This window comes from Enterococcus casseliflavus NBRC 100478 (assembly GCF_001544095.1).
GTDB classification, from domain to species: domain Bacteria; phylum Bacillota; class Bacilli; order Lactobacillales; family Enterococcaceae; genus Enterococcus_D; species Enterococcus_D casseliflavus.
Genome location: NZ_BCPT01000011.1, coordinates 1 through 56,951 on the forward strand (window position 1 = coordinate 1; position 56,951 = coordinate 56,951).

At 43.2% G+C, this 56,951-nt stretch carries 60 protein-coding genes, 1 tRNA gene and 1 other annotated feature (1 of these 62 running past the window's edge); of the genes, 8 read left to right on the forward strand and 53 right to left on the reverse strand.

The window, feature by feature from the left end:
• Window positions 1-16: 16 nt before the first annotated feature.
• The 5 genes from ECA1_RS17835 to tyrS all read right to left on the reverse strand — a co-directional run bounded on the left by ECA1_RS17835 (window position 17) and on the right by tyrS (window position 3,674).
• The gene (locus ECA1_RS17835; RefSeq protein WP_236596056.1) at window positions 17-184 is read right to left on the reverse strand and encodes a hypothetical protein; all 168 of its coding nucleotides are present in this window, start codon (window positions 182-184) and stop codon (window positions 17-19) included.
• Window positions 185-196: 12 nt separating this feature from the next.
• Window positions 197-403: a cytidine/deoxycytidylate deaminase family protein gene (locus ECA1_RS17840; RefSeq protein ID WP_236596057.1), complete on the reverse strand. Its 207-nt coding sequence runs from the start codon at window positions 401-403 to the stop codon at window positions 197-199.
• Window positions 404-448: 45 nt separating this feature from the next.
• On the reverse strand, window positions 449-1,342 hold the full coding sequence (locus ECA1_RS10380) for a deoxyribonuclease IV (RefSeq protein ID WP_060792424.1): 894 nt from the start codon (window positions 1,340-1,342) through the stop codon (window positions 449-451).
• An 88-nt stretch (window positions 1,343-1,430) separates the two neighbouring features.
• Window positions 1,431-2,342, reverse strand: coding sequence for an AEC family transporter (locus tag ECA1_RS10385; protein WP_005225801.1), 912 nt, complete (start codon window positions 2,340-2,342; stop codon window positions 1,431-1,433).
• A 69-nt stretch (window positions 2,343-2,411) separates the two neighbouring features.
• On the reverse strand, window positions 2,412-3,674 hold the full coding sequence (gene tyrS / locus ECA1_RS10390; RefSeq protein ID WP_005225800.1) for a tyrosine--tRNA ligase: 1,263 nt from the start codon (window positions 3,672-3,674) through the stop codon (window positions 2,412-2,414).
• A 262-nt stretch (window positions 3,675-3,936) separates the two neighbouring features.
• Between tyrS and ECA1_RS10395 the strand changes: the two genes are divergently transcribed.
• Window positions 3,937-6,381, forward strand: a complete 2,445-nt coding sequence (locus ECA1_RS10395; protein WP_060792425.1) for a transglycosylase domain-containing protein — start codon at window positions 3,937-3,939, stop codon at window positions 6,379-6,381.
• A 144-nt stretch (window positions 6,382-6,525) separates the two neighbouring features.
• Here the strand turns inward: ECA1_RS10395 and ccpA are convergent, their stop codons facing one another.
• Window positions 6,526-7,524, reverse strand: coding sequence for a catabolite control protein A (gene ccpA / locus ECA1_RS10400; RefSeq protein ID WP_005225798.1), 999 nt, complete (start codon window positions 7,522-7,524; stop codon window positions 6,526-6,528).
• Window positions 7,525-7,718: 194 nt separating this feature from the next.
• On the opposite strand from ccpA, the gene ECA1_RS10405 reads away from it, so the two are divergent.
• Together ECA1_RS10405 and ECA1_RS10410 are read left to right on the forward strand one after the other, a co-directional pair.
• Window positions 7,719-8,819, forward strand: a complete 1,101-nt coding sequence (locus ECA1_RS10405) for a M24 family metallopeptidase (RefSeq protein WP_060792426.1) — start codon at window positions 7,719-7,721, stop codon at window positions 8,817-8,819.
• 53 nt (window positions 8,820-8,872) lie between these two features.
• A complete protein-coding gene (locus ECA1_RS10410; RefSeq protein WP_010748009.1) occupies window positions 8,873-9,751 on the forward strand; it encodes an NAD-dependent epimerase/dehydratase family protein in 879 nt (292 codons plus the stop codon).
• A gap of 81 nt (window positions 9,752-9,832) precedes the next feature.
• On the opposite strand, the gene ECA1_RS10415 is transcribed toward ECA1_RS10410, so the two are convergent.
• From ECA1_RS10415 to hprK, 6 genes are all read right to left on the reverse strand, one after another.
• Entirely contained in the window at window positions 9,833-10,513 is a 681-nt protein-coding gene (locus ECA1_RS10415) for a YtxH domain-containing protein (RefSeq protein ID WP_005235400.1), read from the reverse strand.
• 14 nt (window positions 10,514-10,527) lie between these two features.
• The gene (locus tag ECA1_RS10420) at window positions 10,528-10,953 is read right to left on the reverse strand and encodes a DUF948 domain-containing protein (RefSeq protein WP_005235398.1); all 426 of its coding nucleotides are present in this window, start codon (window positions 10,951-10,953) and stop codon (window positions 10,528-10,530) included.
• Window positions 10,954-11,113: 160 nt separating this feature from the next.
• Window positions 11,114-12,031, reverse strand: a complete 918-nt coding sequence (gene galU / locus ECA1_RS10425) for a UTP--glucose-1-phosphate uridylyltransferase GalU (protein ID WP_005225793.1) — start codon at window positions 12,029-12,031, stop codon at window positions 11,114-11,116.
• A gap of 17 nt (window positions 12,032-12,048) precedes the next feature.
• Window positions 12,049-13,077 (reverse strand): NAD(P)H-dependent glycerol-3-phosphate dehydrogenase, encoded by a 1,029-nt coding sequence (locus ECA1_RS10430; protein ID WP_060792427.1) that lies wholly within the window; start codon window positions 13,075-13,077, stop codon window positions 12,049-12,051.
• A gap of 75 nt (window positions 13,078-13,152) precedes the next feature.
• Window positions 13,153-13,983: a prolipoprotein diacylglyceryl transferase gene (lgt, locus tag ECA1_RS10435; RefSeq protein WP_010748008.1), complete on the reverse strand. Its 831-nt coding sequence runs from the start codon at window positions 13,981-13,983 to the stop codon at window positions 13,153-13,155.
• 14 nt (window positions 13,984-13,997) lie between these two features.
• A complete protein-coding gene (gene hprK, locus ECA1_RS10440; protein WP_005225790.1) occupies window positions 13,998-14,933 on the reverse strand; it encodes an HPr(Ser) kinase/phosphatase in 936 nt (311 codons plus the stop codon).
• A gap of 157 nt (window positions 14,934-15,090) precedes the next feature.
• On the opposite strand from hprK, the gene ECA1_RS10445 reads away from it, so the two are divergent.
• Entirely contained in the window at window positions 15,091-16,791 is a 1,701-nt protein-coding gene (locus ECA1_RS10445) for a M3 family oligoendopeptidase (RefSeq protein ID WP_060792428.1), read from the forward strand.
• Between the two features lie 63 nt (window positions 16,792-16,854).
• On the opposite strand, the gene ECA1_RS10450 is transcribed toward ECA1_RS10445, so the two are convergent.
• From ECA1_RS10450 to rplU, 37 genes are all read right to left on the reverse strand, one after another.
• Complete coding sequence (locus ECA1_RS10450; protein ID WP_005225788.1) at window positions 16,855-17,214, reverse strand: phage holin family protein; 360 nt, start codon at window positions 17,212-17,214, stop codon at window positions 16,855-16,857.
• The gene (locus tag ECA1_RS10455; protein ID WP_010748006.1) at window positions 17,214-17,522 is read right to left on the reverse strand and encodes a PspC domain-containing protein; all 309 of its coding nucleotides are present in this window, start codon (window positions 17,520-17,522) and stop codon (window positions 17,214-17,216) included. Before ECA1_RS10455 ends, ECA1_RS10450 begins: the two co-directional genes overlap by 1 nt.
• A gap of 49 nt (window positions 17,523-17,571) precedes the next feature.
• The gene (gene liaX, locus ECA1_RS10460) at window positions 17,572-19,134 is read right to left on the reverse strand and encodes a daptomycin-sensing surface protein LiaX (RefSeq protein ID WP_060792429.1); all 1,563 of its coding nucleotides are present in this window, start codon (window positions 19,132-19,134) and stop codon (window positions 17,572-17,574) included.
• A 527-nt stretch (window positions 19,135-19,661) separates the two neighbouring features.
• Window positions 19,662-20,339 (reverse strand): phosphate signaling complex protein PhoU, encoded by a 678-nt coding sequence (gene phoU / locus ECA1_RS10465; RefSeq protein WP_005225785.1) that lies wholly within the window; start codon window positions 20,337-20,339, stop codon window positions 19,662-19,664.
• A gap of 11 nt (window positions 20,340-20,350) precedes the next feature.
• On the reverse strand, window positions 20,351-21,109 hold the full coding sequence (pstB, locus tag ECA1_RS10470) for a phosphate ABC transporter ATP-binding protein PstB (RefSeq protein ID WP_005225784.1): 759 nt from the start codon (window positions 21,107-21,109) through the stop codon (window positions 20,351-20,353).
• Window positions 21,110-21,140: 31 nt separating this feature from the next.
• On the reverse strand, window positions 21,141-21,947 hold the full coding sequence (gene pstB / locus ECA1_RS10475) for a phosphate ABC transporter ATP-binding protein PstB (protein ID WP_005225783.1): 807 nt from the start codon (window positions 21,945-21,947) through the stop codon (window positions 21,141-21,143).
• Window positions 21,948-21,960: 13 nt separating this feature from the next.
• A complete protein-coding gene (pstA, locus tag ECA1_RS10480; RefSeq protein ID WP_005225782.1) occupies window positions 21,961-22,845 on the reverse strand; it encodes a phosphate ABC transporter permease PstA in 885 nt (294 codons plus the stop codon).
• A complete protein-coding gene (gene pstC / locus ECA1_RS10485) occupies window positions 22,845-23,765 on the reverse strand; it encodes a phosphate ABC transporter permease subunit PstC (RefSeq protein WP_005225781.1) in 921 nt (306 codons plus the stop codon). Before pstC ends, pstA begins: the two co-directional genes overlap by 1 nt.
• A 97-nt stretch (window positions 23,766-23,862) precedes the next feature.
• On the reverse strand, window positions 23,863-24,717 hold the full coding sequence (locus ECA1_RS10490) for a phosphate ABC transporter substrate-binding protein PstS (protein WP_060792430.1): 855 nt from the start codon (window positions 24,715-24,717) through the stop codon (window positions 23,863-23,865).
• A 399-nt stretch (window positions 24,718-25,116) separates the two neighbouring features.
• Window positions 25,117-25,848, reverse strand: a complete 732-nt coding sequence (locus ECA1_RS10495; protein ID WP_172462571.1) for an alpha/beta family hydrolase — start codon at window positions 25,846-25,848, stop codon at window positions 25,117-25,119.
• Window positions 25,849-25,943: 95 nt separating this feature from the next.
• Complete coding sequence (recN, locus tag ECA1_RS10500) at window positions 25,944-27,617, reverse strand: DNA repair protein RecN (protein WP_060792432.1); 1,674 nt, start codon at window positions 27,615-27,617, stop codon at window positions 25,944-25,946.
• Window positions 27,618-27,632: 15 nt separating this feature from the next.
• Complete coding sequence (gene argR / locus ECA1_RS10505) at window positions 27,633-28,082, reverse strand: arginine repressor (protein WP_005225777.1); 450 nt, start codon at window positions 28,080-28,082, stop codon at window positions 27,633-27,635.
• A 97-nt stretch (window positions 28,083-28,179) separates the two neighbouring features.
• Window positions 28,180-29,001 carry a TlyA family RNA methyltransferase gene (locus ECA1_RS10510; protein WP_060792433.1) on the reverse strand — a complete coding sequence of 274 codons (822 nt, stop codon included), beginning with the start codon at window positions 28,999-29,001 and terminating at the stop codon, window positions 28,180-28,182.
• Window positions 28,998-29,894, reverse strand: a complete 897-nt coding sequence (locus ECA1_RS10515; protein WP_060792434.1) for a polyprenyl synthetase family protein — start codon at window positions 29,892-29,894, stop codon at window positions 28,998-29,000. The genes ECA1_RS10510 and ECA1_RS10515 overlap by 4 nt, the downstream gene beginning before the upstream one ends.
• Window positions 29,891-30,112 carry an exodeoxyribonuclease VII small subunit gene (locus tag ECA1_RS10520; RefSeq protein ID WP_005225774.1) on the reverse strand — a complete coding sequence of 74 codons (222 nt, stop codon included), beginning with the start codon at window positions 30,110-30,112 and terminating at the stop codon, window positions 29,891-29,893. Before ECA1_RS10520 ends, ECA1_RS10515 begins: the two co-directional genes overlap by 4 nt.
• On the reverse strand, window positions 30,093-31,445 hold the full coding sequence (xseA, locus tag ECA1_RS10525; RefSeq protein WP_060792435.1) for an exodeoxyribonuclease VII large subunit: 1,353 nt from the start codon (window positions 31,443-31,445) through the stop codon (window positions 30,093-30,095). The genes ECA1_RS10520 and xseA overlap by 20 nt, the downstream gene beginning before the upstream one ends.
• Window positions 31,446-32,297: a bifunctional methylenetetrahydrofolate dehydrogenase/methenyltetrahydrofolate cyclohydrolase gene (locus ECA1_RS10530; protein WP_005235351.1), complete on the reverse strand. Its 852-nt coding sequence runs from the start codon at window positions 32,295-32,297 to the stop codon at window positions 31,446-31,448. It lies immediately after the preceding gene.
• A 293-nt stretch (window positions 32,298-32,590) separates the two neighbouring features.
• Complete coding sequence (nusB, locus tag ECA1_RS10535; RefSeq protein ID WP_060792436.1) at window positions 32,591-33,055, reverse strand: transcription antitermination factor NusB; 465 nt, start codon at window positions 33,053-33,055, stop codon at window positions 32,591-32,593.
• The gene (locus ECA1_RS10540) at window positions 33,048-33,473 is read right to left on the reverse strand and encodes an Asp23/Gls24 family envelope stress response protein (RefSeq protein WP_005225770.1); all 426 of its coding nucleotides are present in this window, start codon (window positions 33,471-33,473) and stop codon (window positions 33,048-33,050) included. The genes nusB and ECA1_RS10540 overlap by 8 nt, the downstream gene beginning before the upstream one ends.
• A 209-nt stretch (window positions 33,474-33,682) precedes the next feature.
• Entirely contained in the window at window positions 33,683-34,747 is a 1,065-nt protein-coding gene (locus ECA1_RS10545) for a M24 family metallopeptidase (RefSeq protein ID WP_005225769.1), read from the reverse strand.
• A gap of 218 nt (window positions 34,748-34,965) precedes the next feature.
• Complete coding sequence (locus ECA1_RS10550; RefSeq protein WP_005225767.1) at window positions 34,966-35,205, reverse strand: GlsB/YeaQ/YmgE family stress response membrane protein; 240 nt, start codon at window positions 35,203-35,205, stop codon at window positions 34,966-34,968.
• A gap of 74 nt (window positions 35,206-35,279) precedes the next feature.
• Window positions 35,280-35,645, reverse strand: coding sequence for a DUF956 family protein (locus ECA1_RS10555; RefSeq protein WP_005225766.1), 366 nt, complete (start codon window positions 35,643-35,645; stop codon window positions 35,280-35,282).
• Between the two features lie 114 nt (window positions 35,646-35,759).
• Window positions 35,760-36,671, reverse strand: coding sequence for a PTS system mannose/fructose/sorbose family transporter subunit IID (locus ECA1_RS10560; protein ID WP_005225765.1), 912 nt, complete (start codon window positions 36,669-36,671; stop codon window positions 35,760-35,762).
• Window positions 36,672-36,691: 20 nt separating this feature from the next.
• Window positions 36,692-37,495: a PTS mannose/fructose/sorbose transporter subunit IIC gene (locus tag ECA1_RS10565; RefSeq protein WP_005225764.1), complete on the reverse strand. Its 804-nt coding sequence runs from the start codon at window positions 37,493-37,495 to the stop codon at window positions 36,692-36,694.
• Window positions 37,496-37,525: 30 nt separating this feature from the next.
• Window positions 37,526-38,518: a mannose/fructose/sorbose PTS transporter subunit IIA gene (locus tag ECA1_RS10570; protein WP_005225763.1), complete on the reverse strand. Its 993-nt coding sequence runs from the start codon at window positions 38,516-38,518 to the stop codon at window positions 37,526-37,528.
• 69 nt (window positions 38,519-38,587) lie between these two features.
• The gene (locus ECA1_RS10575) at window positions 38,588-39,082 is read right to left on the reverse strand and encodes a PTS sugar transporter subunit IIB (RefSeq protein WP_026008065.1); all 495 of its coding nucleotides are present in this window, start codon (window positions 39,080-39,082) and stop codon (window positions 38,588-38,590) included.
• A 230-nt stretch (window positions 39,083-39,312) separates the two neighbouring features.
• Window positions 39,313-42,135, reverse strand: a complete 2,823-nt coding sequence (locus ECA1_RS10580) for a sigma-54-dependent transcriptional regulator (RefSeq protein ID WP_445971401.1) — start codon at window positions 42,133-42,135, stop codon at window positions 39,313-39,315.
• Between the two features lie 182 nt (window positions 42,136-42,317).
• Window positions 42,318-42,851, reverse strand: coding sequence for a GNAT family N-acetyltransferase (locus tag ECA1_RS10585; RefSeq protein ID WP_005225759.1), 534 nt, complete (start codon window positions 42,849-42,851; stop codon window positions 42,318-42,320).
• Window positions 42,852-42,947: 96 nt separating this feature from the next.
• Window positions 42,948-43,856 (reverse strand): diacylglycerol/lipid kinase family protein, encoded by a 909-nt coding sequence (locus ECA1_RS10590; protein ID WP_016610303.1) that lies wholly within the window; start codon window positions 43,854-43,856, stop codon window positions 42,948-42,950.
• Window positions 43,857-44,003: 147 nt separating this feature from the next.
• Complete coding sequence (phnE, locus tag ECA1_RS10595; RefSeq protein ID WP_010747988.1) at window positions 44,004-44,795, reverse strand: phosphonate ABC transporter, permease protein PhnE; 792 nt, start codon at window positions 44,793-44,795, stop codon at window positions 44,004-44,006.
• Complete coding sequence (phnE, locus tag ECA1_RS10600) at window positions 44,792-45,574, reverse strand: phosphonate ABC transporter, permease protein PhnE (RefSeq protein WP_005235330.1); 783 nt, start codon at window positions 45,572-45,574, stop codon at window positions 44,792-44,794. The genes phnE (ECA1_RS10595) and phnE (ECA1_RS10600) overlap by 4 nt, the downstream gene beginning before the upstream one ends.
• Window positions 45,571-46,359, reverse strand: a complete 789-nt coding sequence (phnC, locus tag ECA1_RS10605) for a phosphonate ABC transporter ATP-binding protein (protein WP_016610305.1) — start codon at window positions 46,357-46,359, stop codon at window positions 45,571-45,573. Before phnC ends, phnE (ECA1_RS10600) begins: the two co-directional genes overlap by 4 nt.
• Before the next feature lie 95 nt (window positions 46,360-46,454).
• On the reverse strand, window positions 46,455-47,390 hold the full coding sequence (locus tag ECA1_RS10610; protein ID WP_060792437.1) for a phosphate/phosphite/phosphonate ABC transporter substrate-binding protein: 936 nt from the start codon (window positions 47,388-47,390) through the stop codon (window positions 46,455-46,457).
• A 460-nt stretch (window positions 47,391-47,850) separates the two neighbouring features.
• Window positions 47,851-48,315, reverse strand: a complete 465-nt coding sequence (locus ECA1_RS10615; protein ID WP_060792438.1) for a GNAT family N-acetyltransferase — start codon at window positions 48,313-48,315, stop codon at window positions 47,851-47,853.
• Between the two features lie 109 nt (window positions 48,316-48,424).
• Complete coding sequence (rpmA, locus tag ECA1_RS10620) at window positions 48,425-48,718, reverse strand: 50S ribosomal protein L27 (protein WP_003126181.1); 294 nt, start codon at window positions 48,716-48,718, stop codon at window positions 48,425-48,427.
• 12 nt (window positions 48,719-48,730) lie between these two features.
• The gene (locus ECA1_RS10625; RefSeq protein WP_005225752.1) at window positions 48,731-49,075 is read right to left on the reverse strand and encodes a ribosomal-processing cysteine protease Prp; all 345 of its coding nucleotides are present in this window, start codon (window positions 49,073-49,075) and stop codon (window positions 48,731-48,733) included.
• A 26-nt stretch (window positions 49,076-49,101) separates the two neighbouring features.
• Window positions 49,102-49,410, reverse strand: coding sequence for a 50S ribosomal protein L21 (gene rplU, locus ECA1_RS10630; RefSeq protein WP_060792439.1), 309 nt, complete (start codon window positions 49,408-49,410; stop codon window positions 49,102-49,104).
• A 19-nt stretch (window positions 49,411-49,429) separates the two neighbouring features.
• Window positions 49,430-49,500 (reverse strand) — a sequence feature (ribosomal protein L21 leader region).
• 169 nt (window positions 49,501-49,669) lie between these two features.
• Here rplU and ECA1_RS10635 point away from each other — a divergent pair.
• Window positions 49,670-50,323, forward strand: a complete 654-nt coding sequence (locus ECA1_RS10635) for a uracil-DNA glycosylase (protein WP_010747984.1) — start codon at window positions 49,670-49,672, stop codon at window positions 50,321-50,323.
• Between the two features lie 17 nt (window positions 50,324-50,340).
• Here the strand turns inward: ECA1_RS10635 and leuD are convergent, their stop codons facing one another.
• The 4 genes from leuD to ECA1_RS10655 are packed head-to-tail and all read right to left on the reverse strand — an operon-like array spanning window position 50,341 to window position 54,872.
• Window positions 50,341-50,928, reverse strand: coding sequence for a 3-isopropylmalate dehydratase small subunit (leuD, locus tag ECA1_RS10640; RefSeq protein ID WP_060792440.1), 588 nt, complete (start codon window positions 50,926-50,928; stop codon window positions 50,341-50,343).
• Window positions 50,928-52,310: a 3-isopropylmalate dehydratase large subunit gene (gene leuC / locus ECA1_RS10645; RefSeq protein WP_060792441.1), complete on the reverse strand. Its 1,383-nt coding sequence runs from the start codon at window positions 52,308-52,310 to the stop codon at window positions 50,928-50,930. Before leuC ends, leuD begins: the two co-directional genes overlap by 1 nt.
• Window positions 52,291-53,355 (reverse strand): 3-isopropylmalate dehydrogenase, encoded by a 1,065-nt coding sequence (leuB, locus tag ECA1_RS10650; protein WP_060792442.1) that lies wholly within the window; start codon window positions 53,353-53,355, stop codon window positions 52,291-52,293. The genes leuC and leuB overlap by 20 nt, the downstream gene beginning before the upstream one ends.
• Complete coding sequence (locus ECA1_RS10655) at window positions 53,352-54,872, reverse strand: 2-isopropylmalate synthase (RefSeq protein ID WP_060792443.1); 1,521 nt, start codon at window positions 54,870-54,872, stop codon at window positions 53,352-53,354. Before ECA1_RS10655 ends, leuB begins: the two co-directional genes overlap by 4 nt.
• Window positions 54,873-55,446: 574 nt before the next feature.
• Between ECA1_RS10655 and ECA1_RS10660 the strand changes: the two genes are divergently transcribed.
• The 3 genes from ECA1_RS10660 to ECA1_RS10670 all read left to right on the forward strand — a co-directional run.
• Complete coding sequence (locus ECA1_RS10660) at window positions 55,447-56,145, forward strand: O-methyltransferase (protein WP_060792444.1); 699 nt, start codon at window positions 55,447-55,449, stop codon at window positions 56,143-56,145.
• A gap of 145 nt (window positions 56,146-56,290) precedes the next feature.
• A tRNA-Arg gene (locus ECA1_RS10665) sits at window positions 56,291-56,364 on the forward strand.
• Window positions 56,365-56,705: 341 nt separating this feature from the next.
• Window positions 56,706-56,951, forward strand: the 5' portion of a protein-coding gene (locus ECA1_RS10670) for an HIT family protein (protein WP_060792445.1). The gene runs 177 nt beyond the window's last position; only the first 246 of its 423 coding nucleotides appear in the window; the start codon lies at window positions 56,706-56,708; the stop codon falls past the right edge of the window.

Genomic DNA, 56,951 nt, shown 5'->3' on the forward strand with positions numbered 1-56,951 from the left:
ACTAAGAGGACTCTTTTTATTTTGATGCTTTCCAATCAACAGGCAACAGCTCTTCTAGCGTCATGATTTTTCCTGCTGCGATCATGACCTGCGTGTTATGGTTGGCAGGATCCAGCTGGCTGATGAATTCACGGCAACGACCACAAGGTGGGATCGGCTCACCTGCCGAATTGATTGCAACCATCAGTAACACCCGCTACTGACCATCGGTGATCATTTGCGCAGCCGCAGCCTGTTCGGCGCAAAAACCCATAGAACAGCTGGTATCGATACAGATCCCTGTATAAATCTGTCCATCTGCAGTAGCCAGAGCTGCCGCGACACTCCCTGCTTCTGCAAATTGAGAGAGCTGTCTGAATCCCAGTTTTTGTTTCGCGGCATCGATCAGCAACTGAAACTCCATTTTTCTTCCTCCAATAATAAGCTGGTTCATGGTTAAATGAACCGTTTAAGCACCCGCCATGATTTTCGTCAATAGCTCAGGATCAAAGGTCTTTTCCCGCAGCATCGCGATTTCATAGCCATAAGGGGCTTTTTTATTCTTTTTGTCTTCGCCGACATAGGGTGTTTCCAAAATTTTCGGTAACGCTGATAATTGCTCATGATGAACGATCTTATTCAAGGCTTCGAAGCCGATTGTGCCAAAACCAATATTCGCATGTCGGTCTTTGTGGCTGCCCTGTGGATTTTTTGAATCATTGACATGGATGACCTTCAAGCGATCCAACCCGATGATTTTGTCAAACTCGTTTAACACGCCGTCAAAGTCTTCTTTGACATTGTAGCCAGCATCGTTCGTGTGACAAGTATCTAGTGTAACGGATAATTTTTCATTTAAGGTGACACCATCGATAATTGCTGCCAATTCTTCAAAGCTGCGACCAATCTCGGTGCCTTTACCTGCCATTGTTTCTAATGCGATCTGGGCAGTTTGATTTTTTTCAAGGACCTCGTTCAAGCCTTTAATGATCTGCTTGATCCCAGCTTCTGGTCCTGCACCGACATGGGCACCGGGGTGCAATGTGATTTGAGTTGCACCTAAAGCTTGGGCTCGTTGGATTTCTTCTTGTAAGAACGAAACAGCAAAGCCAAAGTTTTCTGGTTTGATGGTATTGCCTAAATTAATGATGTAAGGGGCATGGACGACGATATTCGAAATTCCTTTTTCCGTCATAAAATCTTGTCCATCTGCGATCTGCATCTCTTCGATCGGTTTGCGCCGCGTGTTTTGCGGAGCTCCGGTATAGATCATAAACGTAGTAGCTTGATAGCTAGCTGCCTCTTCTGCTGCTCCTAAAAGCATTTTTTTGCCGCTCATTGAAACGTGTGAACCAATCAACATTTTTGTTTTCCTCCTAAATCTAGTCTTCTCTATTATCGATAAAAGCGCCTTGTAAAGCGATTATTTTGCTCATTGCCGTATTTTTTTATCAAGCGAGTCCAAATAACATCAGGACACCCGTCATTAGCGGCATACTTATCAAAAAGCTAATGGAAGAAACGAACCCCACTGCTTCTTCCTCCATTCCAGCAATCACGGAATTAATGACACCGAATAAAGGAATTGGAGCAAACACTAACAAACAAAGAACTGGCTTTAATAAAACTGGGATTGGTAAAACATAGAAAGCTGCGAACAGCACGAATGCCAGTCCGTACCGCAAGCTTAAAATTTTGATCACTGTTTGGGTGGTGTGCTTCGGTAAGCGGAAATCCAAAAATAAGCCAATCATAAACATGGACAAAAACGTATTTGCGATCCCGATTGGTTGGACAAGCGCCAATGCCGCTTCGGGAATCCTCCAATCCGCACTGCGGATAATCAGCATCACTAGATAAATAGTAAACGTTGGCGAACGCAGGAGATTCAAAAAGATTTTCCCTGGTTCAAACGTCGTCCGCTTTCCAATCAAGAATTCGATGAAAATCGTCGTTCCCCCTGCCAACATGATACTGTTCCCCATATCAAACAGCGAAATCAGCGGAATCCCTAAAGGATAAAAGCTTTGGGCAAAAGGAATCGCAAAATTGCCGATATTAAAGCCTGAACCGCAGTACATCGCAAACTGCTGCAGCGTGTTCGATTCTTTTTTGGTCAAGAAAAATGCGAAGAGGATCTGGACGATCGTAATGATCAACGCAATCACAATCAAACTAAGCGCACTGACTTGTACTTGCATTGAAGCTAAATTCAAAATGATTGCTGCCGGTAACGTCACATTCAAAATAATTTTGGATAAGATCGAGCCATCCGCTTTTGAAAGGACATTTAGCCGCTTAAGAAAATACCCTAAGAAGATCATGGCAAATAAACCGGCGGCATTCAACACTATATTTCCCATTCCAACAAAAACCCTTCCTCTACAAAAATTTGAAAAAAGCGAACCAACAAGGCGGTTCGCTTTTTGCGATTAAAATGTTAATAAGAAATATTTTTTCTTGCCACGACGAATCACGACGTATTTTCCACCGATCCGATCACTTGCTTGGAGCTCGTACGTTAGGTCTTGGACGCGTTCCCCATTGATGTAGATGGCACCATTTTGAACGTCTTCTCTTGCTTGACGTTTTGATGGTTCGATTTTAGCAGTCGTCAACACTTCAACGATGTTCAAAGAATCATCTGCTGTTACCTGATGGCTTGGCACCCCTTTGAAGCCTTGTTCGATCTCTTCAGCGTTCAATTCTTTGATATTGCCACTGAATAAACTTGCTGAGATGCGTAAGGCTTGTTCATAAGCCTCTGCCCCATGAACCAAAGTAGTGACTTCTTTTGCCAAAGCTTTTTGTGCTGCTCGAGATTCTGGTGCAGCGTTAAACTCTGCTTCGATCGCAGCGATTTCTTCTAATGATAAGAAGGTGAAATATTTCAAGAATTTGACTGCATCACGATCATCCGTATTGATCCAGAATTGGTAGAACTCGTAAGGCGTCGTTTTCTTGGCATCTAGCCAAACCGCATTGCCTTCTGTTTTCCCAAATTTCGTTCCATCTGCTTTTGTGATCAATGGCATAGTCAAACCGAACCCTTGGACTTCACGCTCACGACGTAACAATTCGATCCCAGAGGTGATATTCCCCCATTGATCGCTACCGCCTAATTGCAACAAGCAACCGTGGTTGTCGTAAAGATTCAAAAAGTCATAGGCTTGTAATAGCTGGTATGCAAATTCCGTGTAGGAGATCCCAGTTTCGATCCGACGTTTGACACTTTCTTTGCTCATCATGTAATTGATCGTAAAGTTTTTCCCAGTGTCACGCAAGAAATCAATCAGTTTCAATTCCCCTAGCCACTCATAGTTATTGGCAATGATGGCAGGATTTTCTTGGTCATCAAAATCAATGAAGCGAGATAATTGGCTCTTGATACTTTGTGACCATTCTAGAACGGTATCTAGTGTGTTTAATTGACGTTCTTGATCTTTAAAGGATGGGTCACCGATCATTCCTGTACCGCCACCTACTAATGCGATCGGCACATGTCCGTTTTGTTGGAAACGGCGCAACATCAAAATAGGCAATAAATGACCAATATGCAGGCTATCTGCGGTAGGATCAAAGCCGATATATAGTTTCACAGACTCTTCATTTAATTGTTTGGTCAAGGCTGCTTCGTCTGTGGTCTGATGAACTAATCCGCGTTGCTTTAGCTCTTCAAAAAAGTCTGTACTCATTCTTTCTCCTCCTAATAATTGCTTCATTGTTCATCTTAACTGAAAAAGAGGTCAATGAAAAGTCTTTCTCTCAAAGTCCTTTACCAAAAAAGAAACTTTTAGGCAAATCCGTTCATTTTCCTTTATTATCGCTGGTTCAATACAAACACCAACTGACATTTTCTCCCACACTTCTTTCGATAACAGATAGGGTGCTACCCAAGCGCCTTGTTTTTTGCTATAATTACACGGAATCTATTCTAATTTATTGAGGTGACTCTTTTTGTCCCAGAAAACGAAAAATCAAAAGAATACAGAAAACAAAAATAGAGGCTGGTTCTATTTCAACATCAGTCTTAGGGTTTTACATGCCTTGTTCTTAGTTGCTATTTCTTTGCTGGTGCTAGGCGGTTCTTTAGCCTTAGGGATCGGTGCCGGCTACTTTGCTTTTCTTGTGGAAGATACCGCAGCTCCTTCTAAAGATGAGTTACAAAAAGAATTGACCGACATCACAGAGACTTCTCAACTCGCATACGCTGATGGCAGCAAAATCGCAACGATTCGCTCGGATCTAATGCGAACATCGGTTAATTCCGATCAAATTTCAGATTATTTGAAAAAAGCGATCATCGCAACAGAGGACGAATATTTTAATATTCATAATGGGGTCGTACCAAAAGCAGTCGTGCGGGCATTATTATCAGAAGCGACAGGCATTGGCGGCAGCGGGGGTTCCACTTTGACCCAGCAGCTGGTAAAACAACAAATCCTTTCCAGTGAAACGACCTTCAAACGCAAAGCCAATGAGATTTTATTAGCCATGGAAGTGGAGAAATTTTTCGATAAAGATGAGATCGTCACCATGTATCTAAACATCTCCCCTTTCGGTCGGAACAATAAAGGGCAAAATATCGCAGGTGTGCAAGAAGCGGCGCAAGGAATTTTTGGCGTCAACGCAGCTGACCTATCTTTACCACAAGCAGCCTTTATTGCGGGTCTGCCACAAAGCCCGATCGTCTACAGCCCTTATACAAATACGGGTGAGATCAAGGAAAACTTGACCGCTGGCTTAGAACGGAAAGACTTCGTGCTCTTCAGTATGTATCGTAACCACGATATTACGAAAGAGGAATACGAAGAGGCGCTTAATTATGACTTGAAGCAAGACTTCAAAAAACAAGAAGCCATTGAACAAACGGATCAAAGCTTCCTTTATTACACTGTGTTAAATGAAGCAAAAGACATTATTGCCAAACAGCTGGCAGATGAAGATGATGTCAGTGACGAAGAATACGCCAAAGAGGAAACCTATCAAAAATACTTCGAATTGGCGCAGCAAAAACTTGTTAATGGTGGCTATACCGTCACATCAACGATCGATAAAGATATTTATAATGCGATGCAAGATGCCGTCGACAAATACGGCTATATGCTAGACAACTGGGGTGACTCCACCATCGAAGTCGGCAATGTCATGATGGACAACGCCACTGGGAAAGTACTAGGCTTTATTGGCGGTCGTAACTATGCTGACAATCAATTCAACCATGCCTTTGATGCCAAACGCCAAGCTGGTTCAAGTATCAAACCCATGCTGGTTTACGGACCGGCAATCGAAAGTGGCTTGATGGGCTCTGAATCAATGGTTTCTGATTATGCTGCAAAATGGCGAACAGGAGAAAACGCCGGTGAGCCGATCGTCAATGCCACAAACCGTGGAACCAATACTTTTATGTCGATTCGTGAATCATTGGAGGTTTCCAGTAATATCGCAGCGACAAATATTTTCCAAGATCTTTGGGAAAAAGAAGGCGATCATTTTTATGCCTACACAAATTATTTAAGCAAAATGGGCTATCCCGAAGACAATAGCTGGGCGTATGAATCAGCGCCATTAGGGGTTACAGATGTCACAGTCTTGAATCAAACGAATGGCTTCCAAACATTTGCCAATAATGGTGTTTATCAGCAAGGCTATATCATCGAATCAATCAAAGACAATGAAGGCGAAGTGCTTTACCAGCATGAAGCCAAACCTGTCCAAGTCTTTTCAGAAGCGACGGCTTCCATCATGACCGACATGATGCGTAGTGTCATCGATGAGCAAAAAACCAGTTCCTTTAAATCGGTTATCAGCGGATTGGATTGGAACCTCGGAAATGCCGATTGGGTCGGAAAAACTGGTTCCACCAACAACTGGTCGGACTCTTGGCTAGTCGTCTCCACCCCATCGATCACCATCAGCAGCTGGTCAGGTCGAGATGACAATAAAGGGACCGATAGCGCTGCAGGAACTCGGACAGCTAACTATATGGCTTACTTGATCAATCGTATTTATCAAACAAACCAAGAAGTCTTTGGTGTGAATCAGAAGTTTGAACTTTCTAGTGATGTCAAAAAAGCTCAAGTTTCCAAGTTTACTGGTACCCAACCAGGAGGAACCGTGCGAGTCGATAATCGAACCTATACGAATCCAAGCAGTACCGTTACTTCGTATTGGGCCACTGGCGGACCAGATACGGTCGATTTCAAATTTGGACTCGGTGGTTCAGATACAAACTATGCTGACTATTGGAAAAAAGCATCTTCTAGCCGTTCAACCAATCGTTCGTCGAATACATCATCGAATAACGGATCCAACAATGTTACACCTACGGCAAATGATGAAGATGACGATGAGGAACAGCAAGACAATAATCAACAAAATACCAACAATAATGATGACTGATCAGCCTTGTGCTGATCAGTTTTTTTATGCAAAAAAAAAGTGTGAGGAGAAAATCCATAGATTTTCTCCTCACACGAACGATCGTTGAAGCAAAAAGTGGAACAACAAGGCGTTGTTCCACTGATCGTTTGATCAAATCGCTGCTTATTTCGTAGAACTTTTTTCTGAAATACCGTAAGGCAAGACGATCGTTTTTTGTTCTACATCTTCTTTGTTCATCATTTTTGTCAATAGACGCATCGCAACGGCACCCATATCATACAATGGTTGCGTCACACTTGATAAGCGTGGACGAGCGGCTTCAGCCAATAATGAATTGTTGCTGGTGATGATCTCGAAATCTTCAGGAACTTTAACACCTTTGTCTAACAAACCATCTAAGACGCCGATGGCTAACTCATCGTCTGTGACATAAGCTGCTGTCGCACCACTGTTGATGATGCGATCAACTAAGGCTAAGCCTTCTTTAAAGCTGTATGGTGATTCAAAGATCAACCCTTCAGAATATTCAAGGTTGTTTTCTTTCAAGGCTTCTTTATAGCCTTTCAAGCGGTTTTGGCCATTGATTGGATCGATCAAAGCACCGCTGACAAAAGCGATTTTTTGATTGTTTTTCGCCAATAATGAAACAGCATCTTTGGCAGCTGCTGTGTAATCGATATTGACACTTCCTACTTGTTCATCAGGATCGATCGAACCAGCTAAAACGACTGGTGTTTTTGAGCGAGAGAATTCCCCGCGAATTTCATCCGTGATGCGATGACCCATGAAGATAACGCCGTCCACTTGTTTTGCTAACAAGTTGTTCAAAACGTTGACTTCTTTCATAGTATCGCCATCAGAGTTGGCTAAGATGATATTGTATTTATACATGGTCGCTACATCATCGATCCCACGAGCAAGTGATGAGAAGAACATATTGCTGACATCAGGAATGATGACACCAACAGTCGTGGTCTTTTTACTTGCTAACCCTCGAGCAACTGCGTTTGGACGATAATCCAAGCGGTCGATCACTTCCAGCACTTTCTTACGAGTTGCTGGTTTTACATTTGGATTTCCGTTGACTACCCGTGAAACAGTTGCCATCGATACATTCGCTTCCCGTGCAACATCATAAATCGTAATTGTTTGTTTTTCCATGATATATCTCCCTTATTCTATTTTCAGAAAATCTTATTTACATTTCTTTGTTAGGATAGCAAATTTTTTCCGTATTTGCAACCGTTTTAATTTTGTTTTCATGAAAACTTAGCAATTTCCTACTTTCCCCGCCCCTATTCTCTTCGAAAGCATGATAAAATAGAAAAAGAATACTTGAAAGAAGGTTTTTTCAAATGAATGATAAAAAAATCAATGAGTTAAATGGCTGGTTGAAAACCAATGGCGCAGATGTTGCCTATATTTCTAATCCAGCAACGATCGCTTATTTTTCAGGTTTTAAAAGTGAACCTCATGAACGGGTCCTTGCTTTGGTTGTCGCACCTGGAAAAGATCCCTTTCTTTTCACACCAGCTCTGGAAGTAGAAGAAGCAAAAAATAGCGGCTGGCCTTTTGACATTATCGGTTATCTCGATAGCGAAGACCCTTGGGCGAAAATCTGTCAGGAATTGACCTCTCGTTACCAAGTTTCTTCCTTGGCACTAGAAAAAAATGACCTTTCCGTCGAGCGCTATGAAGCATTGAAACGGTTTTTGCCACAGACCGATTTTTCTTTAGATGTGACTCCGGTCATTCAAAAAATGCAGTTAACTAAAACGGCTGCTGAGATCGACACCTTGCTAGAAGCTGGCAACTGGGCAGATGTTGCTTTTGAGATTGGGTTTGCTGCCATCAAAGAAGGCGTCAGCGAAATGGCAATCGTGGCAGAAATTGAGTACGAGTTGAAAAAACGTGGGGTTTCCCATATGTCCTTCGATACGACCGTATTAGCTGGTGCCAATGCAGCAAGTCCTCATGGCGTACCTGGTGACCGCAAAGTGACTGCCAATGAACTCGTCTTGTTTGACCTAGGGGTCGTTTGGAAAGAATACTGCAGTGATGCAACCAGAACGGTTGCCTATAAAGAACCGACTGCCTTACAAAGAAAAATTTATGACATCGTTCTTGAAGCTGAACTAGCAGCGCAAGCAGCGGTCAAACCTGGGATTACCGCTGGAGAATTAGACAAGATTGCTCGTGATGTGATTACTGGCTACGGCTACGGCGACTACTTTAACCATCGTCTAGGTCACGGCATCGGGACCACGGTTCATGAGTTCCCCTCTTTGATCACTGGCAATGATTTAGTGATTGAAGAAGGCATGTGCTTCTCTATCGAACCGGGCATTTATTTACCAGATCAGGTCGGTGTCCGCATTGAAGACTGTGTGTATGTCACAGCAGATGGCTGTGTACCTTTTACCAAAACAGCAAAAGAATTGTTGGTTTTATCTTGATTTTCTAATAAAACGGCACAACATGTTGGAATTACATGAAAAGGAGTGTTCTTATGAGTAAAAAAGTGTTGGTTTTAGGCGGCACGCGTTTTTTCGGTAAATATTTGGTCCAATCACTAATTGATCAAGGATTGGACGTGACGATCGCTACTCGAGGGAACACGAAAGATTCCTTTGGCGATCAAGTCAACAGAATCATCTTCGATCGTATGGAGGAAGAAAGTATCAAAACGGCATTAACAAAAGAAACCTATGATGTCATTTACGACAATATTGCTTATACTTCCAACGACATTGAGATTCTACTGCGTCATGTCACACCGAAGCGCTACATCGTTACTAGCTCAATGTCTGCGTATCATGAATTACACTTCGATTTGAGTGAAGCGGATTTTGACCCTGCTAAAGAACCCTTCAGACTGGTCAGCTCTGAGGAGGTCGATTATGCACAAGGCAAGCGAACCGTGGAAGAGATCCTGACCCAAAAATACAGTCAGATCCCATCCGTTTTTGTCCGCTTTCCTTATGTGATCGGTGCAGATGATTACACAAAACGTTTTACCTTTTACATTGACCATCTGATAAAGCAAAAGCCAATGGCTGTCGATAATCTAACGCATCAAATGGGCTTTGTGGATGCCCAAGAGGCTGGTGAATTTTTAGCGTTTCTAGGTACTAGCTCATTCACAGGACCCATCAATGGTGCGTCAAAAGGTACGATTTCTTTAGAAGAAGTGCTGCAATACGTATCGAAAAAAACCGGTCTTTCCCCGCTCTTTTCAGAAACAGGCGATCAAGGCTCTTACAATGGTACACCTGCTTATTCGATCAATGTGGAGCTCGCTGAGGAAATTGGTTTTTCATTCAGTCACCTGCAGGATTGGATCTACCAACTTTGCGATTGGGAAATCGCCCAAGCATCAAACGAATAACTACTGAAATCACAAAAAAACGTTCGCCGATTTAATTGGCGAACGTTTTTATCTTTTAAAGCAATCAAGTTTTATCCTTACTTATGCTTCTGGGTTGTTTTTTTCTAATGTGTCTTTTAATTCTTCTTTGGCATCTTCCAAGTCAGCTTTAGCTTCTTTTGTTTCTGCTTTCGCTGTTTTTTTGGCATCATCCGCTGCTTTTCCAGCTTCTTTTTTCAAATCAGCTGCGGCTGCTTGACCGTCTTTTTTGGCTTCTTCAACTACAGGTTTTGCTTCTTGTGCCCCTTCTTTGACGGTTTGTTTCATATCCGCTGCAGAAGATTTTGCATCAATAATGATATCTTGGACTGTATCATCTGCATCTTCTTTGGCATCTTTCGCTGTTTCTTTCACATCGCTCGCTGATTTTTTGAAGCGTTCTGATAGATCACCTGCTTGTTTCTTTAACTCTTCAACGGTTTCTTCGGATGAACCAGCTGCTGTTTCTTTTAAGTCATCGACTTTCGCTGTTAAAGAACCGGTAAAGTCAGATGCTTGCTCGCTTAGTTTTGCCGCTTTATCTTTAGCAATATCGACAAGATCCGTACTTCTTTCTTTGGCTAAATCACCATAATCAGATGCTTTATCTAATAAATCGTCTGCTTGTTTTGCTAATTTATTTCTTAATGTTTTACCAGATTCTGGCGCCAACAAAAGTGCTGCTGCTGCTGCCGCTGTTCCTCCGATGATTGCTCCTAATAAAAATCCGCCTTTTTTACTCATTGAAAGTCCTCCTTTTATTTTTGGTTATTTTTGTCTTTGAAAAATTTCATGGCTGTTTGACCGACTTTTCCAGCTACCGTTGCTTTGGCAGTGGTCCGGCCAAGACTACCCACGCGCGTAATTAAATTTTTTCCAGAAACATTTAGTTCTGAAACACTGGTACTTAGATCTGCAACTGCTGTGAACAAAGGATCGATGGTTGCGACTTTTCCGTTCACATCTTGTAAAAGCTCATTCGTTTTTACCAATAGACCTTCAACCTCTTTTGAGAGAATATCAACGTCTTTGGTAATGACACGGATGGTTGTGTTTGCTTCTTCGACCGTTTTGTCTACTTTGGTCATTGTCTTGCTGACTTGCATCAACAAACGAACGACGAAAATGACCAATACGACAAATGCAATCGCAGCAATCAATGCAGCTAGTTCTCCTCCTGACATAGAATGGCTCCTTTCCCCATTTACTTATATTAAGAATAGCATTTCACTGCACTTTCTACAAATAAAAGACTGCATTTTTAAGAAAATTATCCGCTTTCAACGAGAAATAATAAAAAAACAAAGCAATTTCATCAGAAATCGCCTTGTTTAGGAGTTTTTGTTATTTTTTTGACGCTTTCGGTGCTTCTTTGACTTCTTTTTGAGCCGGAGCTAGTTCTTTTCCTAACTCGATCAAATACTCTTTCAAGCTGTCTTTGACTTCAGGGTGCACTAGACCATACTCGATACTTGTTTTTAAGAAACCGAATTTGTCTCCAACATCGTAACGCTTGCCGGTAAATTGATGAGCAAAGACGCGTTGAGTTTTGTTTAATGTGTCGATGGCATCCGTCAATTGGATCTCACCACCAGCACCTGGTTCTTGATTGGCTAAAATATCAAAAATTTCAGGGGTCAGCAAGTAGCGGCCAATAATTGCTAAATCACTTGGCGCATTTTCTGGCGCTGGTTTTTCAACAAAGTTTTTGACATTGAACAAGCCTTTTTCAACTTCCATACCAGGATCAATGATCCCGTATTTTGATGTATCTTCATGAGGAACATCCATGACAGCGATCGTTGATGCATGCGTTTTTTCATAATTATCGATCAACTGTTTCGTCAACGGTACTTGATCTTCCATCAAGTCATCACCTAGCATAACTACAAACGGTTCATTTCCGACAAATGCCCGAGCCTGTAATACGGCATGACCTAATCCTTTTGGATGAGATTGGCGAATGAAGTGAAGATTTACGTCAGTTGTTTCTTCCACTAATTTCAAAAGCTCCGTCTTGCCTTTTTCTTTTAGATTCATCTCTAATTCTAAATTGGCATCGAAATGGTCTTCGATTGGACGCTTTGCTTTCCCTGTGACGATCAAAATATCTTCGATCCCTGATTGTAAAGCTTCTTCCACGATAAACTGGATCGTTGGTTTGTCAACGATCGGCAACATTTCTTTTGCCATTGCCTTTGTAGCTGGTAAAAATCGGGTACCTAGACCAGCTGCTGGGATAACTGCTTTTTTAACATTCATGTGACTCGCTCCTTTAATCATAATGATTGATCTACCGAAAATTCGTTTTCTTCTTTGCCGTCTCGCAGCATAATATCTTTAGCTGCTTGCTTGATGTCTTTGCCTTCATACAAGACCGAATAAATCGTTTCTGTGATTGGCATTTCCACCGACAAAGCTTCTGCTAATTCGCGGGCAGCTTTTGTGGTTGAAACTCCTTCAACGATCATCCCCATATTGTCTAATACTTCATCTAAGCTATGGCCTTTTCCTAATAGGTTTCCTGCACGCCAATTCCGCGAATGGACACTGGTACAAGTGACGATCAAATCGCCAACCCCACTCAATCCGATAAAGGTTAAAGGATTGGCACCCATTGCCACACCAAGACGACTGATTTCCGCTAACCCACGGGTCATGATCGCAGCCTTCGCATCATCCCCAAAGCCCAGTCCTGCGATAGCACCGGCACCAATGGCGATGATGTTCTTCAAAGCGGCGCCAGTTTCGACACCGATCACATCGTTATTCGTGTAGATTCTAAAGTAATCATTCATAAATAGCTCTTGTACATACTTAGCAGCCGCTTCATTTTCTGAAGCTGCCGTGATCGTCGTGATATCATGGACAGCGACTTCTTCAGCATGAGATGGTCCTGACAAAACAACGATTTCTTGCCGTTTATCAGCTGGGATCTCTTCGGCAAGTACTTCTGAGATTCGTTTATGACTGCCTTGTTCTAACCCTTTTGAGGCATGGATAATGACTGGCTTGCAAGTTGTTTTCTTAGTGAATTCTTGTGCCACGGCACGAATCGCTTTGGTTGGTACGACAAACAAGACGGCATCTGCCCCTTGGATCGCCTCTTCTAAATCTTTACAACCTAGAATATTTTCAGGAAGCTTCAGATCTGGCAAATAATGCCGATTCGTATGATACGTATTGATTTCATCGATTTGGGCGGGATTGTTCCCCCAAATAGTCACTTCATGTCCATTTTCAGACAAGACTTGTGCCAAAGCAGTCCCCCATGATCCGGGACCTAAGACGGCGATTTTCTGTTTCACTATGGAAACCTCCTCTATCCTTTTCGCAAATTCATGCACTTCATCATTTTACCATAATTTCGATAAAATAACTGTTTAGATAATCGCTTGGTTCTTACCAAAGCTGCGGTTGTAATCCTTTAACGCTTGTTTTTTCCTGCGCCAGATCATTAAAGCGATCGCTCCGAAGAACAATAAAGCGGAAAGTGCCTGTGACACACGGATTCCACCAAATAAGTATAAACTATCGGTACGCATTCCTTCAATAAAGAAGCGCCCGAATCCATACCAAATCAAGTAGCTCAAGAAGACTTCGCCTTCTTTTAATAACCCAGTTTTCTTACGCAAGAAGATCAAAACGATAAATCCAATCACGTTCCAAACCGATTCATAAAGAAAAGTCGGCTGCCGATACGCTTCATCAATATACATATTATCGATAATAAATTTCGGTATATACAAACTTTCTAAGAAGGAGCGGCTGACTTCAGCGCCAAATGCTTCATGGTTCATAAAGTTGCCCCAACGCCCGATGCCTTGTGCCAATAAGACACTTGGTGCGGCGATGTCTAAGAAGGTCCAGGGAGAAATAAAATTTCGTTGGCAGAAAAAGTATAGCCAGATCCCCCCGGCGATCAGTGCGCCGTAGATCGCGATCCCACCAGAGCGAATATTGAAAATTTGACTTGGGTCATCAATGTAGTATTGCAAGTCAAACAGAATATAATAAAGCCGCGCACCAATGATCGCTACTGGCAATCCAATTAACATAAAATCAGTCACATCATCTGGCTTGAGCCCGACACGAACCGCCTCTCTCGTGCTTAACCACATAGCAATGATCACGCCTGATACGATAATGATCGCATACCAATAAATCGGCAAACCAAATAGTTCAAATGCGACTCGATTTACTAAACCTAACATCTATCTTATCCTCTCTAGTTTCCAGAATTTTCTTCGATCAATTGCGTCAATCGATTTTCAAAGGTCTTCGTTGCATCGTAGCCCATCGTTTTCGCTCGGAAATTCATGGCAGCGACTTCGATAATGATCGCAACATTTCGACCAGTTTTTACCGGGATCTTGATTTGTGGTACATCGACGCCACCAATTTCAACCGTCGTATCATCGGTTCCTAGTCGATCATACTTTTTGTCTTTCGCCCAAGCTTCTAAATACACCGCTACTTGAACCTGCATATACCCTCGTACGGCACTGGCACCAAAAAGATTCATGACATCGATGATCCCGATCCCGCGGATCTCGATCAAGTGCTGCAAGATTTTCGGCGGTTCCCCTACCAAAGTCAATTCATCTTGCTTATACACATCCACCCGATCGTCAGCGATCAACCGATGCCCACGTTTGATTAACTCTAAGGCTGTTTCGCTTTTCCCAATTCCGCTATCGCCTTGAATCAAAACACCTAGCCCATAGACATCCACTAATACCCCATGGACACTGGTTCTTGTGGCTAAGCGCCCATCGAGGAAACTAGAAAGCTCTCCTTGCAGACGTGACGTTGAGATGGGCGAACGTAGAATCGTAATCTCATGTTCTTTGCAGGCTTGAATCATTTCTGCTGGTACTTCCAAGCCGCGAGAAACGATAAACCCTGGGGTATCCTCGGCACACATTTTGCGCATCACCATCAAGCGTTCTTCTGGCATCATTCGTTCCGCAAAGGTGATCTCTTTGCTGCCGAATAATTGCAGACGATCATGGGAATAGTAATTAAAATAACCCGTCAATTCCAAACCAGGTCGGGAAATATCGCCGGTAATGATTTCTCTTTCTAAACTGTTTTCAGTTCCTTCAACTATCTCTAAATTTAAAGCCTCCGCCAGCTCGCTGACTTTGACGGTTTCTGCCATAGGTTTTCCCTCTTTTCTCAATGATTCTTGCCGCTGTTTCTTGTAAACGACACTCTGGTTCTATTTTATCATTCTATCAGTAAAGTTACTACCTTCGCCAATAGAAGTCCTCATTCTTTTTCGTTTGTGTTATTATTTTACTAAGGAGGGATTTTTAATGAAATTTTCAGCATACAAGTATCAACGCCCTGATTTTCCAGTTTATCAAGAAACATTCAAAAAAGCATTAGCAAACCTTCAGTCAGCCGATACCTTCTCGGAGGCGAAGCAAGCCCTTGATGCTTTGAACGAACTAAGAGGAACGATCGATACCGCAATGAACTTGGCTTCGATCCGCTATTCGATCGATACTAACGATGCCTTTTATGAAGCAGAAGACACCTTTTGGAATGAATACCAACCTCATTTTGAAGCTCTGGATTTTCAATTCTATCAAGCACTCCTGGCTTCACCTGTCTTAGATGAATTAAAAGCCGAATATCCAGAAACACTTTTTTTATTTGCCGAAAGCCGTGTGAAGCTTTTTGATGAGGCCTTGATCGAATTATTTCAAAAAGAAAACCAATTGGCTTCTGATTACAGCAAATTGGTCGCTTCTGCCCAAATCGACTTCCAAGGAGAAACCTATACCCTCGCACAACTGCGACCATTTACCGAAAACAAAGATCGCGGTGTTCGAAAAGAAGCGTTTGAAAAACAAACGGCTTTCTTCACGGAAAATGAAGACCGTTTTGATCAAATTTATGACGAGATGGTCAAGGTTCGTACCGAGATCGCCCACAAGCTCGGCTTTGAAAATTATGTTGCCTTTGCGGATACCCAAATGAATCGTTGGGACTATAATCGTTCAATGATCGAGACCTATCGTCGGGAAATTTTAGAAAAAGTCGTCCCAATTACCCAAAAACTTTACCAAAGACAGGCGCAGCGTAATCAATTGACTCAGGCAACCTTTACCGACCTGCCGCTTGTTTATCCTAGTGGTAACGCAGAGCCTAAAGGAACTCCTGAAGAACTAGTGGAAAAAGCCCGTGTGATGTATCAGGAACTATCCCCTGAAACTGGCGAATTTTTTGATTTTATGGTCGAGCATGACCTACTTGATCTACTAAGCAAAAAAGGCAAACAATCTGGCGGCTATTGTACGTTTATCCAAGACTATCAATCGCCATTTATCTTTGCCAACTTTAACGGCACTTCTGGCGATGTCGATGTTTTGACCCACGAAGCTGGCCACGCGTTTCAAGCTTTTCGCTCTCGTTGGATCAAAGAACCGGAAATTCTCTTTCCCAATTATGAGTCTTGCGAGATCCATTCAATGTCGATGGAGTTTATCGCCTGGCCATGGATGGATGCTTTTTTTGAAGAAGAAACAGAAAAATACAAATTTGCGCATCTTGCTAGCAGCCTGCAATTTTTGCCTTATGGCGTTTTAGTGGATCACTTCCAACAAGACGTTTATGAGCATCCTGAGTGGTCACCAGCACAGCGCAAAGCCCGTTGGCGGGAATTAGAGCGCCAATATTGCCCAGAACGGGATTATTCAGAATATCCTGACCTTGATCGTGGCTTGTATTGGTTTAGACAAGGGCATATTTTTGAATCACCTTTCTATTATATCGATTATACATTGGCGCAAGTGTGTGCATTCCAATTCTGGTATCGATTCATCGTGGCAAAAGACGAAACCGCTTGGCAAGATTATTTGGCCATCTGCGAAGTCGGCGGCACGAAAACATTCCTTGAGATCCTGTCTCTTGCTCATTTGCGTTCACCTTTTGAAAAAGGGGCGCTTGATGAGACGTTACAGGCAGTAGATACGTACCTTGCTACTATCAAAGAAGAACAGTTAAACTAAAAAAAGACGTTTCCGTTTCTCCACTAGCTTCATAGCTAGTGGGAGAAAACGTGAAACGTCTTTTTAACGAGAATATTTTTCGATATGGTGTTCGGTCACGATCATATTGATCACTGACATGATCAGTGCCACTAATAGCGCTGCCCCAAACGAGGAGAAGCCGAAGTTGGCTGACCCAACAAAATATGAAGTCAAATTCAGCATGAGCGCATTGATCACAAAAGTGAAGAAACCAAGCGTCAGTAAAGTCAATGGAAATGAAATGACGATCAGAATTGGTTTAATCAAAGCATTCAGGATCGACAGTACGAAACTGGCGATCACTGCAGTCATAATGCTTTGAACATGGATCATATTTGGTAATAGAACCGCCAATGTGACAAACGTCAATGTATTCATGATAAGCCGTTGAAAATAAGACACTAGAAGTCACTCCAGTCCTCATCCTCCACCTTTTCCGCTTCTTTACGGGGACGATTTGCTTCATTGTATTTGTTTTGCTTGTAGTAGTGATTGTCGTGGCCATATCCTGAGGTACTCTTGCGACCAGAAGGAATCAAGACCGCCATGATGATATATAAAGTGATTCCAGGAAACGCAGCAGTCACTAAAGATAGAAAGACATAGATCACGCGAACGATGGTTGGATCAATTCGCAAGTATTCTGCCAGCCCCCCTAGAGTACCTGTAATGACAACGTTATTGGCTGATTTTGTTAATTTTTTGTTCATTTATCTACACCTTCCTTCTTTTCTTTAATGAGTGTAAACCCAGCGATTCTTATTTGTCTGTATCTTTGATAAAGACATTTCCTGTTGTTGTGGATAGATCGATTTGAGCGACTTTATCGGCAACCCGACGGAATTGCAATAGTTGGTTTAGGCGTTCTTTTTTCTCACGCACAACTTCCATCTCGCTTAAACGATTGTTGATGCTACCTAAACTTGTTTTTGCGATCCCTTCAAAACCGATTCCTGTCGGTAATGCTACTTTGACATTCCCATTTACAGAGCTGGCGTTTAATTTTTGGACCGTTTCTTCTTTGTAGGTCACACGGATATTGCCGTTAACTAAAGAAATGCCGGTGTTTTGTGGCGTTGCTGTCAACGTAACGTCGCCGTTCACCGTTTCGATAATGGCATCTAAAATCTCACCCTCTTGAACAGTGATCGTTCCATTCACGCCTTCAATCTCTAACATCGATGCGTTTACTTTGCGGAAATCGATATTGCCATTTGTTGATTTTGTATAGACATCTTTCGCATCCAATTCATTGAATGTGACATTGCCGTTCAGCAATTTCACTGCCACATGATCATAGGTACGTTTTGGCAAGTAGAAAACGAGATCGGCACGAATGCGTTTGTTGGGAATTTGGAAAGAGATGCGTTCATCATCGACATTGATTTGGCTTCTTGCTTCAAAAGCATCGAAAGGCTCCGCCGCATCCATTTTACCATATAGTTTGATTTTGGCATCTACTTTGACACCTGGTTCATCCCATAATTGGAAGGAAACATTGCCGTTGGCTAATTTCACATCGATCAATGTCGCTGCCGTTTCGTCATAGCTGAATGTGTGCTCAAATTTTGTCGCTGCAACACCAGGAACTTTCAAGTTGATGTCTTTCCATTCCATGTTGTCATTGACTGACTCTGTCACTGCCCGAACTGTTTTCTTCAAGAAGTGTCCGAAGTGTGTGCTGGCATCGACCATTTTTTCACTTACTTGATTGATAGTATCGGTCGCTTGCTCTTTCCAATCTTCTGGAATATCTAATTTTTGAGAAATTTTTTCTTTTGTTTGAGACCATTGGTCTTTGCGAATATTTTTTAGTTTAGCTTCCAATTCTGCTTTTTCTTCAGATAAACCATCTAAGGTTTCTTCTAAGCCAGTGATGGTCGCTTCTGTTTCGTGACGTGTTGCCAATTCCTCTTCTGACAATTGATCCAACTCTTCTTTGGTGTTCAGTTGCATCAGAGCTTCTTGTGCTTCTTTTAATTCTTCTTTGACGCCAAGAATTTCAGCATTGATTTCGTCCAACTCAGCAGATGCTTGGTTGGCTTCCGTTGCTAAGCCATCAAGAATCTTTTCAAGATTTTCTTTGTCTTGCGCTTCGTTTTGACGAAGTTTTTCTTCGCCATCAAACGTGAACATCTCATCGTCGTTTTCAGTATCATCAAATGGGCTTGTCGCATTCTTATCCGCGGTTACCTCAGCAGCAGCTTTGTTAATTTGTTTTTCGTCTTTGGCTTTTGCCATACCTTCTAGTAAATCTAAGGCTTCTTCTGTAGAAAGCACACCTTTTTTTACTAGATCCAATATACGTTCTCTTTCGTTCATGGAAATTGCCTCCTTCAGCAAATGTGTGATTGCAAGTTTAGCTTACGAACCTATTATGCCCTGTTTTTGCAAAAGTGTCATAGGTCTTAAGTACCAAGTTTTTCTCAATCTGCAGATTGGCAAGCAAAACCGACACTTTTTCTTCATTCCTCTAGGCTCAAAACGATCTTCCTATTATTAACAGTACCACGAATAACCAATAGAAACAAAAGTTTCAGCTAGTAGAACTCTTAAGGAATAGGCCGCTAGAGTAAATGAGTGATTGCTCCTTTCACTGCAGGTCGGCGACGAAAAGAATAGACGGCTCAACTAGTAAATTTCAGGGACGATAGAATCGATTTCCATTGGCCATCTTTATGGAGGAGCCATTTTCTATTCTGCCTATCCTATTCACGTCATCGATTGAAGCGATTCTTTCAAATCAAAAAGACCGCCGAAAGAAGTTACTCCTTAAAGGACAACTGCTTTCGACGGTCCATCCCATCTCTTTTAAAAGAGATATGTGATCAAGAACCCAAGCTGGTTTCTTAAATCATTTCCGTACGGTTTGTATTCAATTCACTGATTTTCCCAGTAGCAAGATACACGATCCATTCACAAATATTCGTTACGTAGTCACCGATTCGTTCCAAGTATTGAGCAACGGATAAATAATCGGTCCCGCTGACAACTGTTTCTGGATTTTCTTTCATACTCTCGATCGTTTTGTAATAAATGTCTTTGTAATATTCATTGACCCGATCGTCCATTTGAGCGATCATGCGAGCATCATCTTGATCGGTTTTTACATACGCCACTAAGACATTATCAACCATTTTTTTGACGTAATCCGACATATCTGAGATTTCTTTTTCGATTTCGGCAATCCGCGTTTCGCCTTTGACCCGAATCGTTGACTTCGCGATGGATACCGCATGGTCCCCCATCCGCTCCAAGTCAGAGCTGGCTTTCATCACGGTAATGATCATTCGTAGATCGGTCGTTACTGGTTGTTGCAAAGCAATCATCTCAAAGCTCTTTTTTTCTAAACGAACTTCCATATTGTTGATCGCCAAATCATTTTCAATTACTTCCTGCGCAATTTCTTTGTCATGTCTGACATATGCTCGCACAGATTTATGAATGGCACTGCTGACTAGCATCCCCATTTCATAAAATTGATTGTGTAAATTTAATAATTCTTCTTCAAATTGTGTACGCAACATCCCTTTTCCTCCTAACCAAATCTTCCTGAGATATAATCTTCTGTTTCTTTTTTGCTTGGGCTTAGGAACACTTTTTTCGTGTCATTGAACTCGATCAAGTTGCCGTCCAAAAAGAACGCGGTTTTATCTGAGATTCTTGAAGCTTGTGACATGTTGTGAGTCACGATGATCATGGTGTAGCGTTCTTTCAGTGCTAGAAGGGTATTCTCGATTTTCCCTGATGAAATGGGGTCTAACGCACTGGTTGGTTCATCCAGCAAAATGATTTCTGGATCGACAGCCAATACCCGAGCGATACAAACCCGCTGCTGTTGTCCACCTGATAAAGAAAGCGCACTTTGGTGAAGTTTGTCTTTGACATCTTCCCAGACAGAAGCTGCTTTCAGGCTTTCTTCTACCGTCTTATCAAGAATCTCCTTGTCCGTGACTCCTTTTAATTTTAACCCATAAATCACATTTTCGTAAATTGAAAAGGGAAAAGGATTCGGTTGTTGAAAAACCATCCCGATTTCTTTGCGCAAATCAACGATGTCTTGCTTTGGACTATAAATGTCTTTCCCTTTATAGACAACACTTCCTGTAATTGTCACACCAGGGATCAAATCATTCATTCGATTAAGAGAACGCAAGTAGGTCGATTTCCCACAACCTGAAGGTCCGATCATTGCAGTGATCTCGCCTTTTTTGATGGAAAGGTCGATTCCTTTTAATGCTTCTTTTTTTCCGTAGTATAAATGCAGATCTTTCGATGTAATAATTTCTTCTGCCATTGTTTTGCCTCCGTTTACTGATCGAATCGGCTCAGCCAAAATGACCGGATACGTAATCTTCTGTTGCTTTAATTTTTGGACGAGTAAATATCTTACGGGTCTCATCGTACTCGATCGCATTTCCTAAGTAGAAAAAGGCAGTATAATCGCTGATCCGAGCAGCTTGCTGCATATTATGGGTCACGATGATGATTGAATAGTCGTTTTTCAAGTTGATAAGAGTTTCTTCCACTGTCCCTGTTGAGATTGGATCAAGGGCACTAGCTGGTTCATCTAGAAGCAAAATATCTGGTTTCATCGCAATTGCTCGAGCGATACACAGACGTTGCTGCTGTCCACCGGACAATGCTAAAGCACTTTTGTCTAAGCTGTCCTTTACTTGATCCCAAAGTGCGGCTTGTTTCAAGCTGGTTTCGACTGCTTCATCCAATTTCTTTTTGTTTCTTTCTCCATGACGTCGCAAAGCAAAGGCGATGTTGTCATAGATCGATTTACTGAAAGGGTTTGGTCGTTGGAAAACCATGCCGATACGCTTGCGCATTTCGAAGACATCGACTTCTTTTGTATTGACGTCGACTCCTTTATACATGATGTTTCCTGTGACTCTCGTGTTTGCGATCCCATCATTCATTCGATTCAAAGAACGCAGATACGTTGATTTACCGCAACCGGAAGGTCCGATCAATGCGGTGATTTTATTTTTTTCAAATTGTAGATCAATGCCTTTGATGGCTTCATTTGATCCATACCATACATGCAAGTCAGTGGTATAAAGCGCCACATCTTCTGGTTTATCGAAGGTAATGATATTTCGATCGTCCCAATTGTAATCGTTCATACTGTCATTCTCCTTATGCTGACGTCATTTTCTTGTACAACCGTTTGCCAGCTGCACGGGCGCCAAAGTTAAATAGCAAGACGGCAATGATCAATACCGCCGAAGCCCCGGCTGAAACTTGAGCGCCATCAGGCATCGTACCTTCTGTATTGATTTTCCAAATATGGACTGCCAGCGTCTCCGCTTGTCGGAAAAGACCGATCGGGCTGGAAACACTCAATGGATTCCAGTTTGTAAAATCAAGGGCCGGTGCACTTTGTCCTGCAGTGTAGATCAGCGCTGCCGCTTCACCAAAAATCCGACCAGAACTTAGAATGACCCCAGTCAAAATTCCTGGTGTTGCTTCTGGAACAATGATGCGTGTGACAGTTTCCCAACGGGATAAGCCTAAAGACAAGCCCGCTTCACGCTGCGTATAATGAATCGCTTGTAGAGATTCTTCCACATTTCTAGTCAATAGTGGCAAATTGAAGAAAGTCAATGCCAAGGCACCTGAAATGATCGAAAAGCCATAACCAAACTGGATAACAAAGACTAAGAAACCAAAGAGACCGACAACCACAGAAGGCAGTGAACTCAAGATTTCGATCGATGTCCGAATGATATCCGTCAACCAGTTTTTCTTCGCATATTCTGATAAGTAGATCCCTGCTCCTAAAGAAATCGGAAAACTAATGATCATTGTCACTAAAAGCAAGTATAGGGAATTGAACAATTGGATGCCGATCCCGCCACCTTCTTGATACGCTTTTGAAGAAGAAGTCAGAAACTCCCAATTGATATGGGGAATACCACGTACCAAAATGTACAATAGTAAGGAAGCCAAAATCAAAACAATGACTCCAGCAACAGCATACAAGACGCCGGTAGCAATTTTATCTGAACGTTTTGCATTCATTATTTCAATGCTCCTTTCTTCCCAATAAAGCGAATGACAATGTTAAATAGTAAGGACATCAATAAGAGAATCAAGGCTAATGACCATAGAACGTTGTTTTGGACTGTTCCCATGATCGTATTCCCAATACCCATGGTTAAGATCGATGTCAATGTTGATGCAGGTGTCACTAAGCTCGTCGGCATCAATGCCGCATTACCGATAACCATTTGGATCGCCAATGCTTCCCCAAATGCGCGAGCCATTCCGAAAACAACCGCCGTTAAAATCCCAGGGACAGCTGCTCGTAAAACAACTTTATAGATCGTTTGCCAGCGTGTTGCACCTAAAGCTAAGGATGCCTCACGGTAGTGCCGAGGGACTGCCCGTAACGCATCGACAGTCATCGTAGTCACTGTCGGCAAAATCATGATAAATAGGACAAAGGTCCCCGCCAAGATCCCAAACCCTGTACCGCCAAAAACAGAACGGACTGCTGGTACAATGACAGACAAACCGATAAAACCATAAACTACAGAAGGAATACCGACTAATAGTTCGATGACGGGCTGCAAAATCTTCTCTCCGTTACGAGGGGAGATCTCCACCATAAAGACTGCTGCACCGATCGCAAATGGTGTTGCGACGATCGCTGATAGGAAGGTTACGAAGAACGAACCAAGGATCATCGGTAAAGCACCTACTAATGGTTGGCCATCAGGACCAACAGCACTTGGATTCCATTGCGTACCAAACAAAAAGTCGAAAACATTGACTTTGTCTACAAAGAATGTCGCTAATCCACGGCTAGCAACGAAATAAAAAATGGAGATCACAACCAATACAATCAACGCAATACATAGAAAGCTAACCAGCTTTCCTCTTTGTTCCATTCTTGCGCGCTTGGATTTTTTTGTTAACACTTCTTTTACATTTTCCACGAGGGTTCCTCCTCAAAAATCAAACTAAACTCATAACCATTAGTTTATCGGTTCAACATCAATTTCTGTTAAAGCTTGTGTAAATTTTGTGTAAAGATTATTCGACAATGTTGCCTTCCCAATCTCTTTCCACCTGCATGATGGAAATTGGAATATAACCCAAATCCCCGACGATATGCTCTTGTACTTCATCAGAAAGCATATATTCGAGAAATTCAGCGGTCAATCCCGTTGGTTCTCCTTTTGTATACATATGCTCGTAAGCCCAAACTTTCCAATCATTGGTCGTTACATTTTCAATCGTTGGTTGAACCCCATCAATCGAAAGGACGTTGACTTCATCTGTCACATAAGAAAATGCAACATAACTGATGGCGCCTGGTGTATCTGAAACAATCGAACGGACCATCCCACTAGAATCTTGCTCTTGGGAAGGAATCGCTGTTTCGCCATCCATGATCCATTTTTCAAACGTACTTCTCGTGCCGCTTCCAGTCGCCCGATTCAACAAAACGATGGGCAGATCATTTCCGCCAACTTCACGCCAATTGGTAATCTTTCCTAAGAAGATATTTTTTAAGTCCTCTGTTGAAATATCCGTGATCCCAACGCCTTTGTTGACGATCGGTGTGATACCCACCGTTGCCACTCGGTGGTCAACGAGTGCATCCGCATCGATCCCTGGCTTTTCTTCTGCAAACAAATCAGAATTCCCAATATCGACTGCGCCTGCTTGGACTTGACTTAACCCAGTGCCGCTCCCGCCTCCTTGGACATTGATAAATCGCCCAGGATTTGAGTTTTGAAATTCTTCCGCAACGGTTTCTACGAGTGGCTGCAAGGCAGAAGACCCGACTGCTGTGATCGATTCTCCTCGATCTGCCCAGCTTGCACATCCTGAGAGTAAAATAACCAATCCGATGATAGGACTTAGAAGTTTTAATTTTTTCATCATAACGCTCCTTGTACTTTCGAAAGTCATTGATTGTAAAAATCAATTATTTTCATTTTACCATTAGTTGAAATCAATGAAAATTATTATTTGCTTTTTTTTCTTGAGCTTAGTCTGTCCCTTTATTTAAAACGCTTTTTTTCTTTTAGAAAATAACTATTTTGTAAATAAAATGACAAGATTTCTTAATTAAATTACGTGCATCCAGAAGGTATGCTGTGCTATACTGTGAGAGGAAACGTATTTTAAAAAGAACAACATATTGTACTTGCTTCCCCAATCAAGTACAATATGTTGTTATGTTCAGCGTTTTCACGATTTCATCAACATTTCCCCAAAATGTCTGTTGAATCGAAACGGCAGAAAGAAGCATTCCTATGCATCTTCTGCCGTCTTTTTTTATTCTAATTCACTTAACCATGTCGCCATCTGCTCAATGATGGCTTCTTGCTGTGCTTCATTTGGTAGATCCGCTGCTGCTTCTCCTTTTTGTAACCCATAGCTACCAAAGCCAGCATGATTGCCGCCTTCGATCGTTTGGAACGTCGTAGTTTCTGGAAGGAGGCTGCGGGCAGCCTGCCAATTTTCTTGATTCACTACTTGGTCTTGACTGCCTGAGAGTGACAACACAGCAATCGATTGATCAGCTAAGGATCCTTTTTCATCTGGGTAACTAGCAAAGAAAAAGACGCCTTTTAACTCGTTGTCGTTTTCAGCCAACTGATTCGCTGCAAAACGGCTTGCCATGACGCCACCTAATGAATGACCGCCAATGACATAGGAGCTATGGGGAATTTCTTTCAAGACCTCTTCTGCACGATTGCCTGCTAAAACAGCCATGTTAAAGGGCATTTTAACGATCGCTACAGGATAGCCTTTTTCCGCTAAACCTGCTGCCCATACACTATAGCTTTCCGCATCGACAAGAGCACCAGGATAGAAAATAACCAAAGGCTTTTCTTCATCTCCAGCAAAATAGAGGACATTTCCCTCATCATCTGCCTCTTTCGCAGCTGTAACTGCAGCATCCACTGCTGGGTAATGCAGTTGTTGCCAACCGACCCAACCGGCAATAGTTAAAATAACAACGGTGATCAATACACCGATCAAAACTTTTGTTCTTTTTCTCATCATATCCTCCTGCAAAAAAGAAGATCAGGAAAGGATGGCAGACGAAACTTGCGGGTCCATCATCTCCTGAATCTTTTTATAAGTGTTTCCAATTTTTATCGGTGAGCCAGCGCCAATAGTTCTCGTGCATGTTCGATCGTTAAATCGGTGATTTCTGCACCTGAGAGCATACGGGCGATCTCAGCCACTCGTTCTTCTTCTGATAATTTACGGACATGGGTTTCTGTCCGACCTTCTTGAATTGCTTTTTCGATAAAATATTGATTGTCCGCCACAGCCGCTACTTGCGGCAAGTGGGTGATACACAAGACTTGCGAATTCGCAGCGATCTTGGCGATTTTTTCGGCGATCGCCTGAGCTACTCGGCCACTGACCCCAGTATCCACCTCATCAAAGACAATACTAGTGATTCCTTGCTTGCGGGAGAAAATCGATTTAAGCGCTAATAAGATCCGGGAAAGCTCTCCTCCAGAAGCAACTCGCACTAACGGTTTCATGCCTTCACCGGGGTTGGTGGTCAAATAAAACTCCACGGTATCAAAGCCGCTGCTGCTTAATTGTTTTGAGCCAGATGCAAACCGCACTTCAAATTGCGCGTGCTCCATATACAGCTCTTTTAACTCTTGAACGATTTCTTTTTCTAAACGATGAGCCAATTCACGTCGTTTGACGTGCAAGGCTTCCGCCAGCTGCCAAACTGCTTCAGCTTTTTGGGCAAGCTCTTCTTCTAATTGTTCCAACTGACCTTCCGTATAGGCAGACTCGCTGATTTCTTTACTAATCTCATCATAATAAGCAAGAATCACAGGAATTGACTCCCCGTATTTGCGCTTCAATTGACGAATCGTTTCTAGTCGTGAAATGACTTCTTCTAGACGACCTTCATCTAATTCAAGATTGTCGACTTGCCGAGAAATATCAGTGGCTGCATCCTGTAGCAGGTAGTATGCACTTTGGATCGCTTCACTGATTTTTTCATACGCAGGATCAAGATGGGCGATCGACTGGATTTCTGATAATGCCACACTGACCCCATCTAGGCTATTGACCTCTTCGGCAGATAGAGCGCCATAGCTTTGCCCGAGAGCATCCACGATTTTTTGATAATTGGTCAGTTTTTCTCGTTCATCGATCAGCTGCTCTTCTTCATTTTCCATCAATTCCGCTTGGGCGATCTCTTCTTGTTGAAAACGCAGCATATCCATTCGCTGCACATAGAGCTGCTCATTTTCTTGGATGGTCCGCACATGCTTTTCTAAGGAGCGATAGGCTTGATAGGCTTGACGGTAACTTGCAAGTTCCGCTTTAAAGGCATCATCTCCAAAACCATCCATCAACGCCAAATGTTTTTCTGGCTGCAGCAGCTCCTGATGCTCATTTTGTCCTTGGATATCGACTAAGAATAAACCGATTTGACGCAAAACCGACAAGGTAACGGTTCGACCATTGACACGACAAATATTTTTCCCCGATTGAGAGATATCTCGTTGTACGATCAGAATTTCCTCTTCATCAATACCCAGATCTGCGGTCAACTCTTTGAACTCTTGCTGATTCGGCCATTCAAAAATCCCTTCCAAACGGCATTTTTCTGTGCCTTGACGCAAATAGTCACTGGACCCTCTGCCACCAGCTAGTAAGCCCATCGCATCGATAATGATTGATTTCCCAGCACCGGTTTCACCTGTTAGAGCCGTCATCCCCTCATGAAAAGACAGGTGCAGGTTGGAGATAATCGCAAAATTTTGGATCGACAATTCTAAAAGCATCCCTTGCCTCCTCTTTTATACGTAACGTTGGAAATCCTTGAATAGGTTCTCGGTATCTGCTTCTGTTCTGGTAATCATCAAGACGTTGTCATCATCGTTTAGCGTGCCAAATAACTCTTTGGCATAACGCTTATCGATCAAATTCGCCAAAGCCGAAGCATTGCCAGGCAGTGTGCGCAGGATCACAAATTTGTCCATTCGATCGACAGAAACAAACGCCGTTTTTAGGATTTTATCTAGTTTACCACTCACGTCTTCCGTTGTCTCTTGTGGAATACTATAGCGATAGCCGCCTTTTTGGGAAGGAACTTTCACTAACTTCAATTCCTTGATATCCCTTGATATGGTTGCTTGTGTGACTGAGACGCCGCGATCTTTTAACAACTCGACAAAATCTTCTTGTTTCTGAATATCTTGTTCACTTAACAATCGTGTAATCAAGCGATGCCGTTCTTTTTTTCTCATCTCTTGTTCCTCCTGAATGAATTCCTACTAATTTTATCCTATTTTGCGCAAGAAAGAAAGAGAGCCGACAAGTAAAATGTCCACTCTCTTCCATTCTTTATTTTGGTTGATGAAAGGTCTCATGTGCTGATGCAACAACTTTCGGGATGTCGATCCCTGCTGCGGTGCCTTCTTGCAGGCTTTTCTTTAAATGTACGATAAACTCGATATTCCCTTCGCCACCAGTGATTGGTGAAAAACTTAGGTTTAATACATCGAATTTTGTTTTCTTAGCGAATGCCAGTACTTCCTCCAACACTCGTTCATGGGTTTTGGTGTCACGAACGATCCCATTTTTTCCGACCGCTTCTTTGCCCGCTTCAAATTGTGGTTTGATCAGCGCCATCACTTCGCCATCTGTTACCAAAATATCATAAAGGGGAGGTAAGATCAGTTTAAGTGAAATAAAAGAAACATCGATCGTAGCAGCTTCAGGAAGACCATCCAGGAAGTCTGTTGGTTTTGCATAACGGAAGTTGACCCGTTCCATTACGATCACTCGCTCATCTTGCCGCAGCTTCCATGCTAACTGATTGTAACCGACATCCAGTGCATAGCTTTTTTTGGCGCCATTTTGCAACGCCGCATCAGTAAAGCCACCGGTGGAAGCGCCGATATCTAACATGATTTTATCGGTTACGTCAAAATCAAAAACTTTGAGTGCTTTTTCTAACTTGAGACCACCACGAGAAACATACGGCAGCTTCTTCCCTTTGATCTGCAGCAGTGTATCTGCGGCAATTTTTTCTCCAGGCTTATCTAAGCGCTCATTGTTTTTTTCTTTGTACACCAATCCAGCCATCACTCCTCGTTTGGCTTGCTCGCGGGTCTCAAAGAGGCCTTGCTGGACAGCTAAAACATCTACTCGTTCTTTCTTCATGCGTTCCCTCGAATCTCAAATCGTTCCACAAATGCCAACAAAACATCTGGCGTAAATTGACCATATTGAGTTAATTGCGCCAGAATTGCTTTAGCCTTGCCTAATTCTTCTGTCAAGGCTTGCTGCGCGCCTGCTAAGCCAAGTAAAGCAGGATAGGTACTTTTCGCCAACTCGTCATCTCGGCGGACAACTTTGCCTAGCTCTTCGGTCGTACTAGTGGCATCTAACAGATCGTCGCGAATTTGAAAGGCTAACCCAATATGCTGGGCAAAGCGATCCAATTCATGCAGAACCTCTTCCGTCTGGTCGGCTAAGACACCACCAGCAATCACCGCAAAGCGGATCAATTCTCCAGTCTTTCGTTCATGGATTGACATGAGCTCCTCAAGACGAAGGGCTTGGTTCTCCCCTTGAATATCAGCTGCTTGGCCGGCGACCATCCCTTGCGTGCCCGCTGCTTTACTCAACTGCTGCAGCAGCAAGACTTTTTGATTGGCTTCGATTTCCGCCATAGCGACTAATTGAAACGCAGCCGTCAAAAGACCATCTCCAGCTAAAATCGCTAAAGCTTCACCAAAAACCTTATGGTTGGTGGGTTTGCCTCGACGCAGATCATCGTTGTCCATTGCTGGCAGATCATCATGGATCAGCGAATACGTATGCACCATTTCTAGGGCTGCTGCACACTGGTACACCGCGGTATTGACGGGTTTGTGAAAAGCGGCGACTGTTGCTGCCAATAAAAGCGGGCGAATGCGTTTGCCGCCAGCTTGGATCGAATACTGCATGCTTTCAAATAGTCGTTGATCAGAAGTGTGTTCTTTGACAAAACGTTCCATAACTTCTTCGATCAATGGGGCGTGTTCTTTCGTAAATTCCTTCAAAGCACTCATTGGCTTTCCTCTTCAAAGGGGACTTCTTCATTGGATTCAGTCATCATTTTTGTTAAGGATTTTTCCGCTTTACTCAAGGTGTCCTTGCATTGCTTGCTCAAAACCATGCCTTTTTGAAAAGCATCTAACGCTTCTTCCAATGGAACATCGCCTTGTTCCAAACGGGTTACGATTTGTTCTAATTCTTGTAATGATTCTTCAAATGTTGGATTTGCCATGATTAACTCCTTCTGTACTAATAACTTCGACCAGTGTTTGGCCATCTTGGTAATGGATCGTCAGCTGATCTTCTGGCTCGATCGCATCAATCGATTTGATCAACTGCTCATTTTTCGTGGTATAGCTGTAGCCGCGTCCCATGATTTTTAGTGGGCTTAACAAATCAAGGGATTGGACTGCATTTGCAAATTGATTTTCTTTTGCTGCATAAATATCTTTCATGGCTTTCGTTAAGCGTTGAGAAAGATAGCTGACCTCTTGATTGCTGGCTTGTAATCGCGCTTTTGGTTGTTGTTGGGCCAACCGTGAAATCAATTGCTGTGCCTGGCGATCCTTGTCATAAAGCAAGGTTTGCAAGCCTTGCTGCATCCGCTGCTGCAACTGATCGAGTTTGATGGACTGTGCCTCATACAAGCGCTCTGGTTGTCGAAAAACATACGATCCAATCACTCGCTGATAGCGTTCTTGTTTGTACTGGATCTGATGCATAAATGCTTGCTCTAATCGGGCTTGTCTTTCTTCGATCCGCAAAATCTCCTCCGACAGCACTGGCACCGCTAATTCGGCAGCGGCGGTCGGAGTTGCCGCCCGTACATCCGCCACTAAATCGGCAATCGTCGTATCGGTTTCATGCCCCACTGAAGAAATAATGGGGGTTTTTGCATCAAAAATGGCTCTTGCCACTCGTTCTTCATTGAAAGGCCAGAGGTCCTCGATCGATCCACCCCCACGTCCGATGATCATAGTATCAAAGGTCCCATCGGCTTCGACTCGTTGGATATTTTTCACCACATCATCCGCAGCTTTATTGCCTTGTACCACGGTTGGATACAAAACGATCTGAGCAATGGGATAACGCCGCTGTGTCGTCGTGATGATATCTCTGATCACCGCTCCACTAGGACTGGTCAAAACCGCGATGCGTTTCGGGTATTTCGGCAAGGACTGCTTCGGTGCAGAAAATAAACCTTCTGCTGCTAATTTCTGCTTTAATTGTTCGTAGGCTTGATAAAGAGCGCCGACACCGTCTGGTTCCATATGATCGATCACCATCTGGTAATTTCCGCTTGCCTCATACAGAGTGATACGCCCAACCGCCATGACTTTCATGCCCTCTTCTGGTTGAAAGCGCAGCTTGTCAAAAGCGCCTTTGAACATGACGGTCGAAATCTTTGCACCATCATCCTTCAAACTAAAGTATTGGTGATTGGGGCGACGACGAAAATTGGAGATCTCCCCCGTCAAATAAACCCGTTCTAGATACGGATCGACGTCAAACTTACGCTTGATATATTTTGTTAATGCGGTTACCGTTAAATATTCTTGCGCCATTTAGTTTTTCATTGTCTCCTTTGCTGCCTCGATCGTTTGGGCCATCAACATCGTGATCGTCATTGGACCTACACCTCTAGGTACCGGTGTGATATAGCTAGCGATCGGTTCGACTTCATCAAATTTCACATCGCCGATCAACTTGCCGTTGGCATCACGATTCATCCCAACATCAATCACCACAGCCCCTTCTTTTACGAAGTCTTTTGTGACAAAATGACCGCGGCCGATCGCCACGACTAAAATGTCCGCTTGTTTTGCCAACTCGGGCAGATTTTTGGTTTTTGAATGAGCAATAGTCACGGTGGCATTTGCCCCCAAGAGTAAGTGCGCCATTGGTTTTCCGACAATGTTGCTGCGACCGATCACTAAGGCATTTTTTCCTTCCAATTCGATCCCATACGCAGCAAACATTTTCATAATGCCATAAGGGGTACAAGGAATTCGGTCAGGTACACCTGCGAATAATTTTCCTAAATTGATTGGATGAAAGCCGTCGACATCTTTTTCTGGTTTGATGGCTAACAGTACTTTTTCTTCATTGATATGTTTTGGCAAAGGAAGTTGAACCAAAATTCCATGAAAGGCATCATCGTTATTGAACTGTTCGATTTCTGCTAATAATTCTGCCTCAGTAATGGATTCAGGGTAGCGGGCAACACGGGAATTGATACCGATTTTCGCCGCAGCTAGTTCTTTATTTTTCACATAAGTCTGACTCGCTTTGTCTTCTCCAACAAGCAAAACAACTAATCCCGGTGTCACACCCTGCTCTTTTAGTGTTGCTGTCTCTGAAAGAAACGCTGCTTGCATTTTTTCAGCCAATTCTTTTCCATTGATTAATGTACCCATTCTGACAACTCCTCCAACCTGATTATACGGACTTATTTTGTAAAAAGAAACGCACCAATCGTTTGTCGATATGCTTCTTCATGTTTTCTATCATAGCATTTTCTGAAAAGAAAAACACCGTCTAAGGCTCCCTTTTTTCGGAAAAAACGAGGGTAAACCGACAAAGTGCGTGCAAAAAAACCGAACGATCAAGCAGGACCGTCAAAACAAGGCGGTTGCTCATAAATCGTTCGGTTTCTGACTCGATCGAAAAAAAGCTGATCTCTTTTGATCGATCGTGTTAGGGTTGAAAATTACTCACTTACTTGGTTGGTTTTTGTTTCTAGCTCTTGATTGACTGTTGATAAAATACCGTTGACAAACTTTCTGGACTGATCGTCACTAAAGGTTTTCGCTAACTCGATCGCTTCATTCAAAGCCACACGATTCGGCACATTATCCACATAGATCATTTCATACAAAGCAATTCGTAAAATCGTCACGTCCATTTTTGCTAAACGCTGGATTTTCCAACCAGCTTTTAAATGATTTTGAATGACTTCATCCAAGGCTTCTTTGTAATGACAGACACCTGCCACTAATTGATCTAAATAAACAGGCACAAAATGCTCTTGTTCTTCATCGATCAATTCATGGTGTTCCAACTCGATGGCATGCATGATGGCATCTTGTTTCGTTAAATCTTTATTAAAGTCTAGTGGAAATAAAGCTTGTAACGCCATTTTCCGTATTTCATGCCGTGATAATTCTTTACTCATTTTCTTCCTCGTCGTTTCCAAATAATTCTTCGATGTCTGGTAAATCTACTTTTTCTGGCACGACTGCCACAACATGAACATTTACTTCAGCCAGTTGTACATCTGTCATAAATAAGACTTGCTGTTTGACCCGTTCTTGGATCTCCATTGCCACTTTAGGCACTGACATCCCATAAGTGATATAGCAGTAGATATCCACTTTGATCCCTGTTTCATCGATCGTTAAGTAGACCCCTTTGCCATGAGCTGCGCGACCCAATAATTCAGTGACACTGTTTGCCAGTGTTCCTCGCATCCCATAGACACCTTCCACTTTAGAAGCAGCGATCCCAATAATGATCTCGATCACTTCTGGTGCGATGACGATCTCGCCTAATTCAGGACTTGCATTTAATACAAGGTTTTTATCTTCATTCATACGTTTTTGCCTCCATTCTAAACAGCTGTACCGTATTGTTTGTAAAAAAACCGCTCGTTTTTTCCGTTTGAAGCAAACCAACGCTTGATTCAATCAATAACATCCATGGCACAGTGTTTCTTCTCGCTCTAAGTTTATCATTTTCTGCACTGAGAATCTATAATAACCCACTATTCTCAATGAATTTTCTGAAAAACAAGGTCGATGAATCAGAGAATGATCAATTCTTTCGGTGAATGTGTCAACACTTTATTGCCAGTTTCTGTGATCAAAAGATCATCTTCGATACGAACGCCGCCAATTCCTGGAAGATAGATCCCTGGTTCATCTGTAATGACGTTTCCGACAACAAATGCTTTATCAGCGCGGAAGGATACATTTGGTCCTTCGTGGATCTCTAAACCAATCCCATGGCCTGTTGAATGACCAAAGGCATCTCCGTAGCCAAAGGAAGCAATGTGATCCCGAGCGATCGCATCTAGTTCAATTCCGGTCATTCCAGGTTTTGCTGCGGCCAAGACTTTTTCTTGCGCTTCAAGTACGATTTGATAGATTTCCTTCAATTTATCGCCAGGATCTCCTACTGCAAAGGTTCTAGTCATATCAGACACATAGCCTTGATAGTAACAGCCAAAGTCTAACGTGATCAGATCGCCTTGTTCGATCACTTTTTCACTGGCAACCCCATGGGGCATTGCTGAACGCAGCCCACTAGCAACGATCGTTTCAAAAGATACGCTTGTGGCACCTAATGAACGCATAAAGAAATCTAACTGATTCGCCACTTCGATTTCTGTCATTCCTGGGCGGACCATTTTCAAAATATGTTCGAATCCTTGATCGGCGATATGGCAAGCTTGTTGGATCAATGCGATCTCTTCCTCATCTTTGACTTCCCGCAAAGCCTCGATCATCCCCGATACAGGGGCAAGGGATGATTCCTCGATCAAGTCTTCTAAGACGGAGTATTCGGCAAAGCTGACGAAACTTTCTTCAAAAGCTAAGACATTGATTTCTTCCTTTTGGCAGATGGTTGCAACTTCTTCAAAAATCGGTCCGCTATTTTTTACGATCTCAAAACCTTGAGCTTGGGCAGCTGCTTGCTCTGTATAGCGGAAATCTGTTACAAAAAAAGCTTTGTCCAACGTAATGACTGCTAAACCAGTTGTCCCAGTAAAGTTTGTCAAGTAACGCAAATTGTATGGGCTGGTGATCAAGAACCCATCAATCGAATCTTTTCTCATTGCTTCACGTAATTTTTCAACTCTTAACATGTATCGTTCCCTACTTTCTTGTTCTATACGATAGTATTATAACAAACTTCCAGAAAAAGCGGAAAGCAAGCGAAAAGTTTTCTAAAAAATCAAGCAATATGAATAAACGATAGAGTACTTTAAAAAGACTGCCGTGTGATCTTTCGTTGTTCTCTTCTAAATGATGGCTTCCGTGCACAAAAAAAAGCAATTCAATCAATGAATTGCTTTTTTGATAATTATCTTTTACGTCCCAAAAAGAACGATACGACTGCCACGAAAATGACCGCGCCAATAATCGCAGGCACGATAGCCATTCCTGCTACTTGCGGTCCCCAAGTGCCAAAAAGGCCTTGACCAATCGATGCGCCTACAAGTCCTGCAACGATATCAAAAATACAACCGCGTTTTTCGCCTGCAATGGCACCACCGATTGAACCGATGACCGCTCCTACGATCAATGTCCATAAAAAGTGCATACTAACCCCTCCTAAACTTTCTTATAAAAAGGGTACCATATTGAGAATCAATTGGAAAAATATATGCTCTCTTGTTATTTTCTGCGAGTGAAGGCTCGTTTCAATACATCAAAAAAGCCTAATGAATGCACCATATGGTCTGGATCGACGTATTCACGAATCGCTCGCAAGACTTTTTTTGGTTCTTTTGAGGAGAAGGTATACGTGCCATTCTTTTTGGTGCGGATCGCATAGCGTGGTATCCAACGGCCTTTGAACATGACCGAAGCGATCACATAGTCGACATCTTCCCATGGGATCTGAATAAACTTGCGTTTGTCACGGTCATTGTAAAACTCAAAGGCTTTATCGCCGATCATGATTTTGCCGTACTCATTGATCCCTAAAAAAGACGTAGCATCGATCGTCAAATCCACTTTTGTATTAAGAGATTGTACCATTTGCGCTTACTCCATTCTATATCGTCTTATTGTCTTATTATACGTGTTTGCAGCAGGTTTGGCGAATAAATAAAAAGGTACTTGGGTTGCCCCAAGCACCTTTCATTGAAAAGATTATAACAATCCGATCAAGTGTCCACCGATACCGACTAAGAATAGACCGATAATAATGATGATTGGAGAAACTTTTTTCTTCAATAACCACATACATAATAAAGTAAGCAATAGTGCAGCTAGACCAGGAATCAATTGATCCAAGTTGTTTTGCAATGTTGTTACTTTTGTATCAGTCAACGCACGGCCTTCAGCAACTTGTTGGAAGGCTTGTTGCAAACCAGCAGAGCCAGAAGGCAAGTTCGCCCAATCGACATAAGCACCTTCATCAAGCGGTACGCTTGAGACAACTGGCGCAAATGAGATCGATACCCAACGCTGAACGAGTGACCCTAATACGAACATCCCTAAAATTGAAGCACCTTTTGTTACATCTTGCAACAATCCGCCTGAAAGGTCATCAGTGATTTTTGAACCAGCACGATAGCCGAATTCTTGTGTGTACCACATAAATGCCCAACGGATGATGTTCCATGCAACGAAGAAGATGATTGGACCTAAGATGTTTCCAGCTAAAGCAAGAGAAGCACCTAGAGCACCTAACATCGGACGTACAGTAAACCAGAACACAGGGTCACCGACACCGGCTAAAGGACCCATCATCCCAACTTTTACCCCTTGGATCGCTACGTCATCGACAGGCGCGCCATTGGCACGTTCTTCTTCTAAGGCTAATGTTACCCCTAAGATTGGCGATGCGATATATGGGTGAGTGTTAAAGAATTCTAAGTGACGCTTCAATGCAGCGGCACGGTCTTCTTTTGTTTTGTATAATTTTTTGATTGCTGGAATCATTGAGAATGCCCAACCACCATTTTGCATACGTTCATAGTTCCATGAACCTTGAATGAAGGTAGAGCGCCATGCTACGGCTAAACGATCTTTTTTATTTAATTGAATTTTTTCTGCCATTTTTTTCTCCTCCTTCGATTCTAATAGTCATTCAAGATATCGCCTAGAGGGTCGCCAGTGTTGCTGCCGCCGCCTCCATTTGATGATCCGCCCATTTTAGTTAGGTTCAAGTAGATCAATGCGATTGCTACTGCCAAAGCACCGATAGCGATCAATGTCAATTGAGAAATAGCTGCGATAACGAAACCGATAATGAAGAATGGCCATACTTCACGAGTTGCCATCATGTTGATAACCATTGCATAACCAACGGCAACGACCATACCACCACCGATAGCCATACCATCAGTTAACCATGCAGGCATTGATTCTAAGAAGTTTTGAACAGTTGCAGCAGGAATTGCCAACAATGCAGCTGCAGGAATCGCAATACGAACCCCTTGCATACATACAGCGATCACATGCCACATTTCGATTTTACGAATGTTGCCTTCTTCAGCAGCAGCATCCATAAAGTGAACGATTGGCACAGCTAATGTACGAACGATCATTGTCAAGAACAAACCAGCAACAGCTAGAGGGATCGCAACGGCAATCGCTGTATCAACACCAGCAGTTCCTTGTCCACCTAAAACTAAAATAATTGCAGATGCAACAGACGCCAATGCAGCATCAGGTGCAACAGCGGCACCGATATTTGCCCATCCAAGTGCGATCATTTGTAATGATCCGCCCAAAATGATACATGCTTCCAAATTACCGGTCACTAAACCGATCAAAGTACACGCGACTAGTGGTTGATGGAATTGGAATTCATCCAAGATTCCTTCCATACCAGCTAAAAAGGCAACGAGTACTACTAATACCATAGATATAATAGTCATGATAGACCTCCTATTTAGTTGAATACGTTTCTATTTATTCGCCAATTCATTTTTGGCTTTGCGTAAGATTTCGTCCATGTTGTCTCGAGAGTCATTTGGCACTTTACGTACATCGAATTTGATGCCGCGTCCTTTTAGATCTTCAAATGTCTTCACATCGTCCGTACCCATCGACAATACTTTACTTACAACAACTTTCCCAACAGAGTGAGCCATTGAACCAACGTTCACTTCAGTGATGTCAACGCCGCCTTCAACTGCACGCAATACATCTTGTGGGTTTTCAAATAATAGTAAAGCTTTCGTATTCCCGAAACGAGGGTCTTTAGAAACTTCGATCATTTTGTCCACTGGAATGACGTTCGCTTTTACTCCTGGAGGAGCTGCTTGTTCGATCAGTTTTTTACGCAAATCATCTTTTGCAACTGCATCAGAAACAACGATGATCCGAGATGGATTAACTGATTTTGTCCAAGCTGTAGCGACTTGACCATGTAGCAAACGAGAATCCACACGCGCAAGCACGATTTTGATTTTGCCATCGCCTAGAACAGTTCCCGGAGGAAGTGATCCTTTAGGTTGATCGTCTTGCACAGCTTTTGGTGCTGTCGCTTCTTCTGGTTCAAGCTCTTCTGGTTTGACCTTAACCCCTTCTTTAGCTGTTTCAACGATGTGCGCAGCGATTTCATGCGCAGTGTTCATTGAAAAACGTGAAGCATAGGCTTCGATCACCATTGGTAAATTCATACCAGCAACGATTGCCCATTTGTCTTTGTGATCTTCAAACAAGCTGTTTGCTTGGTTGAAAGGAGTACCACCCCAAAGATCAACTAAGAATAATACTTCTTCTTGATCGTCAAATGTAGCAATTGCTTCTTGCATTTTTGCCTTGATGTCATCTGGACCTTCACTTGGCATCAATGTAACAGCTTTAACATTTTCTTGTTCGCCGAAGATCATTGAACCAGATTGCAAAATGCCGTTAGCAAATTCTCCATGACTTGCTAGGATAATTCCTACCATCTTTTTACCTCCTATATCAAAATTGAAAAATGTGACACGAATACGAAAGAAAAAACAACATCGAAAAAATTAAGGGTGACTACCTTCTTTTTCCAAAATATCCTTCAAAAAGATTTTACGATCAGCTGGAACTTTGCGTATCTCTACTTCTATGCCTTGATTTTGCAAATAAAGCAGCGAAGCAAGATCTTGATCATTGACTGACACGAAATTAGTGATCATCCGTTTTCCCATTGAAAAGCTCATGCCGCCGATATTGACGGAACGAATGTCAATGCCTCCTTTGACCAGAGTCACGACATCTTGAGGGTTGGTAAATAATAACATGACTTTTTGCGTATTAAATAATGTGTTATGCGCCACCTCAAGCATTTTTGCTACTGTCACCACATTGGATTTGATTCCTGGTGGAGCAGCTTCTTTCAAGAGAAACTTCCGTAATTGGTCATTTGCGACCTCATCACTGACCACGATGATTCGATTGATACCAGTCATTTTCGACCAAGCTGTGGCGACCTGACCATGAATCAACCGATCGTCGATTCGGGCAAGACGTATATCCATTCCCATTGTGCAAGCCTCCTACATCCATCGATCCGCTTTTCATATTGAGGATCTGTTCTTTTTTCAATCACCTCCTGTATCCACTTATATAGAAGCAAGAAGCGTGCCAAGTTTTTTTCGATACACTATTCTTGAAAAAACCTTAAGAATCAGCATTCGGACAATACACTAAAAAAGATACACTAAAAAATACTGTATCTTTTTTAGTGTATCTGTATTATTTGCAGGATTTAAAAATACATTTCTTTTTCGTGATGGTTTTTGATCAGCTCCAGCAGGTAATACTCTTCTGTCTTCGGCACTTCGATATTCATCAAGCGCGAAAATGATTGGACATGCACATGCAATTGGCCGTAAAGAGGATTCTCCTCCATCGCTGCTAAATCAATTTCAGAAACAGTCAATGGTTGACGCAATAAGATCCGCTCCAGCATACCTGCGCCATGCATCACAAAATTGATCTGAAAGCCTTGCTGCGCCCCTACCAAATCCAAATCGTGAATGATCTCTTCGCCAAATTTCCACAACGGCTCTACCACTTTTTTCGCATTGATATAGGTAAAGTTTTCCTCTAAATACCGAACACAGATTTCCTTTGCCTGCCGATCATCTAGCTGCACTTCATCTTCAAAACTCAAATCGTTTTCCAATAAGATATCATCCAACAAAAGATCAACATCTTGGTCGATAAAACGTTCTAATGAAATAAACGGTGCATCGATATGCGGATCAATGATCCCCGTTGCGGCAATCAGCCGGTAGCGCTGTTGAATCTGATCCAAGTCCGTTCTCAGATCCGCCACCGATAAGGTCACTACGTCAACATTTTGATTTTGGCGTTTTGACAATGAGCTTTGGATCAATTCTTTGATGCGCTGCGCTGTCCCTTTTCCCGAAGCGCAGACCGCTAGAATCGCTTTAGGGTGGTGGTTTTGTGTCACTGGTTCTTCCACAGTGACCGCTCCGTATCCGCGGAACTTCCGTAATGAATCATAGAGCTGATCGAGGTCCGTGCCGATCACTGATGCTTTACGGACCGTCTCAAGGACGATGGAGGTAGTCACCATATCGACTGTTCGAACAGCCACACCCGTTTCTCGCTGGATTTCATTATTAAAGGTCGCTAAGGATCCCATATCGACTAAGAGGATCACCCCACTGCCGTCATTGACTGCTCGTACACTATCCACGATTTTTTTCAACGCCACAGCCGGTGGCATATCTAATGGCATGTCCACCGCTGTCACTTGATCGACTTCCAACAGCTGCTTGACTACTTGTACCATACTACTAGCCGTACTGTTGCCGTGAGCTGCCACAACGACACCAATTTTCCCAGAGGAATGTGTCGTACGCAGTGAAACCAATAGAACTGCCAAGTAATAGGATTCACTTTCAGGAATCGCCACGTGAAAGCTGTCGCCGATGAAGTCGCGGACTTCTTTGGCAACTTCGAACTCTTGGGGGTAATCCGCCACCATTTGACGAATGTTGTCGTTGGTTTGCCGTTCTTCTCCCAAATGGATCTTTTTCAAAAAAGAACTGATATGCAAACTCATCGCGTAAATAAAGTTTTGCTGGAAATCGTAATTTAACCGTTTCCGAACCATCTCATAAATTTGATTTGTTACACTGATCACTTTCTGATCGACAAATTCACTTAGTTTATTGACAGAATTAAAAGAGAAGCCGTGATCTTTATAAAAAGATTTCAAATGAACATTGATATCGGTTGAAATAAAATGATTGATTGCTTCTTGATCCAAACCATCTGCTTTTAATAAGGCTGCTTTATCCCCGATGATATCGTAGAGATTGTAAGGCAATTCATAGGAATCTGATTGAATATTGTTTAAGTTTTGATTCGGTTGAATGCTGATCTTCGGTTCAAGGATCTTAGAAAGCTCCGCCAGCTCATTGCGGCGATTCCCCAAAACGATCAATCCAGAACGAATCCCTTCTGGCAAATCGATCAAATCGATCTCAATCTCATCTTGTTGCATATGATTCAAAAAGCCCCGAGCACAGACGAGCTGGACATTGGATTTCAATTGACCGATATTCCCAAAACTGACACTGCCGATCAACGCTTTGACTACATCTTCTGTCAAGGTGATCGTCCGCTGAATACGGGACGCCTCTTGCCCGACTAACACCCGAACGAGATCGACTTTTTCTGATGCGGGTCGTTTCTCAAAGAAGGGCAGTTGAATATTGATAGGAATGCGTCGGGTAAAGGTATCTAATAGCGTTGAGTTGGGGTCTTCGGTAGTCGCTCCAACGATTCGGACATTCGCTTGATGATTTTTGCCCGTTTCCCCTAAACGACTAAACGTTCCATGGTCCATAAAGTAAAAAATCATTTCTTGCCCTTCTGGCGGTAATCGATGGATCTCATCGAGAAACAACATACTCTCATCCGCTTGATCAATAATACCGATCTTCTCTTGATCGGCACCCGTAAAGGCCCCCCGTACATAACCAAACAAATGGCTCATCAAAAGCTCTGGGTTATTTGCATAGTCGGCACAGTTAAAGACGATCAATTCTTTGTCATCGGCAATTACTTGATTGCTTTTGGCAAACTGAAACATTGCATGGGCAAAATAGGTTTTCCCAGAACCAGTAGGCCCTGTGATCAAGCAGTTTAGCCCTTTTGGCGGATACAAGATCGCTGCTTTCGCCTGCTCAACGGCATTTTTCATACTTCCGTTGGCACCGATGATCGTCGCAAAAATATCTCGGTCAGAGGGTTTTCCTTGTACCCGTTGAGGGAAGGCTTTTTCTCTTTGCGGGCGACTTTCTTTGTAACTTGGCACATACTTTTCCCTACTGCTGGGATCGACCCCTGCCGCCCAGTAGCGAACAGGCCGCGAGTCGCTTTTTTCGACGCGCCCTTCTTTGACAAGCTTATTTAAATCCTTACTGGCATTACTGCGCTGAATGGCTAAATGATCGGCAACTTCTGAAGTAGACAACCCTTTCTTTTCCCCTAAGCCGCTCATCGTATTTTCGACGATATATTGATAAATCCGTTCGATTCGCTTGCCCAACAGCTTCGCCTCCTTGTTTTTTCCACTTGAATACTTTACTCATTTTTCTATAAAAAAGCAACTTTTTTTCCGCACAGAAAAAGCAAAATACTTTGTTCGAAAGAGCAATAGAACGTCCTATCACATGCTACTCTCAGCATAAAGCATTTTGCCAAAAAAAGATATTCAAAAGTCAGGATGCGTTAGGCTTTTTCATTGGGAATGAACGCTGGTACCTTCTCAGGAAACCATTGCAGTTCTTTTTGCATCCAAATCACATCGTGCCATTGATTGAACTTATAGCCGACCTGCGCAAAATCAGCAACTTTCCGATACCCAAGCTTCTCATGAAAAGCCTCGCTTTGTTGATTGCCTCCTGTAATGCAGGCAGTCAGATTGACTACGTTTTGCGCTTTTAATTTTTCTTCAAGCGCTTGATAAAGAGCGGTGCCGAGCCCTTTTGCTTTGGCATCCGGTGCTAAATAAACGGTTACTTCAACGGTCCAATCGTACGCAGCCCGTTCTTTATAGGCTGACGCATAGGCATAACCGACGATTTCACCAGCCTCTTCTGCAACGAGATATGGGTAGCGTTTCAAGGTCTTGGCGATGCGTTCCGCGAATTCTTGAACCGATGGCACCTCCGTTTCAAAGGTAATCGGTGTATTTTCTACATAATAAGCATAGATTGCTGTCAAGGCTTGGGCATCTGCAATCGTGGCAGAACGTATCGTCATAGAATCCCTTCTTTCAGTAAATTTTTTCCCAGTATACTCTTTCTGAACAAAAAAAACAATCCGCTTTTGACGGATCGTTTCCTAGTTATAAATGATTTAGCGGGCTTTTTCAGCTCCGCAATACACGGTAAGATGTTGTGGCAGTACCGCTACTGTGATTGGCAATTCAGGTCCTGGATCACCATCGACATTTGTTTCGATCGTTGCCCCATCCGTCAAACGAATCGCAGCTTTATCAAAGGTTTGATAGCCAAGAACATCATTTGATTCCGTCACCCCTTTGAGAAGCTCTGGGACACTTTTGACGGTCTCCCAAAGATTCGTATCCTTCAAGTAGATCAGATGCAATTTGCCGTCATCGGTACTCGCTTTAGGCAAAAGAGATTCGAAACCGCCGATCGTATTGGATGACCCAACGATCATCGTACTGCTTTCCACAGCGATTGTCGTTTTTTCGCCATTATTTTCGGCGGTCACTTCAAACGGATGACTTTCATTTTTCCGCACTTCCCGCAGACCAGAAACAAAATAGGCCATTTTTCCCAGCTTGGTTTTTTCTTCGACCTCTACGTTGTTGATCGCTGCTGGAATCATACCGATCGCCACCACATTGGTAAAATAGTCTTGATTGACCTGACCAATATCGATTTTGCGGGTGTGATCCACTGCAAATGATTCGATGGCTTCCTTAGGATCTAGTGGAATCGCTAATGCTCTGGCTAAATCATTTACTGTGCCCAGCGGGAAGAAACCGAAATTTGGTCGTTTGTCATGAGGAGCTAAGCCATTGACCGCTTCATTGACGGTACCATCACCGCCCATTGCAAAGACACTGTCAAATTCTGCTACCGCTTCAGAGGCAAAACGTGTGGCATCTCCTTCTTTTTCTGTATGTTTGACCACGACTTCTGAAAAAGCTTCCCGCAACTTTTCTTCTGCCAGCTGCTCATATTCTTGGGCCTGTTCCCCACCAGAGCTTGGATTGACGATCAATAATGCTTTCATAAAACAGCCTCCTTGTTTGGGTTCATTTTCTATGAATCCAGTATAACAAGTTTCACGAAACCTGTCTTAAACGACCTCCGCCTATCCCCTACAAAAAAAGCACAGCCTAATCAGACTGTGTTTTTTTCGAGTACTCACTTCATTTTATTAAACCAATCGTTTACGCAAACGCCCAGAAATAAAATCAATGATCGTGACCGTCACCACGATCCCTAATAAAATGATCCCTACACGGCTCCATGAACGCGCATTGATGGCAAAGATCATCGGTGTACCGATCCCACCTGCCCCTACGATCCCTAAGATCGAAGCTGAACGGACAGCCAGTTCAAATCGATACAAGGTAAAAGAAAGAAATTCTGGGATCAGTTGCGGCAATGTCGCAAAGCCTAATACATCCCAGCGGCTTCCTCCCGCACTAATGACGGATTCCGAGGGACCATGGTCCATGTTTTCGATCGCTTCGCTGTAAAGCTTTGCCAGCATCCCAATGGAATGGACACTGACCGCCAAGACACCAGCAAAGGAGCCCGGACCTACCGTTTTGATAAACATGATGGCTAAGACGATTTCTGGAAACGTTCGAATCGCCGTCAGCACGATTTTCCCAAATCCCGATAACCAGCGAGGGCTGTTTTTGCTGCGCGCCGCCCAAAAGGCAAAAGGAATACTTAAAATCGATGACAAAAAGGTCCCAACAAAGGCAATCGCGACGGTTTCGATCATCAGACTGATCAAATCTTCGCCATCACCGGTATAAACATAGCCCCAATCAGGATGGATCAGGCCATAAAAGATCGAGCCGACAATTTGACCGACATTTTCTTTAACGCCAGCAAAAGGCACGCCAGCAAAAGCCCAGATATAAAGGAGGATAACGACTACTGCGATCAGCCAATTCCGTATTTTTTTCTTTTTCGGTTCTGCTGGCAACATCATAATAATCGCTCCCTTAATCTATTACTAATGGTATCAATCACCAAAACAACTGCAAAAATCACTAAGACGATGATCGACGTTTGGTCATATCGAAATTGGCTTAAAGATCGTTGTAAGAAAACACCGATTCCGCCTGCGCCGATATACCCAAGAATCGTCGATGCCCGCACATTGATCTCAAAGGCATAAAGCAAGTAACTAAGAAAATGACTCATGACTTGCGGTACGACTGCATAGCGGATGATATCAAACTTCGATCCTCCAGAAGCCGTGATCGCTTCGATCGGCCCTTCATCAATCGTTTCAATCGATTCATAAAACAATTTGGTGATCATCCCAAAAGAAAACACAGAGATGGAGATCACCCCTGCAACGGGACCAATTCCGACAATGGCAACAAATAAAGCCGCCAGCATCAAATCGGGTACCGTCCGAATGATATTCAAAACAAAACGGAAACAACCACTGATCCAATGATTGGTCATGATATTTCGTGCTGCTAAAAGTGAAAACGGAAAGGCCGCCAGTGCACCAAAGGTTGTGCCGATGATCGCCATTTGTATCGTTTGCAAAATCGGCTCAACAATGATTTTGGCATATGCCCAATCAGGATGAGCCATCTTTTGTAAGATGACATTCATTTGACTGCTATTGCTAAAGAACCGTGCCAAATCAACACCTGAAATAGAGCCGCTAACGAACAATACCACTAAAAAAATGACGAGCCAAAGAACATTTTTCCATAGTCCGCTGCGTTTCGGCAACGTATTTGTCGTCATTGTCCCGCCCCTTCCTGCTCTTCCATGATCTCGCTGCCATAAATCTGTTTCAATCGCTGATCGGTCGCTTCACTGACAGGGCCATCAAAAACCAAGCCTCCGTCTCGCAACCCGATGATCCGCGTGCCGTATTCTCTAGCTAATTGGACAGAATGTAAATTGACTACGATGGTGATCCCCAGATCTTGATTGATCCGTTTTAAGTCATTCATGACTTTTTCAGTGGTTAACGGATCCAATGAAGCAACTGGTTCATCCGCTAAAATAATCTTCGGTTCTTGCGTCAACGCCCGGGCAATCGAAACCCGCTGCTGCTGACCGCCAGACAATTCATCGGCTCGGGTATAGACTTTTTCTGCTAAATTGACCCGCTGCAGTGATTGATATGCCAACTCTTTGTCCGCTTGCGGAAACAGACCCAGCAGCATTTTGATCGTGGGATGATAAGCCACCCGCCCCGTTAAGACGTTTCGCAAGACACTCGAACGTTTCACCAAATTGAAGCTTTGGAAAATCATGCCAATGTCTCGACGAATCAAGCGCAGCTCTCTTCCTTTTGCTTTTGTGATCGACTTGTTATCGATTAAAATCTCGCCACTCGTGATCTCGTGCAGTCGATTGATGGAGCGCAGCATCGTCGATTTACCTGCACCGGATAAGCCCACTACGATGACAAATTCCCCTTTTTTGATATCGATGTTCAAGTCCTTCAACCCCAACACCCCATTTGGGTATTGCTTGGTCACATTCTGAAATGAAATAATCGTTTCGTTCTCTAGAGCCATGATTCTCCTACTTTCTTTCCATTAGGTAAAAATTGCTGTCCATTCGAAAAGGGTACCTCAACTACCGGTACCCTCCCGATCTATTCATCTATTAATTATTGTCCGACTTGTTCCGCATACTCTCTTACGATGTCGAAATTGCTGTCTTGTGAAACAACGTATCCTTCATGAGAGTAAATATCAGAGATGATTTGTTTTCCTTCTTCATCTTTTCCGATCGCGATAAAGGCATCTTGGATTTTTTTGTCCCACTCTTCACTCATATCGCTGCGAACACTGATCGTATCGTTCGGAATCGGTTCGGTAAAGTACATTGGTTCTACCTCATCCATGATTTCTGGGTAATCATTTTTGACCGTGTTACGGGCATCTTCAAAAACGAACGCCGCATCAACGTCGCCATTCAAGACTGATAAGACCGCTTGGTCATGGCCTTTGACTTGAACAGTCGTCACATCCGTATTGATATCGATGCCTGCTTTTTTCATTTCTGCTACTGGCCAAACATAACCGGCAGAAGAAGTAACATCTTGCGTGGCAATCGTTTTGCCTTTTAAATCGCCCAACTCTTTGATATCGCTGCCGCTTTTTACGACGATCATTGAACGATAGCTATCAACCAATTCATCCGTTGATTCGCCACCAGGCTGCTTGATGCCATAACGCTGTGCTTGCAATAACACCTTTACATTGCTTTGCTCATTTGCTAAAACATAGGCATTCGGCGGTAAAAAGCCGACATCTACTTGTTTCGAAGCCATTGCTTCGACGATTGTATTGTAGTCAGTGGAAACACTCACTGTAACTGGAATCCCCAATTCATCACTTAACAATTGCTCAAGTGGTTTTGCTTTTGCTTCTAATGTTTCTGCTGCTTGTGATGGGACAAATTGAACGGTCAACTTTTCTGGTACATATCCTGCTTCCTCAGCCGCCGAGTCAGTACTTGCTCCACCTGAGCCACATGCAGCCAGCGTAACTGCTGCCACCAAACCTAAACCAAACATTGCCGTTTTCTTCCAAACTTTCATCACTTTTTCTCCTTTTCATATAAAAAATCGAACTCATGGAATTCCGAACTTTCCTTTTTGATTATAAAAAACTACCGAATTAAAAACAATCTTTTTCGAATTACGAACGTTTTCTTTTTTGACAATGTTCGTGTTTTGACTGAAATCATTCGTGAGCACATTCTCAATAATCAACGTTTTTCGAAAGTTTCTTTCCATTTGTTCTACTTCCTCAGAGTATCAAATGAATATAAGGTTTGTGTTGTCAACGTGTAAAGATTCTGTTAACAGCAAAAGGAACTTTGTGAACAACAAAGCATGGACATACTCGTCATTCTTACCCCGAGTGCACAAATTTTCTTGAAACGTCTAACCAGAAGATGACCGCACACTTTTTTTTACGAAACAATACAAAAAAAGCAGAGGATTCCCTTAAGAACCTCTGCTTTTGACCTCATTCTCTTACTGTAAAAAGAGTCATTTACCCTTGATCCGTTGGCAGCTGCAACAAGAGTACATGCTCGTTCTCAATCATTTCACCCGTCAAAACAAAGCCATTGCGTTCGTAAAGCTTCGTTGCGATCTCGTTGCCATCCACAGCGGAGATCCTTAATTCTTGCGCTTGGATATGGGTTTTGAACCAATCTAACCCAGCAAGAAACGCCTGAGTGCCTAACCCTTGATTTTGGAATTTTTCTGCGATCATAAACCGCTCGATCCACCACGAAGCTTTTGGATAATCCTCATCCGCCTCGTAAAAACTAAATAGCATAAAGCCGACCATTTCCTCACCATTGTATAGGGCAAATGCCTGACGAGGTTCCTCATAGATCGCCTCTAACATTGAGTACCAATTGGGCGCAACAAAGTCTTCTTGCTCCTTCGTTGTCTTCAAATTCATGCACGCACGATAGTTTTCTTTCGTGATTTCTTTTAACTGAATCATTGCTTCGCTCCTTATCTAAGCCATTACAAATAACCATTTAGTTAAAACGGTTTCATTGGTGTATAAAAAAACACCCAGGTTACTTTTACGTAATCTGGATGTCATTTTCTTATGCTTCTTGCGCTACTGGATAAACAGATACTTGTTTTTTGTCGCGGCCTTTACGTTCGAAACGAACAACGCCATCAACTTTTGCAAACAATGTATCATCTCCACCGATACCTACGTTTACCCCTGGGTAAATTTTAGTACCGCGTTGGCGATAAAGGATTGATCCGCCTGAAACGGTTTGACCGTCAGCACGTTTCGCACCTAAACGTTTTGATTGAGAGTCACGTCCGTTAGAAGTAGAACCCCCACCTTTTTTGTGAGCGAAGAATTGCAAATTCATTTTCATCAACATGAGATGCACCTCCTAGTTTTCTTTAGTAGTTTTGATTTGGATATAATCGTTGTACTCTTCTTGAACTGATTGCAAGCCGATCAACAAATTTTCTAAAAGAATTTGTGCGATATTCGACTGCTCTTGGGTCAAACGAGAAGGCAGTGTGACTAATAAGTACCCACCATTTTCGTTATCTGCTTCAACTTTTGGCGCAACACCAGCCAAAGCATCGATCCCATTGACTGCACTGATCGCTAAAGCGGATGCTGCAGCACAGACGATGTCTTTGCCGTATTCTCCTGCTTGTGCGTGTCCAGCTAGTTCAAAAGAAACAATCCGACCAGAGTCATTTCGTTTGAATGTCCCTTTGATCATATTCGTTACCCTGCTTTTCGTAAGAATTAAGCGTTGATCGCGTTAATAACAACTTTTGTGTAAGGTTGACGGTGACCTTGTTTACGGTGTGAATGTTTTTTAGGTTTGTATTTGAAAGTTACGACTTTCTTTTGTTTGCCGTGTTTTTCAACAGTCCCTTCAACAGTTGCTCCTGCAACGATTGGGGCACCCACTTTTGTTGATTCGCCACCTACTAAGATAACTTCATCAAAAGTAACCTTTTGTCCAGCTTCAACGTCTAATTTTTCAACGTAGATTGCTTGACCCACTTCAACTTTTACTTGTTTCCCACCAGTTTTGATAATTGCGTACATGCTCTACAGCACCTCCTTATAATATACTTAGACTCGCCATCCCAAGTGACTTTCGTACTTACTACTTGTTCTGTGCGGTTGTAGCTGTGGAGTCCACAATTACAACAGATTAACTTTATCAAAATGTTTTCCTAAAGTCAATCACTAATTAAGGAAAAGACAGAATTCTTTTGCTACTAGTCATTTCCTTTTGTGCATTTTTTGTTTTCTATTACTATAGAAGAAAGAGCACAAGTGAAACAGAATTGGAGGAGTTTTCATGCAATACCCCAAAGAATTAGCCACTGCCGTTCAACAGGCATCCCGCAGTTATCCGTTGGAAGGATTTGTTCCCGGTCAAGGACCGCTGCAGCCCAAATTGATGATAGTTGGGGAAGCCCCTGGTCGAACCGAAATCGAAAATTTTATTCCTTTTAGCGGACAAGCAGGAAAAGAATTGATGAAATCGTTGGCTTTAGCCGGTTTGACCCGTGAGGATGTCTACATCACCAGCGCTGTCCGCAGCCGCCCATATTCCGTCAAAGAACGAATCAACAAACGCAGCGGTGCCCATGAGATCGTCCATCCCAATCGGACACCTACAAAAAAAGAAGTCTTGCTACACGCACCGCTGCTTGACTACGAGTTGTCCGTTGTAGATCCGCCTGTCATTGCAACTGTTGGCAATATCGGACTGCAGCGATTATTAGGCAACGCCTATTATATCAAAGATCACCATGGCGAAGTGATCCGTTCCAAAATACAAGAAAGCAATCCAACAAAAGATGGCTATCAATGGTCGGAAAAAGAATATTTGATCGTGCCGATGTATCATCCCGCTGCGATCTTTTACAATCGAACGTTGACTCCGCAAATCGAAGCCGATTGGCGAGGGTTAAGAAACATCCTCTCACAAATACCAGCCGACGAATAACGACCAGTCCCCTAGCCCTACTGCCAATACGCTGGAATCGTCTGCTCATAGGCGGTGATTTTCGCCTCTTCCTGCAACGTGATACTGATCTCATCGAGACCGTGGATCAATTTGTGTTTCCAGGTAGCATCGATTGCAAAGAAATGCTCCTCCCCAGCAATGATCACACATTGCCTCGGCAAGTCGATGCTGATTTTTTCAGAAGCAGGCAGCGAGGCGATCCTTTGGCGAACATCCAATGGCAGCTCGATGGGCAGCAGCCCGTTTTTGGTGGCATTCATATAGAAAATATCACCGAAGCTGCCAGCAATCACGGCTTTAAAGCCGTAATCCAACAGCGCCCATGCCGCGTGCTCTCGAGAAGAGCCAGAACCAAAATTATCACCAGTGACGAGGACTTGAGCGGTCTGATATGCTGGATCATTCAAGATAAATGCTGGATTAGGCTTGCGTTGCGGCAAATAGCGCCAATCGTCAAATAAAAATTCGCCAAAACCCGTTTTTTCAACGCGTTTCAAATAATTTTTCGGTAGGATTTGATCGGTATCGATATTGTCATTCATCAAAGGCAGCGTCGTACCTTCAAATTGCGTAAAAGCTTCCATTAACCAACACCTCCAACCACTTCTCGTACATCGACAAAGCGCCCATGAATCGCAGCTGCTGCCGCCATCGCTGGACTACAGAGGTGCGTCCGCGCGTTTTTCCCTTGCCGTCCAACAAAATTGCGGTTTGATGTGGAGGCACAGTGGACGCCTTCTGGTACTTTATCAGGATTCATTCCTAAGCACATGGAACAGCCAGGCTCCCGCCATTCAAAACCAGCGTCAATAAAGACTTTGTCTAAACCGATCGCTTCCGCTGCTTTACGAACAGGGCGTGAACCAGGAACGATAATACCAGTGACCCCTTCTTTGATAGTCTGACCTTTCAAAATCGCCGCTGCCTCTTGCAGATCAGACAAACGACCATTGGTACACGATCCAATAAAAATGTATTCAATGGGGATATCAGCAGCTGTCTGTCCAGGTTGCAACGCCATATATTCATAGGCTTGCTGATCATTGTGATCCCGCACTTCAGGAAACGCTTCGCTGACTGGTACCCCCATTTCTGGATTGGTTCCCCAAGTGATATAGGGTTCTAAGGTTGTTGCGTCTAGGGTGATCAGGGCATCATAGTTGGCATCTTCATCGGTATAAAGGCTTTGCCAATCAGCCACCGCACTGGCAAACGCTTGTGGCGCAAAGCGTCGATCCTTCACATAAGTAAAGGTCGTTTCATCAGGGGCGATCAAGCCCATTTTCGCCCCACCTTCGATCGACATATTGCAAATGGTCATGCGTTCTTCCATCGTCAGGCTACGGATCGTTTCGCCAAAGAATTCTACGGCATAGCCACCACCAAAATCAGTGCCATGGGTCGCGATCAATGCCAAAATAATATCTTTAGCGTACACTCCCGGCTGCAGGTGACCGGTAATCTCAACTCCCATGCGTTTCGGTTTTGTCTGCCAAATCGTCTGTGTCGCAAAGACATGCTCTACTTCACTCGTACCGATCCCAAACGCGATCGCACCGAAAGCACCATGGGTGGCAGTGTGGGAATCCCCGCAAACGATCGTTTTCCCTGGTTGGGTCAAGCCAACTTCTGGGCCAACCATGTGGACGATTCCTTGGTTGGCAGAGCCATTGTCACACAATTCGATCCCAAAATCTCGACAGTTTTTACGTAACGTGTCCATTTGCTTTTTTGCAACCAGATCAGTGATGGTAAAAATATCTTTGGTAGGCACGTTGTGATCCATCGTTGCGAAGGTTTTTTCGGGACAGCGGACTGCCCGTCCCGCTTGCCGTAATCCTTCGAAGGCTTGCGGTGTCGTCACTTCATGGATCATATGCAGATCGACATAAAGCAGCTGCGCTTGCCCTTCTTCTCCTGTGATGACATGCCGATCCCATAGTTTATCAAACAGCGTTTTCCCCATAATTGCTCACTCCTAACTGTGCAATAACCGCTTCTGTAAAGGCAGTTGTCGTTGCTGTACCACCTAGATCACGGGTCAAGATTCCCGCATTCATTACCTCGTAACAAGCACTTTCGATGGTATCCGCCAGCTCTTCCTCTTGAAAGGACTCTCTTAGCATCATGACGACAGATAAAATCATGGAAACCGGATTGGCGCAATTTTGCCCAGCGATATCAGGTGCAGAGCCATGAATCGGTTCATATAAAGAAACCCCTTCTGCGCCATGACTTGCGCTAGGCAGCACCCCTAATGACCCTGGCAAAACCGAGGCTTCATCACTTAAAATGTCGCCAAAGAGATTTTCTGTCACGATTACATCAAAGTCTTTGGGATTTTGGATGATTTTCATAGCGGCGGAATCAACATATTGATGAGTCAACTGACAATCTGGGAATTCCTGTGCCGTTTCTTCCGCTAATCGGCGCCAAAGTCGGCTAGTCGCCAACACATTTGCTTTATCGACAGAGAGAACCCGCTTCTTCCGCGTGCGGGCGATCTCAAAAGCTTTACGCAAAATCCGTCGAATCTCTGCTTGATGATAATGATTGATGTCGTAGGCTTCTTCAGGTTTTTCTGCTTTTTCGCCAAAATAGATACCGCCAGTCAACTCACGAACGATGACAAAATCTGTCCCCCGAAGGATCGCTTCTTTAATGGGAGACAAAGCAATCACCGCATCAACTACTTTGATGGGTCGAATATTGGCGTATAGCCCTAACGCTTGACGCAAATTCAAAAGTCCTTTCTCGGGTGTTATCGGTGCGTTTTCCCAAACTGGATCACCAATGGCTCCTAAAAGGATCGCATCCGCCTGCTGGCAAGCTTGTAGTGTTTCTTGCGGCAATGGCTCTCCAGTAAGTGCCAGCGCCGCACCACCAAATGGCCGCTGGTCAAAATGAAAGCGTTGGAGATGGTCTTGACAAGCCGCTTTTAATACCGCAAGCGCACTGGCCATAATTTCTGGTCCGATGCCATCTCCTGCTAAAACCACGATCTTTTTCAAACAAGGACACCTCGATTCTTTAGAGCTGCGCTAGCCTGTACATAGGCTTTGGCTGACGCCTGCAAGACATCAAAGTCTAAGCCGATCCCGCTGATTTTTTCATTGGTTTCCTGGCATTCAATAACCACGTGCACTTCCGCTTGCGCATCTTCCCCACTGGTCAAGGCAGTGATCTCATAGTTCAACAACTTCGGCTGCTGCTGGAAAATCTGATCGATCGAGTTGTAGATAGCTTGGATACTGCCGGCACCGATAGCTGATGCCACTTGTTTTTCCTCATCTTTGATGATAGAAACCACCGCTCCTTGATGGCCATTGGACACATATTGTAGCTGAACGGCGTCCAACTCGCAGCCATCTTCTTGGCTGCGGCCCTGGTCAGCCACCAAAGCCAGCAAATCTTGTTCGGTCACTTGCTTTTTCTTATCTGCCAACTCTTTGAAGCGTTTAAACAATTCATTGGTTTCTTCTTGGTCAAACTGGTAGCCCAGCTGCTGCATTTTATCGACAAACGCATGGCGGCCAGAAAGTTTGCCAAGGGGCAGTGAGTTGGTTTGTACGCCTACCAGTTGCGGGGTAATGATTTCGTAAGTTTCAGGATTTTTCAAGACGCCATCTTGATGAATCCCAGATTCATGAGCATAGGCATTGCCGCCGACGATCGCTTTGTTTTTCGGTACCGTGATCCCAGACAAACGTGCCACCAGATCGCTGGTGCGTTTTGTTTCGTTTAACTTGATGTTGGAGGTAGCCTGATAGAAATCATTGCGAATATGCAACGCCAGCGCCACTTCTTCTAATGCGGTATTGCCCGCTCGTTCGCCGATCCCGTTGATCGTTCCTTCCACCCGATCAGCACCATTTTCGATAGCTGCCATCGCATTGGCTGTCGCCATTCCCAAGTCATCATGACAATGGGAAGAAAAAATGATCGGCTGCTCACTCTTGATATTGGCGATCAAATAGGCAAAAAGCGCACCATATTCCGTAGGATTAGTAAACCCTACTGTATCGGGCACATTGATGATCGTCGCGCCGGCATCAATCGCTGTTTGAACCGCCTCAAGCAAGAAGGCCTTATCGGTGCGGGTGGCATCTTCTGGCGAAAATTGAACTTTTTCAAAGCGTTCACGGGCATAAGCCACATGTTCTTTGATGGAAGCAAGTACTTCTGCTTTCGTCATATTCAGCTTGTACTGGCGATGCACCTCACTCGTTGCTAGAAAGACATGGATCTGGGGATCGACGGCTTGATGAAGAGCTTCATAGGCACGATCAATGTCTTTTTTCTGACAACGGGCAAGTCCTGCAACGGTCATTTTCGTCACCGCCCCAGCAATCGCTTGGACTGCTTGAAAATCTCCTTCTGATGCAATCGGAAAGCCTGCTTCGATCGTATCGATACCCCATTTTTCTAATTGCAGCGCCAGTTGAACCTTCTCTTTCGTATTGAAGTTGACTCCCGGCGTCTGTTCACCGTCTCTCAATGTGGTGTCAAAAAACTGGATTTTTCTCATCACTATTTCCTCCTTGGCAGTGGTAGGGGCACGCTTGGCGCGACCTCATTCAAACAAATTGAAAAAATGGTATAAAAAAAGCACTCCATAAAGGGTTTCCTTCATGCAATGCGAATAGGACTCTTCAAATGATGCCTTAAAAAGGCGGGTCATAGAAAAAGAGTCCTTACGATAATAATAATAAAAATGCAGCTGTTTGTTTCAATCGTTTATCCATCGTCGTCACCTATCACTTTTTTTATCTTGTTATGAAGATACCAAACAGCAGGTTCCTCTGTCAACACTTTTCCCTGAATTTTCTGAATATTTCGATAAAAAGTTCGTTTTCGCCTTGATGATGGGTTGCTTTTCTTCCTTGATGAAAATTTAAGCAGAACCTGACGAGATCTTCACAGGATTTTAACCAAACCTCCACATAACACCGTTATGATAGAAATATCCCAAAAATATTTTTCACCCCTTTATCCTGCCAGTCGTATGACTGGTTTTTTTGTTGTTCCAAAGACTCGAAAAGATTGAACTTAAGGTGAGTTATTCGTATAATAAGGGGCAGCGATAAATGAGGAGGATGAAGATGCGCAACGAAATGATGCATCGTCCAGTAGTCAAACCAGAACTAGTGGCGTTTATGCGTGAAAAACAAAAACAATTACCCGGCGAACTTGGTGAAATCGAGCAAGCCGCTCATGATAAAGAAGTGCCAATCATCCCACATGAAACTGTGGTCTTTTTGCAGTTTTTATTGGGACAGCTTCAGCCAAAAGAAATCCTTGAGATCGGCACAGCGATCGGTTTTTCTTCAAGCTTGATGGCGCAATGTGTGAAAGAGGGGCATGTCACAACGATCGATCGCTTTGACGTCATGATCCGCAAAGCCAAAGAAACCTATGCTCGCTTAGGAAATGAAGACAAAATCACGCTTTTAGAAGGACAAGCGGCAGATGTCCTGCCTACATTGAGTGGGCCTTATGATTTTATCTTCATGGACAGTGCCAAATCGAAATACATTGAATTTTTGCCAGAATGTCTACGTCTGTTACGCAAAGGCGGCGTGTTGATGGTGGATGACGTGTTCCAAGCTGGAACGATTCTGCAACCCATCGAAGACATCCCTCGCAACCAGCGAGCGATCCATCGCAAGTTGAATCTTTTCTTGGATACCGTGATGAACCATCCTCAGCTGACCTCCACCCTCGTCCCTTTAGGAGATGGTGTGATTCTCATTACGAAAGAAGCAGATAGCGTAATCCTTGAGGAACCTGAGAAAGGTTGAGAGCAGCTGCGCTTCCTTTTTTCAAAGAAAAAATAAGAAAAGGGCGAAAAGAGATTGACATTGCTGCGCCCTTTTTCTATAATGTTATTTGTTGCTGATTGATTTCAACAGCTTAGGCGAAGTGAGCATTCGCTGAAATTTATTTGTTCCAGTAGCTCAGCCGGATAGAGCATTCGCCTTCTAAGCGAACGGTCGGGGGTTCGAATCCCTCCTGGAACGTTATATTATCGAGCATAGCGCTACCAGATCGTTAGGAATCTTGATTCCTAGCGATTTTTTTTGACAAATTTTTTAAAAGCCACTTTTTTCAAACGTCACTTTTACCACAAATCAGCAGCACGGTGCTTTTCTTTTGCAAACAACCTATTAACTAATTATCTAAAACATCATTAATTATCACATATAGTTTTAACTGCTAAATAAATATGATATTATCCTCTCAAAGAGTGGCTTAATTGCAAAGCTCGTTTATGGTTTCCCATAATCCAGTAGCTTCACGTTTTTAGATATTATACTTCTCGAACACAACTAACAAAATTTATTCCATAGGAGGAATTTTGATGGAAGAATGTCCTTTTTGCCGTATCGTCTCTGGAAAAATAAAAAGCCATGTAATCTATGAAGATGACAGTGTTTGCGCCTTCCTTGATCATGCCAAAGACGTGGATTATCATATGCTGGTTATTCCTAAAAAACATTACACCAGTATTTTAGACTGCGACCCCGTTCTTCTTGCTCACCTCATTCAAACGGTTCAAAAAATAGCAGATCATTGTGTCACTCGCTTAGGATTTGATGGGATTAAT

What these genes read in the sequence shown, in the direction of transcription:
- ECA1_RS17835 (WP_236596056.1), bottom strand. Translation starts at nt 184, where the DNA reads ATGGTTGCAATCAATTCGGCAGGTGAGCCGATCCCACCTTGTGGTCGT.
- ECA1_RS17840 (WP_236596057.1), bottom strand. Translation starts at nt 403, where the DNA reads ATGGAGTTTCAGTTGCTGATCGATGCCGCGAAACAAAAACTGGGATTC.
- ECA1_RS10380 (WP_060792424.1), bottom strand. Translation starts at nt 1,342, where the DNA reads ATGTTGATTGGTTCACACGTTTCAATGAGCGGCAAAAAAATGCTTTTA.
- ECA1_RS10385 (WP_005225801.1), bottom strand. Translation starts at nt 2,342, where the DNA reads ATGGGAAATATAGTGTTGAATGCCGCCGGTTTATTTGCCATGATCTTC.
- tyrS (WP_005225800.1), bottom strand. Translation starts at nt 3,674, where the DNA reads ATGAGTACAGACTTTTTTGAAGAGCTAAAGCAACGCGGATTAGTTCAT.
- ccpA (WP_005225798.1), bottom strand. Translation starts at nt 7,524, where the DNA reads ATGGAAAAACAAACAATTACGATTTATGATGTTGCACGGGAAGCGAAT.
- ECA1_RS10405 (WP_060792426.1), top strand. Translation starts at nt 7,719, where the DNA reads ATGAATGATAAAAAAATCAATGAGTTAAATGGCTGGTTGAAAACCAAT.
- ECA1_RS10410 (WP_010748009.1), top strand. Translation starts at nt 8,873, where the DNA reads ATGAGTAAAAAAGTGTTGGTTTTAGGCGGCACGCGTTTTTTCGGTAAA.
- ECA1_RS10415 (WP_005235400.1), bottom strand. Translation starts at nt 10,513, where the DNA reads ATGAGTAAAAAAGGCGGATTTTTATTAGGAGCAATCATCGGAGGAACA.
- ECA1_RS10420 (WP_005235398.1), bottom strand. Translation starts at nt 10,953, where the DNA reads ATGTCAGGAGGAGAACTAGCTGCATTGATTGCTGCGATTGCATTTGTC.
- galU (WP_005225793.1), bottom strand. Translation starts at nt 12,031, where the DNA reads ATGAATGTTAAAAAAGCAGTTATCCCAGCAGCTGGTCTAGGTACCCGA.
- lgt (WP_010748008.1), bottom strand. Translation starts at nt 13,983, where the DNA reads ATGTTAGGTTTAGTAAATCGAGTCGCATTTGAACTATTTGGTTTGCCG.
- hprK (WP_005225790.1), bottom strand. Translation starts at nt 14,933, where the DNA reads ATGGCAGAAACCGTCAAAGTCAGCGAGCTGGCGGAGGCTTTAAATTTA.
- ECA1_RS10445 (WP_060792428.1), top strand. Translation starts at nt 15,091, where the DNA reads ATGAAATTTTCAGCATACAAGTATCAACGCCCTGATTTTCCAGTTTAT.
- ECA1_RS10455 (WP_010748006.1), bottom strand. Translation starts at nt 17,522, where the DNA reads ATGAACAAAAAATTAACAAAATCAGCCAATAACGTTGTCATTACAGGT.
- liaX (WP_060792429.1), bottom strand. Translation starts at nt 19,134, where the DNA reads ATGAACGAAAGAGAACGTATATTGGATCTAGTAAAAAAAGGTGTGCTT.
- phoU (WP_005225785.1), bottom strand. Translation starts at nt 20,339, where the DNA reads ATGTTGCGTACACAATTTGAAGAAGAATTATTAAATTTACACAATCAA.
- pstB (WP_005225784.1), bottom strand. Translation starts at nt 21,109, where the DNA reads ATGGCAGAAGAAATTATTACATCGAAAGATCTGCATTTATACTACGGA.
- pstB (WP_005225783.1), bottom strand. Translation starts at nt 21,947, where the DNA reads ATGAACGATTACAATTGGGACGATCGAAATATCATTACCTTCGATAAA.
- pstA (WP_005225782.1), bottom strand. Translation starts at nt 22,845, where the DNA reads ATGAATGCAAAACGTTCAGATAAAATTGCTACCGGCGTCTTGTATGCT.
- ECA1_RS10490 (WP_060792430.1), bottom strand. Translation starts at nt 24,717, where the DNA reads ATGAAAAAATTAAAACTTCTAAGTCCTATCATCGGATTGGTTATTTTA.
- ECA1_RS10495 (WP_172462571.1), bottom strand. Translation starts at nt 25,848, where the DNA reads ATGAGAAAAAGAACAAAAGTTTTGATCGGTGTATTGATCACCGTTGTT.
- recN (WP_060792432.1), bottom strand. Translation starts at nt 27,617, where the DNA reads ATGCTTTTAGAATTGTCGATCCAAAATTTTGCGATTATCTCCAACCTG.
- argR (WP_005225777.1), bottom strand. Translation starts at nt 28,082, where the DNA reads ATGAGAAAAAAAGAACGGCATCGCTTGATTACACGATTGTTAAGTGAA.
- ECA1_RS10510 (WP_060792433.1), bottom strand. Translation starts at nt 29,001, where the DNA reads ATGAAGAAAGAACGAGTAGATGTTTTAGCTGTCCAGCAAGGCCTCTTT.
- ECA1_RS10515 (WP_060792434.1), bottom strand. Translation starts at nt 29,894, where the DNA reads ATGAGTGCTTTGAAGGAATTTACGAAAGAACACGCCCCATTGATCGAA.
- ECA1_RS10520 (WP_005225774.1), bottom strand. Translation starts at nt 30,112, where the DNA reads ATGGCAAATCCAACATTTGAAGAATCATTACAAGAATTAGAACAAATC.
- xseA (WP_060792435.1), bottom strand. Translation starts at nt 31,445, where the DNA reads ATGGCGCAAGAATATTTAACGGTAACCGCATTAACAAAATATATCAAG.
- ECA1_RS10530 (WP_005235351.1), bottom strand. Translation starts at nt 32,297, where the DNA reads ATGGGTACATTAATCAATGGAAAAGAATTGGCTGAAAAAATGCAAGCA.
- nusB (WP_060792436.1), bottom strand. Translation starts at nt 33,055, where the DNA reads ATGAGTAAAGAATTATCACGGCATGAAATACGGAAAATGGCGTTACAA.
- ECA1_RS10540 (WP_005225770.1), bottom strand. Translation starts at nt 33,473, where the DNA reads ATGAATGAAGATAAAAACCTTGTATTAAATGCAAGTCCTGAATTAGGC.
- ECA1_RS10545 (WP_005225769.1), bottom strand. Translation starts at nt 34,747, where the DNA reads ATGTTAAGAGTTGAAAAATTACGTGAAGCAATGAGAAAAGATTCGATT.
- ECA1_RS10550 (WP_005225767.1), bottom strand. Translation starts at nt 35,205, where the DNA reads ATGCACTTTTTATGGACATTGATCGTAGGAGCGGTCATCGGTTCAATC.
- ECA1_RS10555 (WP_005225766.1), bottom strand. Translation starts at nt 35,645, where the DNA reads ATGGTACAATCTCTTAATACAAAAGTGGATTTGACGATCGATGCTACG.
- ECA1_RS10560 (WP_005225765.1), bottom strand. Translation starts at nt 36,671, where the DNA reads ATGGCAGAAAAAATTCAATTAAATAAAAAAGATCGTTTAGCCGTAGCA.
- ECA1_RS10565 (WP_005225764.1), bottom strand. Translation starts at nt 37,495, where the DNA reads ATGACTATTATATCTATGGTATTAGTAGTACTCGTTGCCTTTTTAGCT.
- ECA1_RS10570 (WP_005225763.1), bottom strand. Translation starts at nt 38,518, where the DNA reads ATGGTAGGAATTATCCTAGCAAGTCATGGAGAATTTGCTAACGGCATT.
- ECA1_RS10575 (WP_026008065.1), bottom strand. Translation starts at nt 39,082, where the DNA reads ATGGATATACGTCTTGCCCGAATCGACGATCGGTTGATTCATGGTCAG.
- ECA1_RS10585 (WP_005225759.1), bottom strand. Translation starts at nt 42,851, where the DNA reads ATGACGATACGTTCTGCCACGATTGCAGATGCCCAAGCCTTGACAGCA.
- ECA1_RS10590 (WP_016610303.1), bottom strand. Translation starts at nt 43,856, where the DNA reads ATGAAAGCATTATTGATCGTCAATCCAAGCTCTGGTGGGGAACAGGCC.
- phnE (WP_010747988.1), bottom strand. Translation starts at nt 44,795, where the DNA reads ATGATGTTGCCAGCAGAACCGAAAAAGAAAAAAATACGGAATTGGCTG.
- phnE (WP_005235330.1), bottom strand. Translation starts at nt 45,574, where the DNA reads ATGACGACAAATACGTTGCCGAAACGCAGCGGACTATGGAAAAATGTT.
- phnC (WP_016610305.1), bottom strand. Translation starts at nt 46,359, where the DNA reads ATGGCTCTAGAGAACGAAACGATTATTTCATTTCAGAATGTGACCAAG.
- ECA1_RS10610 (WP_060792437.1), bottom strand. Translation starts at nt 47,390, where the DNA reads ATGAAAGTTTGGAAGAAAACGGCAATGTTTGGTTTAGGTTTGGTGGCA.
- ECA1_RS10615 (WP_060792438.1), bottom strand. Translation starts at nt 48,315, where the DNA reads ATGATTCAGTTAAAAGAAATCACGAAAGAAAACTATCGTGCGTGCATG.
- rpmA (WP_003126181.1), bottom strand. Translation starts at nt 48,718, where the DNA reads ATGTTGATGAAAATGAATTTGCAATTCTTCGCTCACAAAAAAGGTGGG.
- ECA1_RS10625 (WP_005225752.1), bottom strand. Translation starts at nt 49,075, where the DNA reads ATGATCAAAGGGACATTCAAACGAAATGACTCTGGTCGGATTGTTTCT.
- rplU (WP_060792439.1), bottom strand. Translation starts at nt 49,410, where the DNA reads ATGTACGCAATTATCAAAACTGGTGGGAAACAAGTAAAAGTTGAAGTG.
- ECA1_RS10635 (WP_010747984.1), top strand. Translation starts at nt 49,670, where the DNA reads ATGCAATACCCCAAAGAATTAGCCACTGCCGTTCAACAGGCATCCCGC.
- leuD (WP_060792440.1), bottom strand. Translation starts at nt 50,928, where the DNA reads ATGGAAGCTTTTACGCAATTTGAAGGTACGACGCTGCCTTTGATGAAT.
- leuC (WP_060792441.1), bottom strand. Translation starts at nt 52,310, where the DNA reads ATGGGGAAAACGCTGTTTGATAAACTATGGGATCGGCATGTCATCACA.
- ECA1_RS10655 (WP_060792443.1), bottom strand. Translation starts at nt 54,872, where the DNA reads ATGAGAAAAATCCAGTTTTTTGACACCACATTGAGAGACGGTGAACAG.
- ECA1_RS10660 (WP_060792444.1), top strand. Translation starts at nt 55,447, where the DNA reads ATGCGCAACGAAATGATGCATCGTCCAGTAGTCAAACCAGAACTAGTG.